This window comes from Embleya sp. NPDC008237 (assembly GCF_042956465.1).
Lineage (GTDB): Bacteria > Actinomycetota > Actinomycetes > Streptomycetales > Streptomycetaceae > Embleya.
The window spans coordinates 346,705-404,375 of record NZ_JBIBGL010000003.1 but is presented as its reverse complement, the minus strand read 5'-3'; the positions used below and the strand labels follow the sequence as shown (position 1 = coordinate 404,375).

General features: G+C 71.3%; 42 protein-coding genes (1 of these 42 running past the window's edge). 28 read left to right on the top strand and 14 right to left on the bottom strand.

Going from position 1 to position 57,671, the window contains the following annotated elements:
* The 4 genes in view from ACFZBU_RS08735 to ACFZBU_RS08720 are tightly spaced (at most 51 nt apart) and all read left to right on the top strand, a layout consistent with a single transcriptional unit that may run on beyond the window.
* A protein-coding gene (locus ACFZBU_RS08735) for a polyribonucleotide nucleotidyltransferase (RefSeq protein ID WP_391582763.1) crosses the window boundary here: on the top strand, positions 1–500 show its 3' portion. 1,723 nt of this gene lie to the left of the window's left edge; only the last 500 of its 2,223 coding nucleotides appear in the window; the start codon falls outside the window, past its left edge; it ends in the stop codon at positions 498–500.
* Entirely contained in the window at positions 497–1,858 is a 1,362-nt protein-coding gene (locus ACFZBU_RS08730; RefSeq protein WP_391582762.1) for a M16 family metallopeptidase, read from the top strand. Before ACFZBU_RS08735 ends, ACFZBU_RS08730 begins: the two co-directional genes overlap by 4 nt.
* A 51-nt stretch (positions 1,859–1,909) precedes the next feature.
* The gene (gene dapB, locus ACFZBU_RS08725; RefSeq protein WP_391582761.1) at positions 1,910–2,662 is read left to right on the top strand and encodes a 4-hydroxy-tetrahydrodipicolinate reductase; all 753 of its coding nucleotides are present in this window, start codon (positions 1,910–1,912) and stop codon (positions 2,660–2,662) included.
* A gap of 5 nt (positions 2,663–2,667) precedes the next feature.
* On the top strand, positions 2,668–3,132 hold the full coding sequence (locus ACFZBU_RS08720) for a hypothetical protein (RefSeq protein WP_391582760.1): 465 nt from the start codon (positions 2,668–2,670) through the stop codon (positions 3,130–3,132).
* A gap of 1 nt (position 3,133) precedes the next feature.
* Here ACFZBU_RS08720 and ACFZBU_RS08715 read toward each other — a convergent pair whose 3' ends face one another.
* Both ACFZBU_RS08715 and ACFZBU_RS08710 read right to left on the bottom strand, forming a co-directional pair.
* A complete protein-coding gene (locus ACFZBU_RS08715) occupies positions 3,134–3,808 on the bottom strand; it encodes a TetR/AcrR family transcriptional regulator (protein ID WP_391582759.1) in 675 nt (224 codons plus the stop codon).
* A 112-nt stretch (positions 3,809–3,920) separates the two neighbouring features.
* Positions 3,921–4,466 carry a GNAT family N-acetyltransferase gene (locus tag ACFZBU_RS08710; RefSeq protein ID WP_391582758.1) on the bottom strand — a complete coding sequence of 182 codons (546 nt, stop codon included), beginning with the start codon at positions 4,464–4,466 and terminating at the stop codon, positions 3,921–3,923.
* Positions 4,467–4,640: 174 nt separating this feature from the next.
* On the opposite strand from ACFZBU_RS08710, the gene ACFZBU_RS08705 reads away from it, so the two are divergent.
* The 7 genes from ACFZBU_RS08705 to ACFZBU_RS08675 all read left to right on the top strand — a co-directional run bounded on the left by ACFZBU_RS08705 (position 4,641) and on the right by ACFZBU_RS08675 (position 11,880).
* Complete coding sequence (locus ACFZBU_RS08705; protein ID WP_391582757.1) at positions 4,641–5,375, top strand: hypothetical protein; 735 nt, start codon at positions 4,641–4,643, stop codon at positions 5,373–5,375.
* 49 nt (positions 5,376–5,424) lie between these two features.
* Positions 5,425–6,168 carry an FAD-dependent thymidylate synthase gene (gene thyX / locus ACFZBU_RS08700; RefSeq protein WP_391582756.1) on the top strand — a complete coding sequence of 248 codons (744 nt, stop codon included), beginning with the start codon at positions 5,425–5,427 and terminating at the stop codon, positions 6,166–6,168.
* A 325-nt stretch (positions 6,169–6,493) separates the two neighbouring features.
* Positions 6,494–7,393, top strand: a complete 900-nt coding sequence (gene dapA / locus ACFZBU_RS08695) for a 4-hydroxy-tetrahydrodipicolinate synthase (RefSeq protein WP_391582755.1) — start codon at positions 6,494–6,496, stop codon at positions 7,391–7,393.
* Between the two features lie 125 nt (positions 7,394–7,518).
* Positions 7,519–9,207 (top strand): ribonuclease J, encoded by a 1,689-nt coding sequence (locus tag ACFZBU_RS08690; RefSeq protein ID WP_391582754.1) that lies wholly within the window; start codon positions 7,519–7,521, stop codon positions 9,205–9,207.
* Positions 9,208–9,918: 711 nt separating this feature from the next.
* Complete coding sequence (locus ACFZBU_RS08685) at positions 9,919–10,239, top strand: peptidoglycan-binding protein (RefSeq protein WP_391582753.1); 321 nt, start codon at positions 9,919–9,921, stop codon at positions 10,237–10,239.
* 179 nt (positions 10,240–10,418) lie between these two features.
* The gene (locus tag ACFZBU_RS08680) at positions 10,419–11,339 is read left to right on the top strand and encodes a type IV toxin-antitoxin system AbiEi family antitoxin domain-containing protein (RefSeq protein WP_391582752.1); all 921 of its coding nucleotides are present in this window, start codon (positions 10,419–10,421) and stop codon (positions 11,337–11,339) included.
* Between the two features lie 19 nt (positions 11,340–11,358).
* Positions 11,359–11,880, top strand: coding sequence for a GNAT family N-acetyltransferase (locus tag ACFZBU_RS08675; RefSeq protein ID WP_391582751.1), 522 nt, complete (start codon positions 11,359–11,361; stop codon positions 11,878–11,880).
* Positions 11,881–12,108: 228 nt separating this feature from the next.
* Here ACFZBU_RS08675 and ACFZBU_RS08670 read toward each other — a convergent pair whose 3' ends face one another.
* Positions 12,109–14,631 carry a SpoIIE family protein phosphatase gene (locus tag ACFZBU_RS08670; protein WP_391582750.1) on the bottom strand — a complete coding sequence of 841 codons (2,523 nt, stop codon included), beginning with the start codon at positions 14,629–14,631 and terminating at the stop codon, positions 12,109–12,111.
* Between the two features lie 318 nt (positions 14,632–14,949).
* Between ACFZBU_RS08670 and ACFZBU_RS08665 the strand changes: the two genes are divergently transcribed.
* The 9 genes from ACFZBU_RS08665 to ACFZBU_RS08625 all read left to right on the top strand — a co-directional run bounded on the left by ACFZBU_RS08665 (position 14,950) and on the right by ACFZBU_RS08625 (position 30,045).
* A complete protein-coding gene (locus ACFZBU_RS08665; protein ID WP_391582749.1) occupies positions 14,950–20,640 on the top strand; it encodes a HAMP domain-containing protein in 5,691 nt (1,896 codons plus the stop codon).
* 374 nt (positions 20,641–21,014) lie between these two features.
* A complete protein-coding gene (locus ACFZBU_RS08660) occupies positions 21,015–21,707 on the top strand; it encodes a two-component system response regulator (protein WP_391582748.1) in 693 nt (230 codons plus the stop codon).
* A 167-nt stretch (positions 21,708–21,874) separates the two neighbouring features.
* Positions 21,875–24,379: a DNA translocase FtsK gene (locus ACFZBU_RS08655; protein ID WP_391582747.1), complete on the top strand. Its 2,505-nt coding sequence runs from the start codon at positions 21,875–21,877 to the stop codon at positions 24,377–24,379.
* Positions 24,380–24,436: 57 nt separating this feature from the next.
* Positions 24,437–25,231 (top strand): helix-turn-helix domain-containing protein, encoded by a 795-nt coding sequence (locus tag ACFZBU_RS08650; RefSeq protein WP_391582746.1) that lies wholly within the window; start codon positions 24,437–24,439, stop codon positions 25,229–25,231.
* 81 nt (positions 25,232–25,312) lie between these two features.
* Complete coding sequence (gene rimO / locus ACFZBU_RS08645; protein WP_391582745.1) at positions 25,313–26,812, top strand: 30S ribosomal protein S12 methylthiotransferase RimO; 1,500 nt, start codon at positions 25,313–25,315, stop codon at positions 26,810–26,812.
* Positions 26,809–27,483 carry a CDP-diacylglycerol--glycerol-3-phosphate 3-phosphatidyltransferase gene (gene pgsA, locus ACFZBU_RS08640; RefSeq protein WP_391582744.1) on the top strand — a complete coding sequence of 225 codons (675 nt, stop codon included), beginning with the start codon at positions 26,809–26,811 and terminating at the stop codon, positions 27,481–27,483. The genes rimO and pgsA overlap by 4 nt, the downstream gene beginning before the upstream one ends.
* A 37-nt stretch (positions 27,484–27,520) precedes the next feature.
* Positions 27,521–28,798 carry a CinA family nicotinamide mononucleotide deamidase-related protein gene (locus ACFZBU_RS08635; RefSeq protein ID WP_391582743.1) on the top strand — a complete coding sequence of 426 codons (1,278 nt, stop codon included), beginning with the start codon at positions 27,521–27,523 and terminating at the stop codon, positions 28,796–28,798.
* Positions 28,799–29,045: 247 nt separating this feature from the next.
* Positions 29,046–29,438, top strand: a complete 393-nt coding sequence (locus tag ACFZBU_RS08630) for a helix-turn-helix domain-containing protein (RefSeq protein WP_391582742.1) — start codon at positions 29,046–29,048, stop codon at positions 29,436–29,438.
* A 133-nt stretch (positions 29,439–29,571) separates the two neighbouring features.
* Complete coding sequence (locus ACFZBU_RS08625) at positions 29,572–30,045, top strand: Dps family protein (protein WP_391582741.1); 474 nt, start codon at positions 29,572–29,574, stop codon at positions 30,043–30,045.
* Positions 30,046–30,110: 65 nt separating this feature from the next.
* On the opposite strand, the gene ACFZBU_RS08620 is transcribed toward ACFZBU_RS08625, so the two are convergent.
* The 4 genes from ACFZBU_RS08620 to ACFZBU_RS08605 form a co-directional block, all read right to left on the bottom strand.
* Positions 30,111–30,908 carry an SDR family NAD(P)-dependent oxidoreductase gene (locus tag ACFZBU_RS08620; protein WP_391582740.1) on the bottom strand — a complete coding sequence of 266 codons (798 nt, stop codon included), beginning with the start codon at positions 30,906–30,908 and terminating at the stop codon, positions 30,111–30,113.
* Positions 30,909–31,001: 93 nt separating this feature from the next.
* On the bottom strand, positions 31,002–31,511 hold the full coding sequence (locus ACFZBU_RS08615; RefSeq protein WP_391582739.1) for a hypothetical protein: 510 nt from the start codon (positions 31,509–31,511) through the stop codon (positions 31,002–31,004).
* A complete protein-coding gene (locus ACFZBU_RS08610; RefSeq protein ID WP_391582738.1) occupies positions 31,508–32,341 on the bottom strand; it encodes a DNA-formamidopyrimidine glycosylase family protein in 834 nt (277 codons plus the stop codon). Before ACFZBU_RS08610 ends, ACFZBU_RS08615 begins: the two co-directional genes overlap by 4 nt.
* Before the next feature lie 343 nt (positions 32,342–32,684).
* The gene (locus ACFZBU_RS08605) at positions 32,685–37,289 is read right to left on the bottom strand and encodes an ATP-dependent helicase (protein WP_391582737.1); all 4,605 of its coding nucleotides are present in this window, start codon (positions 37,287–37,289) and stop codon (positions 32,685–32,687) included.
* Positions 37,290–37,378: 89 nt separating this feature from the next.
* Between ACFZBU_RS08605 and ACFZBU_RS08600 the strand changes: the two genes are divergently transcribed.
* Complete coding sequence (locus tag ACFZBU_RS08600; protein WP_360304842.1) at positions 37,379–37,576, top strand: DUF3046 domain-containing protein; 198 nt, start codon at positions 37,379–37,381, stop codon at positions 37,574–37,576.
* A gap of 142 nt (positions 37,577–37,718) precedes the next feature.
* Positions 37,719–38,924 (top strand): AI-2E family transporter, encoded by a 1,206-nt coding sequence (locus tag ACFZBU_RS08595; RefSeq protein ID WP_391582736.1) that lies wholly within the window; start codon positions 37,719–37,721, stop codon positions 38,922–38,924.
* Here ACFZBU_RS08595 and ACFZBU_RS08590 read toward each other — a convergent pair.
* Positions 38,897–39,703 (bottom strand): site-2 protease family protein, encoded by an 807-nt coding sequence (locus ACFZBU_RS08590; RefSeq protein WP_391582735.1) that lies wholly within the window; start codon positions 39,701–39,703, stop codon positions 38,897–38,899. The genes ACFZBU_RS08595 and ACFZBU_RS08590 overlap by 28 nt on opposite strands.
* A gap of 76 nt (positions 39,704–39,779) precedes the next feature.
* Entirely contained in the window at positions 39,780–40,661 is an 882-nt protein-coding gene (gene panB / locus ACFZBU_RS08585) for a 3-methyl-2-oxobutanoate hydroxymethyltransferase (protein ID WP_391582734.1), read from the bottom strand.
* A 207-nt stretch (positions 40,662–40,868) separates the two neighbouring features.
* Here panB and ACFZBU_RS08580 point away from each other — a divergent pair, with 207 nt between their 5' ends.
* The 3 genes from ACFZBU_RS08580 to ACFZBU_RS08570 all read left to right on the top strand — a co-directional run bounded on the left by ACFZBU_RS08580 (position 40,869) and on the right by ACFZBU_RS08570 (position 44,346).
* Complete coding sequence (locus tag ACFZBU_RS08580; protein ID WP_391582733.1) at positions 40,869–42,494, top strand: MFS transporter; 1,626 nt, start codon at positions 40,869–40,871, stop codon at positions 42,492–42,494.
* A 1-nt stretch (position 42,495) separates the two neighbouring features.
* Positions 42,496–43,176, top strand: a complete 681-nt coding sequence (locus ACFZBU_RS08575) for a TetR/AcrR family transcriptional regulator (RefSeq protein ID WP_391582732.1) — start codon at positions 42,496–42,498, stop codon at positions 43,174–43,176.
* Between the two features lie 114 nt (positions 43,177–43,290).
* Complete coding sequence (locus tag ACFZBU_RS08570; RefSeq protein ID WP_391582731.1) at positions 43,291–44,346, top strand: endonuclease/exonuclease/phosphatase family protein; 1,056 nt, start codon at positions 43,291–43,293, stop codon at positions 44,344–44,346.
* A gap of 112 nt (positions 44,347–44,458) precedes the next feature.
* On the opposite strand, the gene ACFZBU_RS08565 is transcribed toward ACFZBU_RS08570, so the two are convergent.
* Entirely contained in the window at positions 44,459–46,225 is a 1,767-nt protein-coding gene (locus tag ACFZBU_RS08565) for an NAD+ synthase (protein WP_391582730.1), read from the bottom strand.
* A gap of 470 nt (positions 46,226–46,695) precedes the next feature.
* On the opposite strand from ACFZBU_RS08565, the gene ACFZBU_RS08560 reads away from it, so the two are divergent.
* Positions 46,696–48,057 carry a glutamine synthetase family protein gene (locus ACFZBU_RS08560; protein ID WP_020553044.1) on the top strand — a complete coding sequence of 454 codons (1,362 nt, stop codon included), beginning with the start codon at positions 46,696–46,698 and terminating at the stop codon, positions 48,055–48,057.
* A gap of 90 nt (positions 48,058–48,147) precedes the next feature.
* On the opposite strand, the gene ACFZBU_RS08555 is transcribed toward ACFZBU_RS08560, so the two are convergent.
* Complete coding sequence (locus ACFZBU_RS08555; RefSeq protein WP_391582729.1) at positions 48,148–48,774, bottom strand: TetR/AcrR family transcriptional regulator; 627 nt, start codon at positions 48,772–48,774, stop codon at positions 48,148–48,150.
* 242 nt (positions 48,775–49,016) lie between these two features.
* On the opposite strand from ACFZBU_RS08555, the gene ACFZBU_RS08550 reads away from it, so the two are divergent.
* Positions 49,017–52,034 (top strand): bifunctional [glutamine synthetase] adenylyltransferase/[glutamine synthetase]-adenylyl-L-tyrosine phosphorylase, encoded by a 3,018-nt coding sequence (locus tag ACFZBU_RS08550; protein ID WP_391582728.1) that lies wholly within the window; start codon positions 49,017–49,019, stop codon positions 52,032–52,034.
* Here the strand turns inward: ACFZBU_RS08550 and ACFZBU_RS08545 are convergent.
* The 3 genes from ACFZBU_RS08545 to glnA all read right to left on the bottom strand — a co-directional run bounded on the left by ACFZBU_RS08545 (position 51,998) and on the right by glnA (position 56,667).
* Positions 51,998–52,927: a phosphatase PAP2 family protein gene (locus tag ACFZBU_RS08545; protein ID WP_391582727.1), complete on the bottom strand. Its 930-nt coding sequence runs from the start codon at positions 52,925–52,927 to the stop codon at positions 51,998–52,000. The two genes, ACFZBU_RS08550 and ACFZBU_RS08545, sit on opposite strands and share 37 nt — an antisense overlap.
* Positions 52,928–53,424: 497 nt before the next feature.
* Positions 53,425–54,882, bottom strand: coding sequence for an MFS transporter (locus tag ACFZBU_RS08540; protein ID WP_391582726.1), 1,458 nt, complete (start codon positions 54,880–54,882; stop codon positions 53,425–53,427).
* 375 nt (positions 54,883–55,257) lie between these two features.
* Positions 55,258–56,667 (bottom strand): type I glutamate--ammonia ligase, encoded by a 1,410-nt coding sequence (gene glnA, locus ACFZBU_RS08535; RefSeq protein ID WP_391582725.1) that lies wholly within the window; start codon positions 56,665–56,667, stop codon positions 55,258–55,260.
* A 245-nt stretch (positions 56,668–56,912) separates the two neighbouring features.
* Here glnA and ACFZBU_RS08530 point away from each other — a divergent pair, with 245 nt between their 5' ends.
* Positions 56,913–57,371, top strand: a complete 459-nt coding sequence (locus ACFZBU_RS08530) for an RDD family protein (RefSeq protein ID WP_391582724.1) — start codon at positions 56,913–56,915, stop codon at positions 57,369–57,371.
* Positions 57,372–57,671: the final 300 nt, after the last annotated feature.

Here is a 57,671-nt window from a genome sequence, read left to right as displayed (position 1 = left end):
AGATGTCGCAGTTCGCGCCGCGCATCATCACCGTCAAGATCCCGGTGGACAAGATCGGCGAGGTCATCGGCCCGAAGGGCAAGATGATCAACCAGATCCAGGACGACACCGGTGCCGAGATCACCATCGAGGACGATGGCACGATCTACATCGGTGCCTCGGACGGCACCTCGGCCGAGGCCGCGCGGGCGACGATCAACGCGATCGCCAACCCGACGATGCCCGAGGTCGGCGAGCGGTACCTGGGTACGGTTGTCAAGACCACCACGTTCGGCGCGTTCGTGTCGCTGATGCCCGGCAAGGACGGCCTGCTGCACATCTCGCAGCTGCGCAAGATCGCCGGCGGCAAGCGGGTCGAGAACGTCGACGACGTGATCAAGGTCGGCGACAAGGTGCAGGTCGAGATCGCCGAGATCGACCAGCGCGGCAAGCTGTCGCTCGTCCCGGTCATCGAGGGCGAAGACAATGCCGAGGCCTCCGAGGATGCTGCCGCCAAGTGACGTCCTCCTCGTCGAAGAACCAGGTCGCTGCGTCCGCGCAGCGGCCTGGTTCCACGAAGACCCTGCTGCGTGACGCGGACGGCATCGGTGCCGTCCGCCGCACCGTACTGCCCGGCGGCCTCCGGGTGATCACCGAGAACATGCCGTCCGTGCGCTCCGCCACGTTCGGCATCTGGGTCGGGGTCGGCTCGCGGGACGAGACCCCCGCCCTGGCCGGTACCTCGCACTACCTCGAACACCTGCTGTTCAAGGGCACCGAGAAGCGCGATGCGCTGGAGATCTCGGCCGAGCTGGACGCGGTCGGTGGTGAGATGAACGCGTTCACCACCAAGGAGTACACGTGCTACTACGCACGCGTGCTCGACACCGATCTCCCGCTCGCGATCGACGTGATCTGCGACATGGTCACCGGCTCGCTGATCGACGCCGAGGACGTGGACGCCGAACGCGGCGTGATCCTCGAGGAGATCGCGATGAACGAGGACGAGCCCGGCGACCTCGTGCACGAGCTCTTCTACGACGCGATGCTCGGCGACGCGCCGCTGGGTCGCCCGGTGCTGGGCACGGTCGAGTCGATCAACGCGCTCACCCGGACCCAGATCAGCGGCTACTACAAGCGTCGCTACAAGGCACCGAACATGGTGGTGACCGCGGCGGGCAACATCGACCACGCCAAGGTGGTCCGCCTGGTCAAGAAGGCGTTCGCGCACGTGCGCGTCGACGAGGCGGCGGTGCCCGCCGCGCCGCGTGCCGGCGGCCGCGGGGTGCGTGCGGCGGGCAGCGTACAGCTGTTGAACCGACCGACCGAGCAGGCCCATCTGGTGCTGGGCATGCCGGGGTTGGCCCGGGACGACGACCAGAGATTCGCGCTCAGCGTGCTCAACACCGCGCTCGGCGGCGGGATGAGTTCGCGGCTGTTCCAGGAGATCCGGGAGAAGCGCGGCCTGGCCTACTCGGTCTACTCCTTCCACTCCGGCTACGCCGACCTGGGCGTGTTCGGCATCTATGCCGGCTGCCAGCCCAAGAAGGCTCGCCAGGTGATCGAGATCTGCCGGACCGAGCTGGACCGGGTGGTCCGCGAGGGCCTGCCGCAGGACGAGATCGATCGGGCCATCGGGCAACTGCGCGGCTCGACCGTGCTGGGCCTGGAGGACACCGGGTCCCGGATGAGCCGGATCGGCAAGAGCGAACTCGTCTACGGCGAACACCTGTCCGTCGACGAGGTACTCGCCCGGATCGCCGCGGTCACCGCCGCGGAGATCCACGACGTGGCGAAGCACCTGTTCGCCGCGCGGCCCACCCTGGCCGTGGTCGGACCGTTCGCCGACGACGCGGACTTCGTCGCCGCGTCGGCCTGATCGCGGTGCGATCGAAGTCGAAACCGTTCTGACTGGAGAGTGCACGACATCATGACTGCAATCCGGGTGGGTGTGATCGGTGCGGCCGGCCGCATGGGTTCCGAGGCGTGCCGGGCGGTCGAGGGCGCGGCCGACCTCGAACTGGTGGCGCGGGTCGACGAAGGCGACGACCTCGCGGAGCTCGCGAAGGCGGGCGCGCAGGTCGCCGTCGACTTCACCCACCCCGGTGTGGTCATGGGCAACCTCGAATATTGCGTCGGCGCCGGTATCCACGCGGTCGTGGGCACCAGCGGGTTCACTCCCGAGCGCCTGGCCCAGCTGCGCGAGTGGCTGGCGAAGAGCCCCGAAACCGGCATCCTGATCGCGCCCAACTTCGGCATCGGCGCGGTGCTGATGATGCAGTTCGCGGCCAAGGCGGCCCGGTTCTACGAGTCGGTCGAGATCGTCGAGCTGCACCACCCGAACAAGCTGGACGCGCCCAGCGGCACCGCCCGCCGGACCGCCGAGCTGGTCGCCGAGGCACGCGAGCGGGCGGGCCTGGCGGACATGCCGGACGCGACGGTGGACGACCCGGACGGCGCCCGCGGCGGCAGGGTCGACGGCGTCCCGGTGCACGCGGTGCGGCTGCGCGGTCTGGTCGCCCACCAGGAGGTCCTGCTCGGCGACGAGGGCGAGATGTTGACCATCCGGCACGACTCCTTCCAGCGCACGTCGTTCATGCCGGGCGTGCTGCTCGGGGTGCGTCGTGTGGTCTCCGCGCCCGGCCTGACCGTGGGCCTGGAACACTTCCTCGATCTGGACTGACCATCGTGAGACAACGTGTCACCGCGCTCGTGCTGATCGCGGTTCTCGTGTTCTACGTGTTCCTCGTCGGGAGTCGCGGCCTGATCGCGATTCGCGACGGGGAGCCGGTCACCATCGTGCTGGGTGTGGGGATCCTGCTCGTGCCGGTCGTCGGCGCCTGGTACATCTGGCGCGAGGTGCGCTTCGGCTTCGCGATGCAGCGTCTGGCTCGCGAACTGGAGGCCGAGGGCGGCCTGCCGGCGGACGAGTTGGACCGCACGCCGGGCGGCCGGGTCGACCGGGACAGCGCGGACGCCGTGTTCGAACGCCGCAAGGCGGAGGTCGAGGCGGCCCCCGACGACTGGCGGGCCTGGTACCGGCTGGCCGTCGCGTACGGCGACGCGCGGGACAACGCGCGCGGGCGCCGGGCCATGCTCACCGCGATCCGCCTGCACGCGCGCAGGACGTCCGCAACCCCGGCCGGGACCTGATTCAACCGGCTCGGGCCGGCCTGCCCGTCGGCGGCTCCAACGCGGCCAGCACCTGGGCCGACACCGGCGCGGCCAGGATGCCGACGACGGCGTCCACCAGGTCCGCCACGAAGGCCGCCGGCGGCAGCACGTCGTGCGCCTGTCCCTCGTACACCCGCTGTTCACGGTCGGCCGTGGCGTGCACCGCCAGGCTCCCGCCCAGCCGCAGCCGGTTGCGCCGTACGGGGGTCGGCAGATGGCCCAGCGCGCGGTCGATCAACCGGCCGAACTCCGGCGAGCTGCCCTCCAGGCCCATGGCCGGCAGCGCGTACGTGCTCGCGCCCATGTGCTGGTGCACTCGGGCCAGAAAGCGCAGATAGAAACTGCCGCCGACGTCGATCTGTTCGGCCAGTGGTCGCACCATGGCCTCGGCCAGTGCCCGGGGCTCCCGATCCGCTCCGGTGCTCACCGACTCGCGGACCAGGATCTCGCGGCGGGAGTTGATCGTCACGAGTCGGAATCCGAAGATCGCCCGGATCAACTCCTCTTTGTTGCCGAAATGGTATTGCGCGGCCGAATTGTTGCGCTGACTCGCCGCGACACTGATCTGTCGCAGCGAGACCGCGTCGATTCCGTGCACGGCGAAGAGCCGCTCGGCGGTGAGCAGAAGGCGCTCGCGGGTCGGAGTTCGGCTCACGGCGCTTACGTTAAGACGGCTGACTTACCTTGTTCAATGGCACATCGGTGTGGTGTTCACCGTGTTCGTCCGCCGGCTCACGACACACCGGGAGTCGGCCCGCCGACCCGGCTCACTCCTCGGCGGCCACCGACGTGTGCAATCGCACCTGTCGGATCACCGACCTGCCCGCCTCGTCCACCCACAGTTCGCGCGTCGCGCCGTCGGGCGCCCACCCGGTGCCGACCAGGAAGTCGTACAACGGCTTGTCGCTCTCCAGAACCCAGGTCACCAGCATTTGTACGCCGTCCGTCGCGGCGTCCGCGACAACCGCCGTCAACAGCCGGGACGCGTGACCCTCGCGCTGATGTGGCGGGTCGACCACCAGGATCGCCAACTCGCCGGTGACGGCCGGGTCGAGATCCTCGTCCGCGCCGGGCACCAGGGCCGCGAAGCCGGCCACGGTCGGCCCCGCACAGGCCACCAGCAGGCGGTGGCGGGGCGACGGTGGCGAGATGGCCGCGTCCTCCCATTCGGTGGCCAGTGCCTGCGGTGTGGCCGCCTCCAGCGCGGTGGCCGGCAGCACCCCGGTGTAGGCGTCGTGCCAGGCCCGGGCATGTGCGGCGCCCAACGCGGCACCGTCGCCGGCGTGGGCCGGGCGTACGTACGGATCGGTCATGTGGCGCCCCCATCGTCGAGTTCGGCCGATTCTCGCGTGCCCGGGCCACCCGTGTCCGCCGCTCGCCGAACGCGCACCCGCGTGGGCGACACGCGGGACAGGCGCTGCCGACCTCGCGCGCGGCGTGCGACGCTGTCCGCCAGGGATTGGTGGGCGCGGCAGCGGAGGATGGTCATGGGGGTCCGGATCCGACGAATCGCCCCGGCGTGTGCGGTGGTCGTGCTGCTCGCGAGCGGCTGCATGGTCGGTCCGACGATCGAGGACGAGAAGCCGAAGGCGGCTCCCGCGGGCGCCACCGGCAATCCGCCGGATCTGCCGGACAAGAACCCGACGGGCGGTACGGCGCCGGGCGCGCCGCCCTCCGGCGCGGCGGTCCCACCCGGCCAGGTCCCGGCGAAGCAGGGCTCGCACACGTACTCCAACGGGTTGACGGTGACCACGCTGCCGCTCGCGGTGACCCGCACGGCGGGCATGCCGAACGAGAAGCGCGAGACGGTCGATGTCGCGGTCCCGATCCGGTACACCAACCGCACCGGCTCCAATCTGGCGGCCGAACTGTTCGGCGTGACGCTGTACGCCGGGCCCGACAGTCTGCCGTGCGGGCCCGCGCGGAACGGACCGGCGCGCAACAGCGGCCCGGCCGAGGCGGTCCGCAACGCCGACACGGTGTTCACCTACAACTTCGCGGTGCCCCGCGAGTTGATCGGCAAGCTGGTGATCCAGGTGCACCCGTACTTTTCCCGCCTGGACAAGACCTCCTTCGAGACGTCCGTGGCGCTGCCCGCGGGCACCGTCACGCGGCCTGCCGAGGGTCCGGCGACCCAGCCCGGCACGGTGGTGGTGCCGCGCTCCACGCCGACGGCGAGCGGTTCGGCCACGGCGTCGGGGGGCGTCGGGGGGCGTGGTTAGGCTTGAGCGCCCGTCTCACCCCGACCTCATCGACGAGGAGCAACTCCGCGTGACCGAAACACCCCAGGAGAATCCGTCCGCCATCCGCTTCCGCAGCGACGTCACGGTCGAGCTGATCAAGCACAGCGCCGCCGACCAGGACGTGTTGTGGGCGGCTCGGGTCTCCACGGCGGGGGAGAAGTCCCTCGACGAGCTCGAAAAGGACGCCTCGCGGTCCAAGGGTCTGATCAACTTCCTGATGCGGGACAAGCACGGCAGCCCCTTCGAGCACAACTCGATGACGTTCTTCGTGAGCGCGCCGATCTTCGTCTTCCGCGAGTTCCACCGGCACCGCGTCGGCTGGTCGTACAACGAGGAAAGCGGCCGCTACCGCGAGCTGCAGCCGGTGTTCTACGTGCCCGCCGAGGACCGCAAGCTGGTTCAGCAGGGCAAGCCCGGCGCATATGTCTTCGTCGACGGCACCCCCGAGCAGTACAAGACGGTGGACAGCGCGACGCGCGAGTCGTACGAGGCCGCGTACGCGGGCTACCGGCGCATGCTGGAGGCGGGCGTCGCGCGCGAGGTGGCCCGCACCACGTTGCCGGTGGGCCTGTACTCGTCGATGTACGCGACCTGCAACGCGCGTTCGCTGATGCACTTCCTCGGGCTGCGCACCAAGCGCGAGGACGCCACCTTCCCGTCCTTCCCGCAGCGCGAGATCGAGATGGTCGCGGAGCGGATGGAGGCCGCGTGGGCCGAGCTCATGCCGCTCACGTACGCGGCGTTCAACACGAACGGGCGAGTCGCGCCGTAGGTGTTGAGCCGTCCGAGTGGTCAAATCGGCACATAGGGTGACATCAGAAATTTTTCGTCCGAATCCCTAAGGTTTCGCCCTCGATGGTCGATACTGAAAGAGATCAGACGCTGCTCGAACCCCCGAGCGGGCAGCGTCTGGTCCTTTCTTTTGTGGGCGGCGTGCCGACGCGCGGCCGACGGCCGCGGCCGGTGTCCGGGCCGCCGGGTTCGGGCCGTCGGAGGCCCGGAGGAATTCCCGCGAAGTCGCGGCCGTGTTCGCGGTCGAAGTCTCATAGGGCGGGTGCTACCCGCAGGTCAGGTGTGCGCCCGGTACGGTTTGGGCCATGGCTCCGACGTCTACCCCCCAGACCCCCTTCGGCCGGGTCCTCACCGCGATGGTGACCCCCTTCACGGCCGACGGTGCGCTCGACCTTCCCGGCGCCCAGCGCCTGGCCTCCCATCTTGTCGACGCCGGCAACGACGGACTCGTCGTCAACGGCACCACCGGCGAGTCGCCCACCACGAGCGACGCGGAGAAAGAGCAACTGGTCCGGGCGGTGCTGGAGGCCGTGGGCGATCGCGCGTTCGTGGTCGCCGGAGTCGGCACCAACGACACCCGACACTCGGTCGAGTTGGCCCGCCAGGCACAGGCCGCCGGCGCCCACGGCCTGCTGGTGGTCACCCCGTACTACAGCAAGCCCCCGCAGGAGGGCCTGCACCGACACTTCACCACCGTCGCCGACGCCACCGAGCTGCCGGTGATGCTGTACGACATCCCCGGTCGCAGCGCCGTGCCGGTCGAGACCGAGACCCTGGTCCGGCTCGCCGAGCACCCCAGGATCGTCGCGAACAAGGACGCCAAGGGCGACCTCGCGTCCGCGAGCTGGGTCATGGCGCGCACCGACATGGTGTACTACAGCGGTGAGGACATGCTGAACCTTCCGCTCCTGTCCATCGGCGCGGTCGGTGTGGTGAGCGTGGTCGGGCACCTCGTGTCGGCGGAGCTCCGCGCGATGATCGACGCCTACGTGGGCGGCGACGTTGCCAAGGCACGCGAGATCCACCAGCGTCTTCTTCCGGTGTACACCGGCATTTTTCGTACCCAGGGCGTGATCCTCACCAAGGCCGCTCTGGGATTGCAGGGCCTGCCCGCCGGGCCGCTGCGGCTGCCGCTGATCGAGGCCACGAAGGCCCAGATCGCGCAGCTGAGGCAGGATCTGTCGGCGGGTGGGGTAGAGCTGTAAACAGGAATATCTGTAAGTAGTGCCCCGGGCGGGTACCGCATCCGCCCGGGCCGAACACGAGCTTTTGCGCGTCCCCGTGCGACCGTCCAGGACGGCCGGGCGGCGGCACGTGGCGAGGAGAGAACTTGAGCCATCCCCATCCCGAATTCGGCCCGCCGCCGGTGCTGCCCAAGGGCGGCCTTCGGATCACCCCGCTCGGTGGTCTCGGCGAGATCGGCCGAAACATGACCGTCTTCGAGTTCGACGGCCGGCTGCTGATCGTCGACTGCGGGGTGCTGTTCCCCGAGGAGGAGCAGCCCGGAGTCGACCTCATCCTGCCGGACTTCAGCTCGATTCGGGATCGCCTCGACGACATCGAGGCGATCATCCTGACGCACGGGCACGAGGACCACATCGGTGCGGTCCCGTATCTGCTCCGCGAGAAGGCCGACATTCCGCTGATCGGGTCGAAGCTGACCCTCGCGTTCATCGAGGCCAAGCTCACCGAGCACCGCATCCGGCCGTACACGCTGGAGGTCAAGGAAGGCGACATCGAGCGGCTCGGTCCGTTCGAGTGCGAGTTCATCTCGGTGAACCACTCGATCCCGGACGCGCTCGCGCTGGCCATCCGCACCGAGGCCGGCACCGTCGTGCACACCGGCGACTTCAAGATGGACCAGTTGCCGCTGGACAACCGGCTGACCGACCTGCCGGCGTTCGCGCGGCTGGGCACCGAGGGCATCGACCTGCTGCTCGTGGACTCCACGAACGCCGAGGTGCCCGGCTTCATCCCGGCCGAGCGGGACATCGCCGGGGTACTGGACCGGGTCTTCGCGGACGCCGACCAGCGGATCATCGTGGCCAGCTTCGCCAGCCACGTGCACCGCATCCAGCAGGTGCTGGACACCGCGTACGCCTACGAGCGCAAGGTCGCCTTCGTCGGCCGCTCGATGGTGCGCAACATGAAGATCGCCGGGGACCTGGGCTATCTGAAGATTCCGGCCGGGCTGGTCGTGGACGTCAAGACGCTCGACGACCTGCCGCCGGACGAGGTCGTGCTCGTGTGCACCGGCTCGCAGGGTGAGCCGATGGCGGCCCTGTCGCGGATGGCCAACCGCTCGCACCAGCAGATCCGGATCGTCGAGGGCGACACCGTGGTGCTCGCGTCCTCGCTGATCCCGGGCAACGAGACCTCGGTCTACCGGGTGATCAACGGGCTGACCCGCTGGGGCGCCAAGGTCGTGCACAAGGGCAACGCCAAGGTGCACGTCTCCGGCCACGCCTCGGCCGGTGAGCTGTTGTACTTCTTCAACCTCACCCGGCCGCGCAACCTGATGCCGGTGCACGGCGAATGGCGCCATCTGCGCGCCGCCGCCGACCTGGGCATCAAGACCGGGGTGCGCAAGGACCGGGTGGTGCTCGCGGAGGACGGCCTCACCGTCGACCTGGTCAACGGGGTGGCCAAGATCACCGGAAAGGTGCAGGCCGGATACGTCTACGTGGACGGTTTGTCCGTGGGCGACGTGACCGAGTCCTCGCTCAAGGACCGCCGGATCCTGGGCGAGGAGGGCTTCGTGTCCGTGTTCCTCGCCGTGGACTCGTCCTCCGGCAAGGTGGTCGGCGGGCCGACCATCACGGCCCGTGGATCGGGCATCGACGACGCCCGGTTCGACGCGGTGGTCCCCAAGATCGAGGAGATGCTGCAGAAGGCGGCGGCCGACGGTGTGGCGGAGCCGTATCAGTTGCAGCAGCAGGTGCGCCGGATCGTGGGCAAGTGGGTGTCCGACACCTATCGACGCCGGCCGATGATTCTGCCGGTGGTCGTGGAGGTCTGACACCTCGTCGACGACTCGCACCGGGCCCGCTACGAATTCTTCGTAGCGGGCCCGGTGTTTTTGTTCCGGTGCGGGTTCGTCTCGGCGTGGTTTTCCTTCGGCGTGGTTTTGCTTCGATGGCGGGTCGCCTCGGTGCCGGGTCGCCCGGGCGTCGGGTTGCCTCGGTGTGGTTTGTGGTCGGGAGCGGCGGTGTGTTCTCGACCGATTGTGCGAGGTGGATCGGGCTCGGGGTGGGGGGCGGGCGCGCGGAATTCGGTGGGGAATGCCGGGACCGGCCCGCAGTGGGCGGCGGGTGCGGTCCGGGTGGGGCGCGGTTCGGGTGGAGCGGAGGGCAGCGGACGGGAATCCGGGCTGTTTCGGACGATTCCGCGGTGTTGCAATCGGGTTTTCGTACCTCTCGGTGGCAGGGTCACCGGCTCCTAACGTCGGTCGTGTTCGGAGGGCACTCGGCCCTTCGGGCGCTGGACAGGTCGACACGGTCGACAGGATAGGCAGTGGGGAGCAGAGATGGATGCGGGACTGAACGCGGGACCGGACGGGGTACGGCGGGATCGGAGCTGCGGGGGGCCGCGACGGGGTGCGCCGCCGCCGACCCCGCCGATTCCCACGCCTCGGCCGCCCGCGGCCCGGCCCGGGCAGCGGCAGCGGCGTCGGGGGCGGGTTGCGGCGATCGCGCTGACCTCGTGTGCGGCGCTGGGGCTGGGCACGGGGATGACGGCCCCCGGGTCGCCGGCGGCGGCCGCCTCGCGCTGCGATCACGTGGCCAAGGACAACCGGCCGGAGCTGCGTGAGGGGGATCGGGACGACGCGGTCGCCCAGGTGCAGTGCCTGGTCGAGACGAGGTCCGGTGCCCCCGGGGAGCTGCCGGAGAACGGCGTGTTCGACGCGGCCACCGCGGACGGGGTCCGGTGGGTGCAGAAGTGCAACGGCCTCGAACCGTCGGGGGTCACGGACGCGGCCACCTGGAAGGTGCTCTATCGCGCGAAGAAGGGATGTGGGAAGAAGGCGGAGCAGGCGGTCGACCCCGGCTGAGCACAGCGGGTGGGGCCGGGCGGTGGGACGAAGGGCGTCGGCGGGTCGGCCGGGGACCGGATCGTGGGGGCGGTTCGGGCCACGCGGTGTACACAGGCCGGGTGTGATGGTCACACCCATCCCGGGGGCTGTGGACGACGGGCGGCACGCGCGGAGGGGACGCGCGCACACTGACCCGCATGACGCCGACCGACCTTTCCGCCCTGCTGTCCCGGCCCTTCACCCTCGCCGTCGCCGCCCGTCACGGGGTCGGCCGGTCGGTCGTCCGACGCCTGGTGCGGGACGGCGACGTGCGTCGGGTCATACACGGGGTCTACGTCGGTGCGCACGTCGTGGACACGCCGGCGGTGCGGGCCCGGGCCGCGGTCATGGTGCTGCCCCGCGGGGCCGTGGTCTGTGGGCGCACCGCGGCGCGGTTGCACGGCGTGCGCGTGCCGGCGGATCCCCGGGACGGGGCTCGGCGCACGGCACCGGTCGAGGTGGCCGTGCCGGTGGGGGCGGTCTTGCCCCGCCGGCACGGCTGCCGGGCCCGGGTCATGGCGCTGGCGCCCGGGGAGGTGGTGTGGCCGGGTGGGATCCCGGTCACCTCGCCGATCCGGACGGCGGCCGATCTGGTTCGGACCTCGGATCCGGACACCGGCGTGGTGGTGCTGGACGGCTTCCTGCGGGCCGGCCTGGTGCCGGCCGGCGAGTGGGCCGGACTGGTGGAGCGTTATGCCCGGCATCCGGGGCGGCACCGGCTCGCCGAGGCGGTGCGGCTCGCCGACGGGCGCAGCGCGAGCGAGGACGAGACCCGACTGCGGCTGGCGCTGCTCGGCGCCGGGCTGCCGCCGGCCGAGGTCGGGTGGGAGATCCGCTCGGCGTTCGACCGGATCCTGCACCGCTTTGCGTTGGCCTGGCCGCGGTTGCGGGTCGGGGTGGAGCTGACGGCGGACCGGCAGTGGGTTCGGGCGCGGTCGCGGAGCATCGGCGGGCAGAGCTGGTGGGTGCTGGACTGTCCTACGGTCCAGGCGCGCGAGGACGCACCGGCCACGGTCGCCCGGATCGGCTCCGAGCTGCGGCTGCGCGAGCGTCGATACGTCGGCGACATCGCCGCGTGAGGGCCGGCATGCTGCCGCGATGGACGTGAACGAGAAGGCGTGGGTGCGCAGCGAGCGCCTCGACCTGATCCCGGTCGAGGTCGGGCACGCCGAGGAGATGGTCGAGGTGCTGGGTGATCCGGCGTTGTACACCTTCATCGGTGGCGAACCGGAGGACTTGGCGGCGCTGCGGGCTCGCTACACGCGCTGGGCGGAGGGGTCACCGGATCCGGAGGTGACCTGGTTGAACCGGGTGATCCGACTGCGCGCGCAGGAGCGGTTGGTGGGCACGGTGCAGGCCACGATCGGACCCGGCCCGGTCGCCGAGGTGGCGTGGGTCGTGGGCGGTGCGTGGCAGCGCCGGGGCATCGCCAAGGAGGCGGCGATCGCGTGGGTGGCGTGGTTGCGCGCACACGGCGTCGAGGAGATCCGCGCGAACATCCACCCGGACAACCTCGCCTCCGCAGCCGTTGCGAAGGCCGCGGGCCTGCGCCCGACGGCGATCCGGCAGGACGACGAACAGCGCTGGTCGACAACGGTGCCCGAGACACCGGCCACCTGAGCCCGGGCACCGACGACGCACCACCGATCCGGGCGAACTCCGGGGCGCCGGGGGCGGGATGAAGCGCGCTGCCGGCCGTTTCGAGGACCCGGATAGCGGGGGCGGGTCCGGCGGGTCCTCGGGCGCGGGTGGTGCCGGGTCGGAAGGCCGCAGGGCGGCCCGGGACGGGGACCGGGCGGTTGCCGGGGCGCCCGATCCCCGGTCGCCCGGTCGGCGGATCGTCCTCGGTCAGTCCTCGCCGGAGACGCGCATGACCAGGATGGCCATGTCGTCGCGGGCCTGCTCCTCGGCGAACTGTTCGACCGCGCGGTGGATGCGGGTCGCGACTGCGCCCGCAGTCAGGCCCGTGCAGCCGGAGAGCACGTCGGCCAGTCCGTCGTCGCCGAGCATGCGGGTGCCCTCGCGGCGTTCGGTGACCCCGTCGGTGACGCAGACCAGGACGTCGCCCGGGTCCAGGTCCACCGTCTCCAGGACCAGGTCGACCTCGTCCAGCACGCCCAGCAGCGGCTGCGGCGTGGCCACCGAGGTGACCGTGCCGTCCGGGCGCAACCGCAGCGGGAGCGGGTGTCCGGCGGAGACCAGGCTGAGCCGTATTCCGCCGCCCTCGCGATGGGTGATGTGGCCGTGCAGCAGGGTGAGGAACCGGCTGCGTGGCCCCTCCTCCAGGATCGCGGTGTTCAGCCGTTGCAGGACGGCCGGTACCGACAACCCCTCGCGGGTCAGCAGCCGCAGGGCCTGCCGGGCCAGTCCGGTGACTGCGGCGGCCTCGGGACCGGTGCCGCACACGTCACCGATCGCGAAGCCCCACTTGTCGTCGCCGATGGTGAACAGGTCGTAGAAGTCGCCGCCGACCTCGTTGCCCTCGCCGGAGGCCTGGTAGACCACCTCGACGTCGACGCCCGGGACCTTGGGCAACTCGGGCGGCAGCAGGCTGCGCTGGAGCGCCTGGCTGGTCGAGTTGCGCTCGGAGTACAGCCGGGCGTTGTCCATCGCCAGCGCGGCGCGGCGGGACAGGTCCTCGGCCAGTTCCAGGGTGTCCCGGCGGAAGCGGTCGCCGGCCAGGATGCCGAAGGTCAGCATGCCGATACCCCGGCCCCGGGCGACCAGCGGCAGGGTGACCGCCTCGCCGGTGACCAGGTCGGCGTGCCCGCGGACGACCTCCGGGTCCAGATGCCGCAGGCCCAGCCACCGACGCGCGCCGGGGGTGGGCTGGGCGCGCGGCGGCTCGGCCCGGTCCAGCAGCGCGCGCAGGTCGTCGATCCGCATCTCGTCGGCGTGCCACACCACGCTCAGCACCGGCGCGTGCGACTCGCCGGTGTGCACCGCGCACCAGGTGCCGAGCCGGGGCACCACGATCTGGGCGATCATCGCCAGCGTCATTTCCGGGTCGAGGGTGCCCGCGAGCAGGTCGGACGCCTCGGCGAGGAAGGACAGCGAGCCCCGGCGGACCCGTTCCAGCTCGGACAGGCGTGCGCTCTCCACGGTCAACGAGACCCGGTCGGCGGCGCGCTGGAGTCGGGCCGCGTCGTCGTTGTCGAAGCGCGCGGCGGACTCGGAGGCGACGCCGAGCGTGCCGGTCAGCCGCCCCTCGACCTTGAGCGGGACGGTCACCGCCGAGCGCATCCGGGTGTCCTGGAGGATCGGCACCGCGCCGGGGCCGGCCTCCAGGTCCTCGTGCACGGCCGGCATCCGGGCCGAGCCGTAGCGACCCACCGAGGTCTCCACCGGCACCCGGGACAACCGGTGCGCGGCGCCGGCCAGGCCGGTGGTGGCGCGCACCTCCATCTCGCTCTCGTCGTCGGTGGCCAGCAGGACGAACGCGGCGTCCGCGTCGAGCAGGTCGCGAGCACGCTCGACCGCGCGCTGCAACAGGTCCTCCAGACCCAGCCGGCTCAGCCCGTCGATGCCGTCCCACTCGCTGTCCACGGGCACCGCGGCGCCGGTCCTGGCGCGGGCCGCGTCCCGGTTCTCCAGGACGGCGCGGGCCTGTGCGGGCACCAGCAGCGCGACCAGGGCCGGATCGCCGCCCGCGTCGCGCAGCCGTACGTGCGAGGCGAAGACCCGGGAGGCGATGCCGTCGGCGGCGCGGATGTCGTAGCCGCCCTGCCAGCGGGACAGCTCCAGCATCTCGTCCAGGGTCAGCTCGGTGCCGGGCGTCTGCGGCCACGCGACCAGGTCGTTCAGCGACATGCCGACCGCCTCGTGGTCGCTCAGGCCGAACAGCCGGGCCGCCTCGGGGCTCCAGTGCGTCACCTTGCGCGAGGCGTCCGCATGCAGCACGGCGACGCTGATCGGCACCGAGGCGTCGGGCAGCGCATTGGCCGGCAGCAGCGGCCCCGCCGAGAAGGTCGCCGAGACCGGGTCGGGCAGTTCCAGCCGGAACCACACCCGCTTGACGTTCTTGGCGTACTCCACGCCCCACGCGGAGGCCAGCGACGCGGACAGGAACAGGCCGCGCCCGCTCTCGTCGCCGTCGTCGAACCCGGTCACCGGCTCGGGCAACTCGCGGCTGGGGTAGTGGTCGGTGACCTCGATCTGCACGCCGCCGTCGTAGCGCACACAGGAGACCTCGGCCGAGGTGCCGGCGTGCACGATCGCATTGGTGACCAGCTCGCTGGTCAGCAACACGGCGTCGTCCACGACGTCCCCGGCGTCCCAGTCGCTGAGCGTCTTGCGGACGAACGAGCGCGCGGCCGCCACGGACCTGCCCTCGGGTGCGAAGGCAGCGCTCATCCGGGCAGTGATGAGCATGCTCGTTCCCTGATCCATACACTCCCGCATCTGCGACGAACGGCGGCTGCGGTGACGAATCCGGCTCCACAGTCCGGCAGATTCGCACCCTATCGGTTTCGGACGATCGGGCGGACCCCTTCCAAACAGTGACGGATCCGTCACGATTCCGACAGAAGTTCCGGCCGAGCGGGCCTTTCGAGCCCACACTTTCCGGATGACAAGCACCATCCTCCCGGACCGCCTCTGCTCTCAACCCTGTGAGTGAAAGACTGTCGATGGCAAGCGACCGGGCGCACGAGCGGTCGCGGCGAATCGGTCCGGCGGAGGAAATGCGAGATGGCGAAGGCTTCCCCAGGGCAGGCACGGACGACGGCCGCCCGGAGCCGGCACGACGAGCAGGATCTGCGTCGGCTGCTGGCCGCGCTGACCGGCGTGCGTGACGGCAACTTCCGCAAGCGCCTGACGGTCTCCGGCGACGGGATCATGTCCGAGATCGCCGTCGCGTTCAACGACATGGTCGAGCGCAACCAGCACCTCGCCGGCGAGTTGGCCCGGGTCCGCCGGGTGGTCGGTCGGGAGGGCAAGCTCACCGAGCGGCTCGATCCGGGACCGGGCGAGGGCGCCTGGGCGACCAGCATCGACGCGGCCAACGCGCTCGTGGAGGACCTGGTCCGGCCGACCGTCGAGGTCGGCCGGGTGCTGGCCGCGGTCGCCGAGGGCGATCTGTCCCAGCGGATGGACCTGCGGATCGCCGAGCAGCCGCTGCGCGGCGAGTTCCTGCGGATGGGCCGCACCGCCAACGGTCTGGTGGATCAGCTCAGCGCGTTCGCCGACGAGGTCACCCGGGTGGCCCGCGAGGTGGGCACCGAGGGCAAGCTCGGCGGCCAGGCCCGGGTGCGCGGGGTGTCCGGCAGTTGGAAGGACCTCACCGACTCGGTCAACACGATGGCCAGTCGGTTGACCCTCCAGGTGCGCGACATCGCGCTGGTGACCACCGCGGTGGCCAAGGGCGACCTGTCCCGCACGGTCACCGTCGAGGTGGCCGGCGAGATGCTGGAGCTGAAGGAGACCGTCAACACGATGGTCGACCAGCTCTCCGGCTTCGCCCAGGAGGTCACCCGGGTGGCCCGGGAGGTGGGCACCGAGGGCCGCCTCGGCGGGCAGGCCCGGGTCGAGGGCGTCTCGGGCACCTGGAAGGACCTCACCGACTCGGTCAACATCATGGCGGGCAACCTGACCGCCCAGGTGCGCGACATCGCGCAGGTGACCAAGGCGGTCGCCTACGGCGACCTGTCGCAGACCATCACCGTGTCCGCGCGCGGCGAGATGGCCCAGCTCGCCGAGACGATCAACGCGATGACCGGCACGCTGCGTACGTTCGCCTCCGAGGTGACCCGGGTCGCCCGCGAGGTCGGCTTCGAGGGCCGGCTCGGCGGCCAGGCCCAGGTACCCGGCGGCGCGGGCATCTGGAAGGACCTGACCGACTCGGTCAACACCGCCTTCTTCAACCTCACCGCGCAGGTCCGCGACATCGCCGGGGTGACCACCGCGGTGGCCCAGGGCGACCTGTCGCAGAAGATCACCGTGGACGTCTCCGGCGAGATGCTGGAGCTCAAGAACACCGTCAACACCATGGTCGGCCAGCTGAGCGCGTTCGCCTCGGAGGTGACCCGGGTGGCCCGCGAGGTGGGCAGCGAGGGCATCCTCGGCGGTCAGGCGCAGGTGTCCGGGGTGGCCGGCACCTGGAAGGACCTGACCGACTCGGTCAACGTGATGGCCGGCAACCTGACCGGCCAGGTGCGCAACATCGCCCAGGTCTCCACCGCGGTCGCGCGGGGCGACCTGTCGCAGAAGATCACGGTCGACGTCTCCGGCGAGATGCTGGAGCTCAAGAACACCGTCAACACCATGGTGGACCAGCTGTCCGCGTTTGCCTCGGAGGTCACCCGGGTCGCCCGCGAGGTCGGCGGTGAGGGGCGCCTGGGCGGTCAGGCCCGGGTCGTCCCGGGCGTCGCCGGCGTCTGGCTCGACCTGACCGACTCGGTGAACTTCATGGCGGGCAACCTGACCGCCCAGGTCCGCAACATCGCCGAGGTGACCACGGCGGTCGCGCGCGGCGACCTGTCCAAGAAGATCGACGTCGACGCCCGAGGCGAGATCCTCGAGGTCAAGAACACCGTCAACACGATGGTCGACCAGCTCTCCGCGTTCGCCGACGAGGTGACCCGGGTGGCCCGCGAGGTGGGCACCGAGGGCCGACTCGGCGGCCAGGCGCAGGTGTTGGGCGTCGCCGGCGTCTGGCGCGACCTCACCTACTCGGTGAACTCGATGGCCGGAAACCTCACCGAACAGGTGCGCAGTCTGGGTCAGGTCACCACGGCGGTGGCCCGCGGCGACCTGTCGCAGAAGATCACCGTCGACGCGCGCGGCGAGATCCTCGAACTCAAGAACACCGTGAACACGATGGTCGACCAGCTCTCCGGCTTCGCCGACGAGGTGACCCGGGTGGCCCGGGAGGTGGGTACCGAGGGCCGACTCGGCGGCCAAGCCGACGTCAAGGGCGTCTCGGGCACCTGGAAGGACCTGACCGAGTCGGTCAACGTGATGGCCGGCAACCTGACCGGCCAGGTGCGCAGCATCGCCGACGTGACCACGGCGGTGGCCACCGGCGACCTGTCCAAGAAGATCACCGTGGACGCGCGCGGCGAGATCCTGGAGCTGAAGGAGACCGTCAACACGATGGTCGACCAGCTCTCCGCGTTCGCCGACGAGGTGACCCGGGTGGCCCGCGAGGTGGGTACCGAGGGCCGACTCGGCGGCCAGGCGCGGGTGCGCGGGGTGTCCGGCATCTGGAAGGACCTGACCGACAACGTCAACGTCATGGCCAACAACCTGACGTCCCAGGTCCGCAACATCGCCCAGGTGGCCACGGCGGTGGCCGACGGCGACCTGTCGCAGAAGAGCACGGTCGAGGCCAAGGGCGAGATGGCCGGTCTCGCGGGCACGATCAACACGATGGTGGACACGCTCCGGGCGTTCGCCGACGAGGTCACCCGCGTCGCGCGCGAGGTGGGCACCGAGGGCATCCTGGGCGGCCAGGCACACGTTCCCGGGGTCTCGGGCACCTGGAAGGACCTGACCGACAACGTCAACTCGATGGCGGACAACCTCACCGGCCAGGTCCGCAACATCGCCAAGGTGACCACCGCGATCGCGGGCGGCGACCTGTCGCAGAAGATCGACGTGGACGCGCGCGGCGAGATGCTCGAACTCAAGACCACGATCAACACGATGGTCGACCAGTTGTCCGCGTTCGCCGGCGAGGTCACCCGGGTGGCCCGCGAGGTGGGCACCGAGGGCATGCTCGGCGGCCAGGCCGAGGTCGAGGGCGTCTCCGGTACCTGGAAGCAACTCACCGAGAACGTCAACGAGTTGGCCGGCAACCTGACCCGCCAGGTGCGGGCCATCGCCGAGGTGGCAACCGCGGTGACCCGCGGCGACCTGTCCTTGCAGATCGCGGTCGACGCGTCCGGAGAGCTCGACGAGCTCAAGGACAACATCAACCAGATGATCTACAACCTGCGCGAGACCACCCGGGCCAACCGCGAACAGGACTGGCTCAAGACCAACCTGGCCCGGATCTCGGGTCTCATGCAGGGCCGCCGCGACCTGATGGCGGTCGCCGCACTGATCATGAGCGAGCTCACCCCGGTCGTGGACGCCCAGCACGGCGCGTTCTTCCTGGCCGAGCTGACCCAGGAGGATGTGGTCGAGCTGCGGCTGATCGCCTCCTACGGCTACCAGGACGGCGGCGGCGTACCCACCCGCTTCCGGCTCGGCCAGTCGCTGGTCGGTCAGGCCGCGCTGGAGAAGCGCTCGATCCTGATCCTGGACGCGCCGCCCGGCTACATCAAGATCGCCTCCGGCCTGGGCGAGGCGGCCCCGGCGAATGTGATCGTGCTGCCCGTGTTGTTCGAGGACCAGTTGCTCGGCGTGCTCGAACTCGCCTCGTTCCGCCCGTTCACCAAGGTGCACCGCAACTTCCTGGAGCAGCTCAACGAGCAGATCGGCGTCACGGTCAACACGATCATGGCGAACTCGCGCACCGAGATGTTGCTGGCCGAATCACAGCGGCTGACCGAGGAACTCCAGGAACGCTCCGAGGAGCTGCAGCGCCAACAGGGCGAACTGCGGCACTCCAACGCCGAGTTGGAGGACAAGGCGGCGCTGCTGGCCCGGCAGAACCGGGACATCGAGATCAAGAACCGGGAGATCGAACAGGCCCGCCAGGCGCTCGAGGAGCGCGCCGAGCAGCTTGCGCTGTCCTCCAAGTACAAGTCCGAGTTCCTCGCCAACATGTCGCACGAGTTGCGCACGCCGCTGAACAGCCTGCTGATCCTGGCCAAGCTGCTCGCGGACAACGTCGAAGGCAACCTGACCCGCAAGCAGGTCGAGTTCGCCGAGACCATCCACGGCGCCGGATCCGATCTGCTGCAACTGATCAACGACATCCTGGACCTGTCCAAGGTGCAGGCCGGAAAGATGGACGTGCGGCCCGCGCGGATCGCGCTGGCCCAGCTGATGGACTACGTCGAGGCGACCATCCGGCCGCTGACCTCGGAGAAGAACCTCGACTTCACGGTGCACGTCTCGCCCGCGGTGCCCGGCATCCTGTTCACCGACGAGCAGCGCCTGCAGCAGGTGTTGCGCAACCTGCTCTCGAACGCGGTCAAGTTCACCGACTCCGGCTCGGTCGAGGTGTTGATCACACTCACCGACGACATCCCGCTGACCAACACCGAGTTGGACAACGCCGAGCACGCCGTGGCGTTCTCGGTGATCGACACCGGCATCGGCATCGCGGTGGACAAGCTCAAGGTGATCTTCGAGGCCTTCCAGCAGGCCGACGGCACCACCAGCCGCCGCTACGGCGGAACCGGGCTGGGCTTGTCGATCAGCCGGGAGATCGCCTGGCTGCTCGGCGGCGAGATCCACGCCGAGAGCATGCCGGGCCGGGGCAGCACGTTCACCCTCTACCTCCCGCTGGACAGCGTCCTGGTCCCCGGCGACGAGGTCGGCCCGGACCGGCAGAACGAACTGGCGCCGACGCCGTACCGGACCGCACTGCCCCCCGCGGCGCCGTCCACCCCGCTGCTCAGCGACGCCCCGGACCTCCTCACGGACGGCGAACCGGCGGCCGACGACACGGGCGAGCGGGTGCCGCGCCGGGTGCTGGTGGTGGAGACGCCGCAGTCCGACGGCGCCCCGCTGGCCACGGCGCTGGCCGCGATGGACGGGGCGATCGAGTTGAGCACCGCCACGGACGAGGGCGAGGCGGTCCGGCTGCTCGTCGAGGCGCCGCCCGCGTGCCTGGTGGTGGACCTGCGGCTGGCCGACGAGGGCGCCTGGCAGGTGCTGGACGCGGTCGCCTCCCGGACGGAGTTGCAGAACCTGCCGGTCGTGGTGCACGTCCCGCACCGGCCGACCCGCTCCGAGTCGGGCCGGCTGCGCGGCTACCGGCGCCGGATCGTGCTGCTCCAGCGGGTCTCCACCCCGGACGCGCTGACTCGCGCGGTGGTGGCCGCCACCGGCCCGGGCCGCGCCGAGTACGCGACCCCGGCCAAGCCGGTGGTCGAGCCCTTCGAGGGCACGTTCGAGGGCGAGCGGGTGCTGATCGTCGACGACGACGTGCGCAACGTGTTCGCCCTGACCAGCGTGCTGGAGCAGTACGGGCTGAGCGTGCTGTACGCGGAGAACGGTCGCGAGGGCATCGAGGTGCTCCAGGCGCACGACGACATCGCGATCGTGCTGATGGACGTGATGATGCCCGAGATGGACGGTTATGCCACGACCTCGGCGATTCGCCGGATGCCGCAGTACGCGGGTCTGCCGATCATCGCGCTGACCGCGAAGGCGATGAAGGGGGATCAGGAGAAGAGCATCGACTCCGGGGCCTCCGACTACGTCGCCAAGCCGGTCGATACGCGACACTTGTTGGGACTCATCCGGACCTGGCTCGACCACTAGTTCGCTTCCGGGGCTGCGGGCAGCCCATGATGGAACCCGAACGGACCGAGCGACGTTGAAGGGGCGGAGGGGTCGATGCGGTGTTGTCGCGACCGTGGGTCGAGGCGTGGTGACACCATGCGGTCGTCTGTTTCGGAATACCTGTCGAGCCGATCGCCTGGCCACTACCATGACCGGGACGAGCACCACCCGGAACGTGTGCTCGACCGGCGTGGCGTGCGCCGGGGCGATCTCGGCCGAGGCTGTGTCGAGCGAAAGCGTGTCGATCGAGGCTGTGTCATTCAGGGCCGCGTAAACCGAAATCATGCACAAGGACGAGTGGAGCCGACCGATACGCGGGGTCACCCACCGTGTCGGATCGAAGAGGGTGGGCCATGACGGAGAAGGCCAAGATCCTCCTGGTCGATGACCGTCAGGAGAATCTGCTCGCCCTGGAGGCGATCCTGTCCGCGCTGGACCAGACCCTGGTTCGGGCGCACTCGGGCGAGGAAGCCCTCAAGGCGCTGCTCACGGACGAGTTCGCGGTGATTCTGCTCGACGTCCAGATGCCCGGCATGGACGGTTTCGAGACAGCCGCGCACATCAAGCGCCGGGAGAAGACCCGGGACATCCCGATCATCTTCCTGACCGCGATCAACCACGGTCCGCACCACACCTTCCGCGGCTACGCGGCGGGTGCCGTCGACTACATCTCCAAGCCGTTCGACCCGTGGGTGCTGCGGGCCAAGGTCTCCGTGTTCGTGGACCTGTACAAGAAGAACTGCCAACTGCGCGAACAGGCCACGCTGCTGCGCGGGCGACTCGAAGGGGTCGCCGGCGGGGATCGGGCCGGGACGGACGTGATCGCGGAGCTGTCCTCGCGGCTGGCCTCGGTCGAGGAGCAGGCCGACGGCATGGCCAAACAGGTCGAGTCGACCGACGATCCGATCCTGGCCGCCTCGGCGGGCCAACTGCGCCGCCGATTGGCCCGGATGCGCGCCGCGCTCGACGCCCTCGCCCCGGCCGCGGCCGGTCACGGCGGGCCGCCGCTGGTGCCCGCGCCGGACACCGGCGAGGCCGACGACTGACCCTTCGGCTTCGCACGTCGGCCGGGCCGCACGAGGACCCGGCCGACGTGCGCCGAGCAGCGTCCGGAGCCGCCGCGATCACCCCGACGGACCACCGCGGGTCCGACACGCGCGCCCCCGGGCCCGGGACACACGAGGTGGGAAGGGTGCACCGGTAACCTCGGAACATGGCCACACGTGCGTCCGGCGGCGGAGCGCAACCGCGCACGGCCGCAAAGAAGAAGGCTGCCGCCAAGAAGCCCGCTCCGCCTCCGCCGCCCCCGCCGAAACTGCTCGGCGGACTGCCCGCGCTGCTCGGGAGGGGGCTCAAGCGGTTGTGGCTGGGGCTCGCCCACGCATTCGGCTCGGCCGCACGCGGCATCGGTTCCGGTGCGCGCGGCCTCGACCCGGCACACCGCCGGGACGGCCTGGGCCTGGCCCTGCTCGGCCTGGCCATAGTGATCGCCGCAGGCGCCTGGGGCACCATCGACGGCGCGGTCGGCGAAGCGGTCAACGCGGTGGTGGCGGGCCTGGTCGGCCGGCTCGACCTGCTGGTGCCGTTCCTGGTCGGCGCGCTGGGCGTGCGGGTGATGCGCCATCCCGACCAGAAGGACGCCACCGGGCGGATCATGATCGGCTGCACGGCGCTGGTGTGCGGCGTGCTCGGCCTGATCCACGTCGGCTGCGGGACCCCGCAGCCGGGCGACGGCGCGGGCGCGATGCGCGACGCCGGCGGTCTGGTCGGCTGGGCCTTCGCGACGCCGCCCGTGCACTTGGTCACCCGATGGGTCGCGGTGCCGCTGCTGGTGCTGGTGCTCGTGTTCGGTCTGCTCGTGGTGACCGCGACACCGATCAACGCGGCGCCCGAGCGGCTCGCGGTCTTCCTCGGCTTCGTCGAGGGCCCGGAGCCCGAGTTCGTCGACGAGGACGAGCACCCGAGCGGCTTCGCCGGTTTCGACGAGGACGAGGAGCCGCCCGCGCCGGTCCGCAAGGCCCGGCCGCGCCGCCGGCCGAGCCCCGCCGCGAGCGGGCATCCGGATGCCGTCGACGTGGCCGCGGCCGCCGCCGCGGCGTTGGACGCGAACGACGCGGGCCTGGTCGTACCGCCGGCGCGCTCGCGCAAGGCGGCCGCCGCCCGGGTGGTGACCGACCTGCGGGCCCGCGCCGCCGATGCGCCCGCGCACACCCCCGCGCCGCCGCGCAGCGAGCAGTTGAAGCTGTCCGGCGACATCACGTATCACCTGCCCGGCCCCTCGCTGCTCAAGAAGGGTCCGCCGGCCAAGGCCCGCAGCAAGGCCAACGACGACGTGGTCGCCGCGCTGTCCAAGGTGTTCGAACAGTTCAACGTGGACGCGCAGGTCACCGGTTTCTCCCGGGGCCCGACGGTGACCCGCTACGTGATCGAGTTGGGTCCGGCGGTCAAGGTCGAGCGGATCACCGCCCTGGCCAAGAACATCGCGTACGCGGTGGCCAGCGCGGACGTGCGGATCATCAGCCCGATCCCGGGCAAGTCCGCGGTCGGCATCGAGATCCCCAACACCGACCGTGAGATGGTCAGCCTCGGCGACATCCTGGCCTCGGAGACCGCGGCCGGCGACGCGCACCCGATGATCGCCGCGCTCGGCAAGGACGTCGAGGGCAACGACGTGGTGGCCAACCTGGCGAAGATGCCGCACCTGCTGGTCGCGGGCGCCACCGGCGCGGGCAAGTCGAGCTGCATCAACGGGCTGATCACCTCGATCATGATGCGGGCCACGCCCGAGGAGGTGCGGATGGTGCTGGTCGACCCCAAACGGGTCGAACTGACCACCTACGAGGGCATCCCGCACCTGATCACGCCGATCATCACCAACCCGAAGAAGGCGGCCGAGGCGCTCCAGTGGGTCGTGCGCGAGATGGACATGCGCTACGACGACCTGGCCAACTTCGGCTTCCGGCACGTGGACGACTTCAACGTGGCGGTGCGTGCGGGCAAGCTCAAGATGCCGCCGGGCAGCGAGCGCGAGGCGCAGCCGTACCCGTATCTGCTGGTGATCGTGGACGAGTTGGCCGACCTGATGATGGTCGCCCCGCGCGACGTCGAGGACTCCATCGTGCGGATCACCCAGCTCGCCCGCGCGGCGGGCATCCACCTGGTGCTGGCCACCCAGCGGCCCAGCGTCGACGTGGTGACCGGGCTGATCAAGGCCAACGTGCCCTCCCGGCTCGCCTTCGCCACCTCCTCGCTCGCGGACAGCCGGGTCATCCTGGACCAGCCCGGCGCGGAGAAGCTGATCGGCAAGGGCGACGCGCTGTTCCTGCCGATGGGTGCGAGCAAGCCGATCCGGATGCAGGGCGCCTACGTCACCGAGGACGAGATCGAGGCGGTCGCCCGGCACTGCAAGGAGCAACTCCAGCCGGAGTACCGCGAGGAGGTCACCGCCGCGCCGGATCGCAAGAAGCAGGTGGACGAGGACGTCGGCGACGACCTCGACCTGCTCTGCCAGGCGGTCGAACTGGTGGTGTCCACCCAGTTCGGCTCGACCTCGATGCTCCAGCGCAAGCTGCGGGTCGGCTTCGCCAAGGCGGGCCGCCTGATGGACCTGATGGAGAGCCGGAACATCGTGGGACCGAGCGAGGGCTCCAAGGCGCGCGAAGTTTTGATCAAACCGGATGAAATCGAGCAGATTATGGCCACGCTGCGCGGTGAATGATCTGACTTAAGTGATGATTGGTGTCAGTCGTGATGAATGACTCATAAGGGGCGAATCGTGTCGATCGGTCAGAGCCTCGCCGAGGCGCGAGTGCGGTCCGGTCTCACTGTGGAACGGCTCAGTGAGGTCACCCGCATCCGACAGGTCATCATCGAGGGGGTCGAACACGACGACTTCGAACCCTGCGGCGGCGACTTCTACGCCCGCGGTCACATCCGCACCCTGGCCCGCGCGACGGGCCTGGATCCGGAGCCTCTGGTCGCCGAGTACGACCACACGGTCGGCGGGACCAGCACCCCCCGTCCGACCGAGATCTTCGACTCCCCGCGCAAATCGATCGAGTACCGCAGGCCGAACTGGACCCTGGCCATGGGCATCGCCGTGGTCATCGTGTTGATCTTCGCCTTCATCCAACTCGCCGGCGGGCGCGCCGAAGACGACCAGAAGGAGACCGCGTCGCGGGTCACGCCGACCTCGGCCGCCCCTGCGGCACCCGCGCCGCCACCACCGCCGCCGCCCACGGTCGCGCCGGTGGCCAAGCCGCCCGAGTTCCCGGCCGAGGTGGTGGTCACGATCACCGCGGTGGACGGTCGCAGCTGGGTCCGCGCGTTCGACGCCAAGAACAAGCAGATCTTCGAGACGATCCTGGACAAGGGCGAGGCCAAGACGCTCACCGACCCCGAGCAGCTCATGATCCAGGTCGGCAACTCCGGCGCCACCCGGATGACCGTCAACGGCAAGGACATGGGCCCGGCGGGCGAGGAAGGCGCCGTCGTCAAGCACACTTTCGTGCCCGGCGACCCCGTCCCGCAGATGCGGGCGACCGCCTCGGCCACGCCTTCCACCCGCTGACCGACCATCGTGACCTCCCCGGAACCATCGCACGCTTCCCTGCGTCCGGCCCACGCCCGCGTCTGACGTAGGCTTTCCGGCATGTCCGCCCGCGATACCACCAGCCCCGCCGCCCCGGCCGAGAGCCCCTCCGCCCTGCGCACCGTCGCCCTGGTCACCCTCGGCTGCGCCCGCAACGAGGTGGACTCCGAGGAACTCGCCGGCCGGCTGGAGGCCGACGGCTGGTCCCTCGTCGAGGACGCCTCGGACGCCTCCGTCGTCATGGTCAACACCTGCGGTTTCGTCGAGTCGGCCAAGAAGGACTCGATCGACACCGTCCTGGAGGCCGCCGACCTCAAGGGCGACGGCCGCACCCAGGCGGTCGTGGCGGTCGGCTGCCTGGCCGAGCGCTACGGCGACCAGCTCGCGGGCGCGCTGCCCGAGGCGGACGCCGTGCTCGGCTTCGACGACTACGGCGACATCTCCGCCCGCCTGCGCTCGATCCTCGCGGGCGACGCACACACCCCGCACGTCCCGCGCGACCGCCGCGCGCTGTTGCCGATCACCCCGGTCGAGCGCCAGGCCGCCGACGTCGCGGTGCCCGGCCACGGCGCCCCCGAGGACCTCCCGGGGGGCGTCGCCCCCGCCTCCGGGCCGCGCGCGCTGCGCCGCCGGCTCGGTTCGGGCCCGGTCGCCTCGCTCAAGCTCGCCTCCGGCTGCGACCGCCGCTGCTCGTTCTGCGCGATCCCCTCCTTCCGCGGCTCCTTCCTCTCCCGCCGTCCCTCGGACGTGATCGCCGAGGCCCGCTGGCTGGCCGAGCAGGGCGTCCGCGAGATCGTCCTGGTCAGCGAGAACTCCACCTCGTACGGCAAGGACCTGGGCGACCTGCGCCTGCTGGAGACGCTGCTGCCGGAACTGGCCGCCGTCGAGGGCATCGAGCGGGTCCGGGTCAACTACCTCCAGCCCGCCGAGATGCGGCCGACCCTGGTCGACGTGCTCACCGGCACGCCCGGCGTCGCGCCCTACTTCGACCTGTCCTTCCAGCACGCCTCCGAGCCGGTGCTGCGCCGGATGCGCCGGTTCGGCTCGCGCGAGGCGTTCACCGCGCTCCTGGACCAGGCCCGGGCCAAGGCCCCCGAGGCCGGCGCCCGCTCGAACTTCATCGTCGGCTTCCCCGGCGAGACCGAGGAGGACGTCGACGAGCTGGAGCGCTTCCTGATCGCCGCCCGACTGGACGCCATCGGCGTGTTCGGCTACTCGGACGAGGACGGCACCGAGGCGGCCGGCTACGCCGACAAGCTGGACCCGGACGTGGTGGCCGCGCGCGTGGAGCGGATCTCCCGGCTGGCCGAGGAACTGGTCGCGCAGCGCGCCGAGGACCGGATCGGCACCGAGGTGGTCGTGCTGATCGAGGAAGTGGCCGAGGACGGCACCGCCGAGGGCCACGCACACCACCAGGCCCCCGAGACCGACGGCTCGACCACGGTGCTCGGCGAGGGCCTGCGGGTCGGCGATCTGGTCCGGGTCCGGGTCACCGACAGCGAGGGCGCGGACCTGCACGGAGAGGCGATCGACGTGATCGTGCCCGGGGGCGATCGGTGACGGCCGAACCGGCACCGCAGCGCCGGCGTCCGGCCGAGGCCGTTCGCGCCGCCGCCGCCAACCACCCGCCGAAGCCGGACCGCCTCGGCGACCCCACCGACTCGGTGAGCGCCTGGAACGCGGCCAACGCGCTGACCATGATGCGGGTGGCCCTGGTGCCGGTCTTCGTCGTCCTGCTGCTCCAGGACGGCGGCCACGACCCCGCCTGGCGGGCCTGGGCCTGGGCCGCGTTCACCGTCGCCAGCATCAGCGACCTCTTCGACGGCAAGCTGGCCCGGATGCACAACCTGGTCACCGACTTCGGCAAGCTCGTCGATCCGATCGCCGACAAGGCGCTGATGGGCGCCGCGTTGATCAGCTTGTCCGCGCTCGGCGACCTGCCGTGGTGGGTCACCCTCGTGGTGCTCGCCCGCGAGATCGGCATCACCCTGCTGCGCTTCTGGGTGATCCGCCACGGCGTGATCCCGGCCAGCCGGGGCGGCAAGGCGAAGACCATGCTCCAGGGCGTCGCGATCGGCATGTACACACTGGTCATGACCGGCCCGCTGGCCAGCACGCGGGCCTGGGTCATGGCGGCCGCGGTGATCATCACCGTGGTGACCGGCCTGGACTACATCGTCAAGGCCGTACGACTGCGACGCGGCACGCCGGTGCCCGCCGGACAGGTCTGACGTCGGGACGGATCCCGACCACGGGGGGAGAAGGGCCATGCGCGAATTGAAGGTCGAACTGGTCGCGGTGGGGGACGAGTTGCTCGTCGGCGACGTGGTGAACACCAATGCGGTCACCCTCGGCCGCCAGCTCACCGCGGCCGGGCTGCGGGTCACCGGTGTCTCCACCGTGGGCGACGGCCTCGGCGAGATGATCGACGTGCTCGGCCAGGCCGTGCGGCGCGCCGACGCGGTGATCGTCTCCGGCGGCCTCGGCCCCACCTCCGACGACCGCACCCGTGAGGCGATAGCGGCCGTGGCCAAAGTGGCGCTGCGCCGGGATCCGGCGATCGAGGCCTGGCTGCGGCAGCGCTATCAGGGCATGAACCGCACGCTGACCGCGCTCGGCCTCCAGCAGGCGGACGTGCCCGAGGGCGGCCGCTCGTTGCCCAACCCGAACGGCAGCGCCCCGGGCGTGGCGATGCCGATCGGCGACGTGCAGGTCTACGCGGTGCCCGGCCCGCCGCACGAGATGATCGCGATGACCGAGGAGCAGGTGCTGCCCGACCTGCTGCGCCGCGCGGGCGATCCGCCGATCCGGGCCCAGCGCCAACTGCTCACCGCGTCGATCGGCGAGGGCGTGATCGCCGGGATGCTGGAACCGCTGGAGAAGGACCTCGCGGTCGCGGGCGCGGTCGAGGTGGCCTACCTCGCGACCGCGGGCCAGACCCGGGTCAAGCTCACCGCGACCGCCCCCGGCGGCGCCGAGGCGGTCGACGCCGCCGCGCTGCGGGCCCGGGAATTGCTCGGTGGCTGCGTCTACGGCGAGGCGGGCGACACGCTGGCCGGCGTCGTCCTGGCCCTGCTGCGCGAGCGCGACGCCACCGTCGCGGTCGCCGAATCGCTCACCGGCGGCCTGGTCGCCGCCGAACTGACCGCGGTGCCCGGTGCGTCCGCGAGCGTGCGCGGCTCGATCACCGCGTACGCCACCGATCTCAAGAACTCGGTGCTCGGCGTGGACGCCGACCTGCTCGCCGCGGAGGGCGCGGTTCACCCGGACGTGGCGGCCCGGATGGCCGAGGGTGTGCGGCGCGTCATGTCGGGTACGTACGGGGTGGCCACGACGGGGGTCGCCGGTCCGGACCCCCAGGACGGCAAGCCCGTGGGCACCGTACACATCGCGGTGGCCGGACCCGAGGGAACAACCGTGCTGTCGCTGCTGTTCTCGGGCAGTCGGAGCAGGATTCGGGAGATGACCACGGTCCGCGTACTGGACCTGCTCCGGTGCGTCGTGGCGGGCCTGCCGACCGAACAGGACCCGGCGTGTACGGGGTGACCGGGAGTGCCCGCCGGCCGGGGAGAGCACTGCGGTCGGGAATGCGCGGGACAGGCGGAAGGCTGGGCAACGACGTGCTGCGAATCGAGGCGGGAGCGTCCCGCGAACCCCATGGACCCTGGACACCCCCGCCGTCAAGGTTCCACGCCCTGAGTGAACAGGACCGCAAGGCGGGCACACCCGCGCGGTCGGGCAGGTACGGTGGGGCTGTGGTGACCCCCCGAGCCGCCCTAGGAGGGAGCGACCGATGATCCTGCTCCGTCGCCTGCTGGGTGACGTGCTGCGGCGCCAGCGCCAGCGTCAGGGTCGCACCCTGCGCGAGGTTTCGTCCTCAGCCCGGGTATCCCTTGGCTACCTGTCCGAGGTCGAGCGCGGCCAGAAGGAAGCCTCGTCCGAACTGCTCGCCGCGATCTGCGACGCGCTGGACGTGCGCATGTCCGTGCTCATGCGGGAGGTCAGCGACGAGCTGGCTCTCGCCGAGCTGGCCTCGGCCGAGGCGATGCGACCGGTGCTGGAGCCGGTCGGCGCGGGCTTCACGCCGAACGAGCGCGCCGCCGCGGAACGTCAGAACAACGACCGGTCGTCGGGCCCGGCCCCGATCTCCGCCGACAACGCGGTGAGCGTGGTGGTGGCGGCCTGAGGACCACGACCGAGGGTGTGGTTTTTCCCACTCGGGAGTATCGATCGACGGAATCGGGGCATCCGGTGTCGTGTACACCGGGTTCCCCGACCCGGTGGCCGAATCGACACCAACCCCGAGGAGTCGTAGCACCATGGTCGTCGTCAAGAGCCCCCTGTCCGACGAGGCACGCAAGATCACCGGCGAGGCGCTCCAGGGTGCCCTCGTCGACCTGATAGACCTCTCGCTGGTCGCCAAGCAGACGCACTGGAACGTGGTCGGCCCGCGCTTCCGCTCGATCCACCTCCAGTTGGACGAGGTGGTCGCGTCGGCACGCACCTTCGCGGACACCGTCGCCGAGCGCGCCTCGGCGATCGGGTACAACCCCGACGGCCGGGCCGCGAGCATCACCGCGGGCAGCGGCGTACCCCAGCCGGATTCCGGCTGGATCAAGGACGCCGATGTGGTCGGCTACTTCGTCGGCGTCTACGGCGCGGTGATCGAGCGCATGCGCGAGCGGATCGCGGCCACCGAGGAGCCGGACCCGGTCAGCCAGGACCTGTTCATCACGATCGCTGCGGATCTCGAGAAGATGTCGTGGATGTTCCAGGCCGAGAACCAGGCCTGAGCGGCTCGCACCAGCTGTCGCGGCCCCGTCCCCCTCGTGGGAGGCGGGGCCGCGGCGTGGGTGGGCTACCAGGGCATCGCGATGCCGCCGTTGGGGCGCAGGATCTGGCCGGTGACGAACTTGGCGGCGTCCGAGGCGAGGTAGGCGACCGCGTAGGAGATGTCGGTGGGCTCGCCGACGGTGCGCAGCGGGGTCATCCTGGCCATCGGAGCGGCGACGGCGGCCTTGCGCTCCAGGTCCTCGTTGCCGTCCGCGTCGGTCCAGTGCCGGCCGGTCATCCCGGTGACGATCCAGCCCGGCGCGATCGCGTTGACCCGCACGCCGCTGGGGCCGACCTCGGTGGCCAGGGTCTTGGTCAGCTGGACGACGGCGGCCTTGGCCGCGCCGTAGCACAGCAGGCCCGAGGTGGCGGTGTCCACGGCGCCGGAGGCCATGTTGACGATGCTGCCGAAGCCCTGCGCGGACATCACGCGCGCGGCGGCCCGGCAGCCGAAGAAGACGCCCTTGAAGTTGATCGCGAGGACCCGGTCGAGATCGGCCTCCTCGGTCTCGATCACCGTGCTCGAATGCATCACCCCGGCGATGTTGGCGAGTACGTCCAGCCGACCGTGCGCGGCGACCGCGTCGTTGATCAGGGCGTCCACCTGGGCCGCCTTGGAGGTGTCCACGGCGGCGGCGGTCGCGGCGCCGCCGGCGGCCACGATCGCCTTCGCGGTCTCCTGGGCTCCCGTTTCGTGGATGTCCGCGCAGACCACGGTCGCGCCCAGGTCGGCCAGCACCTCGGCGCTGGAGCGGCCGATGCCCGAGGCCGCGCCGGTGACGACGGCGACCCGGCCGGTCAGATCGAGGGCTTCACGAAACACGGTTGGCCTCCCGGCGCTAGGCGTGCACAGCGGGCCGACCGTACGAGCCATCTGACGAACAGTCAATAAAGGTGCCGGGCAAGGAGATCGGTGTCACCGCAGGCCCTCCTGGCGGTGGCACCAGCGGTGGGCGGCGCCGCCGACGGGGAAGATCCCGCCCGCGGCGAGTGCGTCGCACGGGTCGATCTCGACCTGCTTCGGCCGCCGGGCCGACCCGGTGGCGTGGGCGGGTCGGGGCGGGCGGGCCGGGCCGGCCTCGGCGCGCGGGCGCGGGCGGGTGGTCCGCGGCGGATCCGGGTCCGCAGCCGGGTCGGGCGTGGGCGCCTCGGCCTCGTCCGCGGTCGCGGCCCCGGTTTCGGAGTCCGTTTCGGAGTCGGCCGAGCCGCCCGCCATCGCGGTGATCGCCGGTGCGGGCTCCGCCGCGAACGTGGCGGCGGGAGCGGGTGCGGGCGCGGGTACGGCCGGTGTGGCGGGAGCCGCCGCCGCTGCGGGCGGCGGCGCGGGTCGCGGCGTCGGATCCGGCGCCGCCACCCTGGTGCAGCCGACCGCGGCCGACATCAGGACGGGCAACACCAGGGCGGGCACGATCCGGGACCAGGTCATGCCCTGTACGACGAACCGCCCGGGCGTCGGTCACCCGGTGTACTCCCATCGGGTGATGGCTGGCAGCGCGGGCACCAGAACGTCACCCGCGGCGGATCGCCCAGATCGGCCCGCCGGATCGGGCTGCCGCAGCGCGCGCACGGGCGACCGGCGCGACCGTAGACCCAGTGCCGCCGACCCGGCCGGGTGTCGCCCGTGGTGACGTGCCCGACCCGGTCGCGGTTGGCGTACAGCAGGCGCTGCGCCAGCGTCGCCCACGCATGCGGATCGCCGGCCGCGGCCACCGGGGTCCAGGGAGCGACCCCGCGCAGGAAGCACAACTCCGCCCGGTACACGTTGCCGATCCCGGCCAGGTTGCGCTGGTCCAGGAGCGCGTCGCCGATCGGCCGGTCCGGGCGGCGGGCCAGACGGCGGGCGGCCTCGGCCGGATCCCAGTCCGGGCCCAGCAGATCCGGCCCCAGGTGCCCGACCACGGTCGACTCGTCGGCGGTGCGCAGCAGTTCGACCACCGGCATCCGCATTCCGACGGCGGTCTGCGTCGCGTTCGCCAGCACCAACCGGATCGCGTGCCAGGGGCGGGGGAGTGGGCGGGTGCCGGTGGGGTGGATCTCCCACGTGCCGTCCATCCGCAGATGGGTGTGCAGCGTGAGGTCGCCCTCGATCCGGGTCAACAGGTGCTTGCCGCGCGGGACCACCGCCAGGACCGGGCGCCCGGTCAGATCCACGGTCGCCAGCCTGGGCACGCGGAAGTCGGTCACGGTCAGCGCACGGTCCACCAGGGCGGCACGCAGCCGCCGCGCCGCCTGATACACGCTGTCGCCTTCGGGCATCCCACCATTGTCCCGGGTGCCCGGCCGTTCCGGGGGCGGGGGACCGAGCCCGGGGCCGGCCCTCCGAGTCCCCCCGGACCCGTCGGTGCGGCCGAACCCCGGGGGTCAGGGTGCCCGGGTACAGCGGTACAGGGACCGACGTCGCGAGCGCGCGGCCAGGAACACGTTCGCGACGCCGGATCCGTGTACGTCCGACCGTGACGCGTGCAGGGTCGCCACGGGCGGATGGTGCCGGTCGACTCCGCCGGGATCACTCCCGGCGTCGCCTTCCGTGACCACGATCCTGCGCGACGTACATGACCGGGGTGTTTCGCGGACCGGGCGCTCGTGTAACGAAACGGTGTCACCCTCGGAGGCGCAGCCCCTTTGGCGTGGCGTGGAATCCGGCGGCCTCCAGGGCCTTGCCCAGCGAAGAGGTCAACACCTCGGCGCCGTCGGCCTTCTCCACCGTCAACTTGCCCAGCGCGCCCGCGCGCACCGCGGCGGCCAGCGCCTCGGCCGCCGGGCCGACCCGGTCCGGGTCGTCGGTCCAGGACAACAGCGTGCGGCCGCCGCGCTCGATGTACAGGATCGGCTCGCCGTCGAGCAGGATCACCAACGCACCGGCCTTGCGGCCCGGCCGGTGCCCGCCCGCGGCCTCCCCGGGCCGGTCCGGCCAGGCCAGCGCGGCGCCGTACGGGTTGGCCGGGTCGGCGGCGGCCAGCACCACCGCGCCGGGCAACTCGTGCGGCTCACGGCGCTCGCTCGCACCCTGCAACGCACGCAGCCGGTCCACCGCGCCGTCGGCGGCGAACTGGGCGGCGCCCAGGCCCTCGACGAAGTAGCCCCGGCGGACCCGGCCGCCGTCCTCGAACACGCTCAGCACCTTGTAGGCGGCGGCGAAGCCGCCGGGGCTGCCCTCGGCGACCACCGCGCCGCGGGTGACCACGCCGTGCCGGTCCAGGAGCGTCTCGGCCAGCGCGTGCGCCCGCCGGGTCGGATCGGGCTCGGGCGCGGGCGCCAGCGACCAGCGGCCGGCCACGGTCGGCGGCCCGCCGCGAACGGGCGCCACCGGCCGTCCCCGGCTCAGCCCCGCGTACCGCCCGCGCGGGGTCGCCCGCCGGGCCCGGTGCGCGGTCGAGCCGGACGTGCGTCCCGAGCCGAGCAGCGCGCGCAGCGGGGTCAGCGTGTCGCCGGTGACCCGCCCGGACCACACCAGGTCCCACAGCGCCTCGGCGATCGCCGCCTCGGACGCCGGCGTCGGCAGATCCAGCCGCTCGGTCAGCTGCCGGAAGAACAGCGCGTAGCCGCCCGTCAGCGCGGCCAGGATCGCGCTGTGCAGCGACGTGGTCTCCAGCGGAACCGGCGGCGGGAGCAGATAGGGCGCGGCGTCCGCGAGGTAGAGCGAGAGCCAACCGTCCTTGCCCGGCAGCGCGCCGTGCCCGGCCCACACCACCTCGCCGGCCGCACACAGCTCGTCCAGCATCGCGGGGTGGTAGTCGATCACCCGCGAGGGCAGCACCAGCTTCTCCAGTGCGGAGGCCGGCACGCTCGCGCCCTGGAGCTGCTCGATCACCCGGATCAGACCGTCCGGGCCGCGGACCCCGCTCGCACCCACGCCCTGCCACACGGTCAGGAACCGGGCCAGCGCGACCGGCGGCACCGGCTCCACCTCGTGCCGCAGCGCCGCCAGCGAGCGCCGGCGCAACATCCGCAGCACCTCCGCGCCGCACCACTCCAGGCCGGAGCCGCCCGGGCGGAACTCGCCGGAGACCACCTGCCCGCCCGCGGCCAGTCGCTCCAGCGTGCCCGTGGTCACCGCGACCCCCAAGCCGAAGCGGGCGGCGGCCTCGCCCGCCCGGAACGGCCCGTGCGTGCGCGCGTGCCGGGCCAGCAGGTCGCCCAGCGGATCCTTGACCGGCTCGGTGAACGCCTCGGGCACGCCGACCGGCAGGGGAGTGCCCAGCGCGTCGCGCAGCCGGCCGGCGTCCTCGATGCCCGCCCAGCGCTCCTCGCCCGCGATCCGCACCCGGATCACCCGGCGGGAGTTTTCCAGGCCGGTCAGCCACCCGGCCTCGAACGCCTCCGTGGCGCGCGCCGCGACCTCGGCCGTGGTCAGCGGCCCGAGCAGGCGCAGCAGGTCGGCGACCCCCTCCGCGTCGCGCACCCGGCGGTCCTCGGCGAGCCGCTGCAACTCGGCCTCGGTGCGCGCCAGCACCTCCGGGTCGAGCAGTTCGCGCAGCTCGGCCTGGCCGAGCAGCTCGGCCAACAGCCGCGAGTCCAGCGCCAGCGCCGCCGCACGCCGTTCGGCGAGCGGCGAGTCGCCCTCGTACATGAACTGCGCGACGTAGCCGAACAGCAGCGAGCGGGCGAACGGCGACGGCTCGGTCGTGGTGACCTCGACGATGCGCACCGCGCGGGTGGCGATGTCGCGCATCAGGCCGGTCAGACCGGGCACGTCGAACACGTCCTGGAGGCACTCGCGCATCGTCTCCAGGACGATCGGGAACGAGCCGTACTCACTGGCCACCGCGAGCAGCTGGGCCGAACGCTGACGCTGCTGCCACAGCGGCGTGCGGCGGCCCGGCATCCGGCGCGGCAGCAGCAGCGCCCGGGCCGCACACTCGCGGAAGCGGGACGCGAACAGCGCCGAGCCGCCCACCTCGGCGGTCACCAGCGGCTCCACCTCGGCCTCCTCGAACACCGCGAAGTCCGACGGCAGCGCACCGGCCGCGAGGTCGTCGGGCATTTCGCCGAAGGGGTCGCCCGAATCCGGCAGCCGCAGCACGATGCCGTCGTCGCCGTGCATGGTCTGCACGTCCAGACCGGTGCGCTCGCGCAGTCGGGCCGAGATGGCCAGCGCCCACGGCGCGTGCACCTGGGCGCCGAACGGCGAGTGCACCACGACCCGCCAGTCGCCCAGCTCGTCGCGGAAGCGCTCGACCACGATCGTGCGGTCGTCCGGGATGTGGCCGCAGGCCTCGCGCTGCTCGCCCAGGTAGCCGAGCAGGTTGTCCACCGCCCATGGATCCAGGCCCGCGGCGGCCACCCGCTCGCGCGCCCGCTCCGCCGGCAGCGCGCCCACCTCGCGCACGAAGGCGCCGAGCGCGCGGCCCAGTTCCACCGGCCGCCCCAGCGCGTCGCCGTGCCAGAACGGCAGCTTGCCCGGCACCCCGGGGGCGGGCGAGACCAGCACCTTGTCGTGGGTGATGTCCTCGATCCGCCACGACGAGGTGCCCAGCGTGAACACGTCGCCCACCCTGGACTCGTAGACCATCTCCTCGTCCAACTCGCCGACCCGCGACTTCGCGTCGCCGGCGACCAGGAACACGCCGAACAGGCCGCGGTCGGGGATGGTGCCGCCGGAGGTGACCGCGAGCCGCTGGGCGCCCGGGCGGGCGGAGAGCACGCCGCCGACCCGGTCCCACACGATCCGCGGGCGCAGCTCGGCGAACGCGTCCGAGGGGTAGCGGCCGGCGAGCATGTCCAGGGTCGCCTCGTAGGCCGACGCGGGCAGCGCGCTGAACGGCGCGGCCCGGCGGATCAGCGCGAGCAGCGCGTCCACGTCGCGGTCCTCGACCGACACCATCGAGACGATCTGCTGGGCGAGCACGTCCAGCGGGTTGCGCGGCCCGCGCACCGACTCGATCGCGCCCTCGCGCATGCGCTCGGTGACCACCGCGGTCTGCACCAGGTCGCCGCGGAACTTGGGGAAGATCACGCCCCGCGAGATCGCGCCGACCTGGTGCCCGGCCCGGCCCACCCGTTGCAGGCCGGAGGCCACCGAGGGCGGCGACTCGACCTGGACGACCAGGTCCACCGCGCCCATGTCGATGCCCAGCTCCAGGCTGGAGGTGGCCACCACGGCGGGCAGCCGGCCCGCCTTGAGGTCCTCCTCCACCTGGGACCGCTGCTCCTTGGACACCGAGCCGTGGTGGGCGCGCGCGAGCAGCGCGGGCGCGCCCCGATTGCTGCCCGCCTGCGCCATCAGCTCGGCCGGCGAGGAGTCCTTGGGCAGCTCCTCGCCGGTGGCCCGCTCGTAGGCGATCTCGTTCAGTCGGCCGCACAGTCGCTCGGCCAGGCGGCGCGAGTTGGCGAACACGATGGTCGAGCGGTGCGCCTGGATCAGGTCGACGATGCGTTCCTCGACGTGCGGCCACACCGACGTCTTGCGCTCGTTGCCGGCCTCGTCGAAGTCGCCGCTGCCGGAGCCGAGTTCGCCCATGTCCTCGACCGGGACCACGACCGAGAGCTCGAAGGTCTTGGTGGCCGGCGGCTGGACCACGTGCACGTCGCCGGTCGAGCGCATCCAGCGGGCCACCTCCTCGACCGGGCGCACGGTCGCGGACAGGCCGATCCGGCGCGCGGGGCGCTCCAGGAGTTCGTCCAGTCGCTCCAGGCTCAGCGCCAGGTGCGCGCCGCGCTTGGTGCCGGCGACCGCGTGCACCTCGTCCACGATCACCGTGTCCACCCCGCGCAGCGCCTCGCGGGCCTGCGAGGTGAGGATCAGGAACAGCGACTCGGGCGTGGTGATCAGGATGTCCGGCGGCTTCGTGGCGAAGCGGCGTCGATCGGCGGCCGGGGTGTCGCCGGAGCGTACGCCCACGGTGACCTCGGGCTCGGGCAGGCCCAGGCGCACGGACGCCTGCCGGATGCCGGTGAGCGGGCTGCGCAGGTTGCGCTCGACGTCGACCGCGAGTGCCTTGAGCGGCGAGATGTACAACACCCGACAACGCCGGCGCGGGTCGGCCGGCACCGGCTCGGCGGCGAGCCGGTCCAGCGCGGACAGGAACGCCGCGAGCGTCTTGCCGGACCCCGTCGGCGCGACCACCAGCGCGTCCTTGCCCTCGGCGATGGCGCGCCAGGCGCCCTCCTGGGCCCGGGTCGGCGCGTGGAAGGCGCCGGTGAACCACTCCCGGGTGGCGGGAGAGAAACCGGCCAGGACCGAAGCGGGGTCGTCATGTGGCATAACTCCCCATGGTGCCGCGTGGCTCCGACATCCGCGTCGCGCGACGAGCGGGCGACCGCGGGAGTCGGCGCTACCGGGATACTGGTCGCATGGGACTCACCGACTTCTGGCGACGCATGCGCGCCCACTTCGGCGACTCGTACGCCGAGTCCTTCGCCCGTGACCACGTGATGTCCGAGCTGGGCGGGCGGACCGTGCACGAGGCGTTGGCCGCGGGCATCGAGGCCAAGGACGTCTGGCGCGGGGTGTGCGTCTCGATGGACCTGCCGACGACCAAACGGGCCTGACCCCGGACCCCTCCCAGGCAACACCGGGCAATACCCGGGCATGCTCGGCGGCATACCGGGCGGACACAGCGTGACGCTCTAGTCTCTTTCTGTCATTCACACGCATCGCGACACGTGGTGCGGGAGAGCACAGGGAGCCCATGTGACCACACCCGACACGCCCGCCGCGCAGGACGCCTCGCGCGAACGGATGCCGTCGTGGTTGCCGCGGGCCGTGTTCGTGATCCTGGCGATGATCGCGGGCTTCCGGCTGCTCGGCTGGACGCTGGCGCACCTTCGCTCGCTGCTGATCGACCTGCTGCTCGCGTTCTTCCTCGCCCTGGCCTTCGAGCCGGCCGTGGACCGGTTGGCCCGGCGCGGCATGCGGCGCGGGGTGGCCACCGGCATCGCGTTCGTGGTGGTCTTCCTGGCCTGCGCCGGTTTCCTGGCGGTGGTGGGCTCGCTGCTGGTGGACCAGGTGGTCGCGTTCGCGCACCACCTGCCCGACTACCTGGACGACCTGGTCGGGTGGGTGAACCGCACGTTCGACACCGACCTGACGGTGGAGAAGATCCAGGGCGACATCTTCAAGGACTCGGGCACCGTCCAGAACTACGCCGAGCGGGTGGCGAACAACGCGCTCGGCCTGTCCGCCAAGATCGTGGCCGGCCTGTTCGAGTTGTTCACCATCGCGCTGTTCACCTTCTACTTCACCGCCGAGGGCCCGCGGATGCGCCGCGCGGTGTGCTCGCTGCTGCCGCCCGAGCGGCAGGCCGAGGTGCTGCGCGGGTGGGAGATCGCGATCGACAAGACCGGCGGGTATCTGTACTCGCGCGCCGCGCTCGCGCTGATCTCGGCGCTCGCGCACTATGTCGCGTTCCTGGTGCTCGACCTGCCGTACGCCGTCCCGCTCGCGCTGTGGGTCGGGCTGATCTCGCAGTTCGTGCCGACCGTGGGCACCTACATCGCGATCGTGTTGCCCGCGCTGATCGCGATGACGGTGAGCCCGTTGACCGCGGTGTGGGTGGTGCTGTTCGCCACCGCCTACCAGCAGTTCGAGAACTACCTGCTGCTTCCGCGGGTCACCGCGCGCACGGTGGAGATCCACCCGGCGCTCGCGTTCGGCGCGGTGATCGCCGGCGCCGCGCTGCTGGGCGCGGTGGGCGCGCTGATCGCGATCCCGATCGCGGCCACCGGCCAGGCCTTCGTGGGCAGCTATCTGCAGCGCTACGAGATCCCCGAGCACCGCCTGACGCCGGACGAGACCCGACCCCGGCGCCGCCCGGGCCCGCTCACCCGGATGTGGCGGCGCGCCCGGGACGGGCGGCGCCGCGCCGACCCTCAGGACCAGAAGCGGAACAACCGGTAGCCGTCGCTCGCCAGGAACGGCGACACGTCCAGCGCGTCGGTGATGTGGTCGATCACGTCGTAGAACCAGCCGTTGACCGACGGCGACCACAGCAGCGCGAACAGGAACAGGATCGCGTAGGGCGCGTACGGCGCGATCGCCCGGCGGAAGTCGTACGGCAGCCAGGGCTCGATCACCCCGTAGCCGTCCAGGCCGGGCACCGGCAGCAGGTTGAGCACCGCGGCGATCACCTGGAGCTGGATCAGGAACGAGAACGCGGCGGTGAAGGTGGGGCTCGCGCCGTCCACCGCGCCGGAGGACAGCAACAGGGCGAGGGCGATCGCCAGCACCGCGTTGGTCAGCGGCCCCACCGCGGACACCAGGCTGTTGCGGACCCGGCCGCGGATCGCGGAGCGGTCCAGGTAGACCGCGCCGCCGCTGAGCGGGATGCCGCCGAGCAGTACGAAGATCGTGGGCAGGATGAAGGACAGCAGCGGGTCGCTGTACTTGAGCGGATCCAGGGTCAGGTAGCCCTTGCCCACCACGCTGTCGTCGCCCGAGCGCAGCGCGGCGAACGCGTGCGCGAACTCGTGCAGGCACAACGACACCAGCCAGCCCGACATCACCAGCAGGAAGACCCCGGTCCGGGTGGCCGCCTCCGAGCTGCCGTCGTCGTGCCACGTGTACCAGGTCGACGCGGCGCAGACCGCGACGATCGCGAGGAAGATCGGGCTCGGCCGCACGTGGCGCAGCGAGCCGGCCGCGGGGCTGCGGCCGTAATCTCCGTAGGGGTGCGTCACGAACTGCTCCAGGTGCGGGATGGGGCCGTACGGCCGTTCGATCGTACGGCCCCGTCCGGGCACGCGGTCCGGGCACTCAGTGGAACGTGTGCTCCGGGCCCGGGTAGACGCCGCCGACCACTTCGCCCGCGAACGCCTTGGCCGCATCGCCGAGAGCGCCGCGCAGGTCGACGTACTGCTTGACGAACTTGGCCGTGTGACCGGTGGTCATGCCGGCCATGTCGGTCCACACCAGCACCTGGGCGTCACACCGCACGCCCGCGCCGATGCCGACGGTGGGTATCTCCAGCAGGTCGGTCACGCGCGCGGCCAGTTCCTCCGGCACACACTCCAGGACCACCGCGAACGCGCCCGCGGCCTGCATCGTCTTGGCGTCCGCGATCAACTGCTCGGCGCTCTCCGCGTCCCGGCCCTGTACCCGGTAGCCACCGAAGGCGTGCACCGACTGCGGGGTGAGCCCGAGGTGGGCCATCACCGGTACGCCCGCGGCGACCAGCGCCTCGACCTGACGCGCCGAGCGTTGTCCGCCTTCGAGCTTGACCGCGCCCGCGCCGGCCTCCTTGAGCAGCCGCACGCCGTTGCGCAGGGCCTGCTCGGGTGATTCCTGATACGAACCGAACGGCAGGTCGGCCACGATCAGCGCACGCTTGGTGCCGCGCACGACCGCGCCGGTGAGCATCACCAGCTGGTCCAGGGTGACCGGCACGGTGTTCTCGTAGCCGAGATGGTTGTTGCCCGCGGAGTCGCCGACCAGGAGCACCGGGATGCCCGCGTCGTCGAATACCGAGGCGATCGTCGCGTCGTACGCGGTGAGCATCGGCCAGCGCTCGCCGGCCCGCTTCGCGCGGGCGAGGTCGCGCACGGTGACCCGGCGCCCGGTGCCCTCGCCGCCGTACAGGGTCAGTCCCGGACCGTCGGTCGAAGTGGCTGCCGACTGCGGGGAATTGTTGCTGGACATGGTGTTCTCCCGACTCGAGGCGCTCGGACGGCGTCCCCGGACAACGCCATGGTGACACGCGCCGTTACAGGACAACAGGGGAGTCGGACGCCGGATTCCGAGTGATCGCCCGGGCCGGCATTTGCCGAGGCTTTGCAATACGAGACGGTCTCGTTTCGTAAATTGCCCCTAGCCTGTGAGGCAACCAGAACAAGTCTCACGTGTCCGATGAATCGAGCTTCACCCGTGACTTCAGCGAACGTTCCCACCGCGCGCACGGTCGACGAGCACATACATCGCCGCCGCTGGGCCATCCTCGGCGTGCTGGTGATCAGCCTGCTGGTCGTCGTCCTCGACAACTCGATCCTCAACGTCGCCATCAAGACGATCGCCGATCCGGAGAAGGGCCTGGGCGCCACCCAGAGCGAACTCCAGTGGGCGATCAACTCCTACACCCTCGTGTTCGCCGGCCTGCTGTTCACCGCCGGCATCCTGGGCGACCGCTTCGGTCGCAAGCGCACCCTGCTGTTCGGCATGGTGATCTTCGGCCTCGCGTCGCTGCTCTCCGCCTACTCGCAAAGCCCCGGGCAACTGATCGCCGCCCGCGCGGTGATGGGCTTCGGCGGCGCCTTCGTGATGCCGGCCACCCTGTCCATCATCAGCAACGTGTTCGAGCCGCACGAGCGGCCCAAGGCGATCGGCATCTGGTCCGGCGCGGTGGGCCTGGCGATCGCGATCGGCCCGATCACCGGCGGCGCGCTGCTCGACCACTTCTGGTGGGGCTCGGTCTTCCTGATCAACGTCCCGATCGTGCTGGTCGGCATCGTGGCGATGCTGCTCCTGGTGCCGGACTCGCGCGACCCCAAGCCCGGCCGACTCGACCCGATCGGGGTCGCGCTGTCCATCGCGGGTCTGGTCTCGCTGGTCTACGGCATCATCCGCGGCGGCGACGCAGGCTGGGGCAGCGTGGAGGTGATCGGCACCATCGTGCTCGGCCTGCTGATCCTCGGCTTCTTCGTGTGGTTCGAAAAGCGCAGCGACCACCCCGCCCTGGACGTCAAGTTCTTCCGCGATCCGGCCTTCTCCGCCGCGGCCGGCGCGATCGGCCTGGTGTTCTTCGCGCTCATGGGCGTGACCTTCTTCATGGCCTTCTACCTGCAGAGCGTGCGCGGCTACACCCCGCTGCAGACCGGTCTGCTGCTGCTCCCGCTGGCGGTCGCGCAGCTGATGTTCTCGGCGCGCAGCTCGGGGATGGTCAAGCGGTTCGGCGTGCGCGCGGTCACCACCGGCGGCATGCTCGTGGTCGGCCTGAGCTTCCTGGCCTTCCTGGCGATGGACCGCACCTCGCCGATCTGGATCCTGTGCGTGGTGTTCTTCTTCCAGGGCGCCGGCATGGCGCACGTGATGCCGCCGGCCACCAACTCGATCATGTCCTCGCTGCCGCGCGAGAAGGCCGGCGCCGGCTCCGCGGTCAGCAACACCGTGCGCCAGGTCGGCGGCGCGCTCGGCGTGGCGATCCTGGGCTCGGTGTTGTCCTCGGTCTACCGGGACCGGATCTCCGGCGACCTGGACAAGCTCCCGCCGAACGTGCCCAAGGGCCCGGCCGGCGACTCGGTCGAGGCGACGCTCGCGGTGGCCGGCCGACTCGGCGACGAGGGCGCGGCGCTCGTGGACCCGGCCAAGGACGGTTTCATCGACGCCATGCACGCGGCCTCGATCGGATCCGCCGTGGTGGGGCTGATCGGTGCGGTCGTGGTGTTCCTGTGGATGCCGCGCCCCGAGGCCGGGCAGACTGCCCCCCGGGCGGGCGCAGTCGAGCCGTCCGCCGAGGAACAGCGCTCCGCGAAGGTCTGACATGCAGCCTGCGACATCCGCATCAGCGGCCGTACCCCCGGTCGACCCCACGGCCGAACCCCCGGTCGACCCGGTGGCCGCCCCCGGCGCGGTGGACAAGCCGCGCCGGGGCCGGCCGCGCAGCGAGGAGGCCGAACGGGCAATCCTGGACGCGACGCTGCGCCTGCTCGACGAACACCGCAGCATCGCCGCCATCTCCGTCGAGGCGGTGGCCCAGGAGGCGGGGGTGGGCAAGGCCACCATCTACCGCCGCTGGCCCGGCAAGGAGGCGCTGATCGTCGCGGCCGTGGAGGCGGCCGAGGCGATGCCGGCGGTGCTCAAGGGCCGATCGCTGCGCGAGGATCTGGTCCTGGTCCTGGAGCACATGCGTCTCCAGGCCGTCGACAAGCGCGGCGACGGGCTGATGGGGATGCTCACGGGCGAGATGCGCAGCCATCCCGAACTGCACCGGCGCTATCACGAGGTGGTCGTGGAGAAGCGCCGGGCGATTCTGCGCGGCCTGCTGCAACGCGGGGTGGATTCCGGCGAACTGCGTGCCGACCTGCCGATGGAGGTCCTGATGGACCTGGTCACCGGCCCCATACTGGTACGCAAGCTCGTACGGGAGAACGCAAGTCTGGAGCCGGAGCTGCCGGGGCAGATCGCGGATGCGCTGCTCGGCGGGATTCGTGCTCGCTCCTGAGCCATAGGGAACCTATCGGCCGCTTTCCGGCGTCCGTTTCGACGTAGGCGACGTTTTGTTCGTACGTTGACGCGGACACATCCGGGACGCGAACCCGGGACTTCAGGAGGCAGCATGACGTGGCCCACCACGACGGACACCGGAGCCGAGCCGCAACCGGCCGGCGACGGGAGTCCGCGGCGCGGGTCACGATGGTCGTGGCAGCGAATCCGCGAGGATGCGGTCCGTATCTGGCGCACCCCGCCGTGGCGGCGCGGCCGGGTGATCGCGGTGTTCGCGGTGCTGGCCACCCTCCCGCTCGCGTTCCACCGGCTGGTGCCCAACACGCCGGGCAACTGGGGCAGCTTCGTGGAGACCTTCCTGCCCTGGGCCGGTCTGGTCGTCCCGGTGCTGCTGGTCTGCGCGGCGATCCGTCGCTCGTGGACCGCGGTCGCCGCGACCATGTTGCCGATCCTGGTCTGGGTGACCATGTTCGGCGGATTCTTCCTGCCCGGCCGCGGCGGCGGCCCGCACGACCTGCGGGTGGTCAGCCTCAACGTGAACGCGGGCAACCCGGACCCGGCCGGCACCGCCCGCTCGCTGCTGGGCGCGAACGCGGATGTGATCGCGCTGGAGGAACTGCCCGAGGGCGCCTGGAAGCTGTACAACGCGGTGCTCAAGGACCGGTACCCGAACGTGCAGCACGAGGGCACGGTCGCGGTGTGGACCACGGCGGGCTTCCCGATGGACAAGGCCGAGGCGGTCGACGTCGGGATGGGCTTCACCCGCGCGCTGCGCACGATGATCAAGACGCCCAAGGGCGACGTCGCGTTCTACGCCGTGCACCTGGCGTCGGTGCGCTTCGGCCCGAGCGGCTTCACGGTCGGCGACCGCAACCGTACGATCGGCGCACTGGCCCGGTCGCTCGCGGTCGAGACGGCGCCGCACGTGGTGCTGGCCGGCGACCTGAACGGGACCACCGACGATCGCGCGCTGCAGCCGATCACCGGATACCTGCGGGACGCGCAGGACGCGGCGGGCACCGGGATGGGCTTCACCTGGCCCGAGTCGTTCCCGATGGCCGCGATCGACCACATCATGTACCGCGGGATGGCCGCCGCGGATGCCCGGGTGCTGGGCAGCACGCCGAGCGACCACATGCCCGTCCTGGCGGATCTGCGACTGCGCTGAACCGAAACGCGAGGGGCCCGACCGGATCGGTCGGGCCCCTTCGCGTGCCCTTGTCGCCTCGTGCCCGCCCGCGCGTGTTCGTGCGCCCTCGGGTGGATGTGCGGGCGCGCGTTCAGCCGCTCTCGCGCCACCGGTTGGTGATCGGCAGCCGCCGGTCCCGGCCGAATGCCTTGAGCGAGATCTTGGTACCCGGCGGGTACTGCCGACGCTTGTACTCGGCGGTGTCCACCAGGTGGAGGATGCGGTCCACCATCGCCGGCTCGAAGCCTGCGGCCACGATCGCGTCGCGCCCGATGTCGCGCTCGACGTAGTCGTCCAGGATGTCGTCGAGCAGGTCGTACGGCGGCAGCGAGTCGGCGTCGACCTGGCCCGGGCGCAGCTCGGCGCTCGGCGGCTTGGTGATCGAGTTGACCGGGATGGGCGCCACCTCGCCGCGCCGCTCGGCCTCCGCGTTGCGCCAGCGCGCCAGCCGCCACACCACGGTCTTGGGTACGTCCTTGATCGGCGCGAACCCCCCCACCGCGTCGCCGTAGAGCGTGGAGTATCCGCAGGCCAGCTCGCTCTTGTTGCCGGTGGCCAGGACCAGATGGCCCTCCTGGTTGGACAGGCCCATCAAGGTGGTGCCGCGCACTCGGGCCTGGAGGTTCTCCTCGGCCAGGCCGGTCAGTGCGAGCGCGCCCAGGTAGGCGTCCACCATCGGCGCGATCGGCACCTGGCGGTAATTCAGCCCGATCCGCTCGGCGGTGTCGGCCGCGTCGTCCTTGGAGTGTTCGGAGGAGTAACTGCTCGGCATCGAGATGCCGTACACGTTCGCGCCACCCACCGCGTCCGCCGCGATCGCCGCGACCAGGGCCGAGTCGATCCCGCCGGACAGGCCCAGCAGCACCGAACCGAAGCCGTTCTTGACCACGTAGTCGCGCAGCCCCAGGACCAGCGCGCCGTAGATCTCCGCGTCGTCCGACAGGGCGGGTGCGATCGAGGGCTCGGCCGCGGGTGCGGGCACCGGCGCGGCGTGCTCGGTGACGATCACCTGCCGGATGGTCAGGCCGTCGGCCACCACGTCGCCGCCGCTGTACACGCTGTCGTCGACGGTGCGCTCGGGCAGGTCCAGGTCGGCGATCAGCAGTTCCTCGCGGAACTGCGCGCCGCGCGAGAGCACCCGTCCCTCGGCGTCCACGATCAGCGAGTCGCCGTCGAAGACGAGTTCGTCCTGACCGCCGAAGGCATTGACGTAGGCGAGGGTGCAATCGGCCTCGCGGGCGCGGCGGCGGACCAGTTCCAGGCGCGAGTCGTCCTTGCTGGCCTCGTACGGCGACGCGTTGATCGACAGCAGCAGGCCGACCCGCGCGGCGCGTGCGGCGGCCACCGGGCCGCCCTCCTGCCACAGGTCCTCGCAGACCGCGATCGCGATGTCGACCCCGCCGATCCGGGTGACCAGGAGTCCATCGCCCGGGACGAAGTAGCGGTACTCGTCGAAGACGCCGTAGTTGGGCAGGTGGTGCTTGGCCGAGCGGGCCACGATCCGGCCGCCGTGCAGCACCGCGACCGCGTTCTGCGGGGCCCCGGCCGGGCGGCCCAGCCGGGGCGTGGACACCGCGCACCGGTCCAGATGGCCCACCACGACCGCGATCTCGCCCAGCCCCTCGGCGGCCAGCCGGGCCGCGAGCGCCTCCACCGCGAGTCGGGAGGCCTCGACGAAGGACGACCGCAGGGCCAGATCCTCGACGGGGTAACCGGTGAGCGCCATCTCCGGGAACGCCACGAGCGACGCGCCGCGGTCGGCGGCCTGCCGGGTGCGGCCGAGGATCAGTTCTGCGTTGCCGTGGAGATCGCCGACCGTGGGGTCGATCTGGCTGAGGGCGATGCGAATCCGGGTCACCCGACTCAATGTACCCGACCCTTGGCGTCAAAGTGACGAATAGTGGGGCGGGTGTCGACGGCGCGCCGTGCGGACCCCGTCCCGGATGCGATGGCGGCTGCTCGGCCGGCCGGAAAACCGCAGGCGAACGGCGGGCGAAAGCCGTTTGTTCGAGCAGGCCCGGGGCTCGGCGGCAAAGCACTCGGGCGATACCCTGGGCACAGTTCACCACCGGGCCCCGACGGCTCGCCCGACGGGATCCCCGGAGGGTGCGACGCCGCGCGAAAAGGTATCCCGCAGGTCGCCCATGGAGCGGTTCTCGGGGTACAGGACCACGGGAGTCACGCGAGCACGGCGGTACCCGTGTGCGAGCAGGAGTGCAACGCAAAGGGTACGTAATGTGCCCGAAACCCTGAAGCGGGATACTCGTGTGCCCCGCAGTGCCCCTGCCGATCGCTCACAGGCCGTCCGACCTGCAAGGATAGGGAATTATGGATAAGCAGCAGGAGTTCGTGCTCCGCACCCTGGAGGAGCGCGACATCCGGTTCGTGCGGCTGTGGTTCACCGATGTGCTCGGCTTCCTGAAGTCGGTCGCGGTGGCTCCGGCCGAGCTGGAACAGGCCTTCGCGGAAGGCATCGGGTTCGACGGCTCGGCGATCGAGGGATTCGCCCGCGTGCACGAATCCGACATGTTGGCGAAGCCGGATCCGGCCACGTTCCAGATTCTGCCGTGGCGGGCCGAGGCGCCCGGTACCGCGCGGATGTTCTGCGACATCCTGATGCCCGACGGCTCGCCGTCCTTCGCGGACCCGCGCTACGTGCTCAAGCGCACCCTGGAGCGGGCGTCGGAGAAGGGCTTCACCTTCTACACGCACCCCGAGATCGAGTTCTTCCTGTTCAAGGAGAAGCCGGTCGACGGGCGCCCGCCGACCCCGGTGGACCACAGCGGCTACTTCGACCACACTCCGCAGCCGGTCGGCCAGGACTTCCGCCGACAGGCGATCACGATGCTCGAGAACATGGGCATCTCGGTCGAGTTCAGCCATCACGAGGGTGCGCCGGGCCAGCAGGAGATCGACCTGCGCTACGCGGACGCGCTGAGCACGGCGGACAACATCATGACCTTCCGCCTGGTGGTCAAGGAGGTCGCGCTGGAGCAGGGCGTGCACGCGTCCTTCATGCCCAAGCCGTTCTCCGAACACCCGGGCTCGGGCATGCACACGCACCTGTCCCTGTTCGAGGGCGATCGCAACGCCTTCTACGAGGCCGGCGCCGAGTACCAGCTCTCCAAGGTCGGCCGCTCGTTCATCGCGGGCCTGCTCATGCACGCGGGCGAGATGGCCGCGATCACGAACCAGTGGGTCAACTCGTACAAGCGGCTGTGGGGTGCGTCGGCGCGCACCGCGGGCATGGGCGGCGAGGCACCCTCGTACATCTGCTGGGGGCACAACAACCGCTCCGCGCTGGTGCGGGTGCCGATGTACAAGCCCACCAAGGGGCAGTCCACCCGGATCGAGGTGCGCCAGATCGACTCGGCGTGCAACCCCTACCTGGCCTACGCCGTGCTGCTCGGCGCCGGGCTCAAGGGCGTCGAGGAGGGCTACGAACTGCCCGCCGGCGCCGAGGACGACGTGTGGGCGCTGACCGACGCCGAGCGCCGCGCACTGGGCATCGCACCGCTGCCGCAGAACCTGGCCGAGGCGATCGCGCTGATGGAGCGCAGCGAACTGCTGCCGGAGATCCTCGGTGAGCACGTCTTCGAGTTCTTCCTGCGCAACAAGCGGCACGAGTGGGAGGAGTACCGCCAGCAGGTGACCCCCTTCGAGCTGAAGCGGTACCTGCCGGTGCTCTGAGCGCACCCGTCGCCCGCGGGCGAGCGCGACGCGAACGGCCCGACCCCGGCGTGGGGTCGGGCCGTTCGTCGTCGGGCAGCGCGCGGGTGCTCACGTCATCGGCGGGCCGAGCAGTTCCAGGATGTAGCGGACGTAGGCGTCCTTGTCCTCGCCCTGGGGCAGCAGTTGCGGCGCACCCCGGCGGATCAACGCGATGCCGACGGTCATCGTCAGCGCGGTCAGCGCGTGCCGGTAGGCGGCGTCGGCGGGCAGGCCGAGTTCCTCGGTGAGGCGGGCGCCGAACTCCAGGCGGCGGCGGGTGACCTGCTCCAGGATCGGGCCCACCACCGGGTGTTGGGCGTGGATCAGCAGCGTGGTGGTGATGTCCGCACCACTGGGTGCGGTGAACGCGTACTCGGTGAGCCGACGGCCGCGCTCCGCCGGATCCTCGATGCGTTCGGCCGCGGCCATCAGTTCCTCGGACTCGGCCATCCAGCGCTCCAGAGCGGCCTGGATGAGCGAGTCGCGATCCTTGAAGTGCCAGTAGAAGCTGCCCTTGGTGGTGCCGAGGCTCTCCGCGAGGGGTTCCACCGCGACCGCGCCCAGGCCGCCCTCTCGCATCGCCTCCAGGGCGGCCCGAGCCCAGTCCTCTCGGCTGAGGGTGCGGCGGCCGGGGCGAGCGGGCCGTTCCGGTTCGTCGTCTGATTGAACCCTCTCCGAGGGAACACCGTTGCGCATGGCACCTACGCTAACGTAGGGTGACGTTCCGTACGGTGGCGTATGGCGGCTCGTTGCTACGGAGGCCTCTTCGGGCCGTGGGACGGACGGCTCGCAGAGTGGAATCGTCGTCCGCCACCGGGCAAGGGCGCGCCGCATTCGAGTTCGCCGCGGTCGGGGGGCTCGGCGAGCCCCGTGCGGCGCGTCCACATTCCCAGTTCCGTTCTTGATCGATCAGCCGTTTGACCGGATACGCTCGGCCGGTGACCTCTGTGGATCAGCCTCGCGAACCGGCGGCCACCGACGGGCGCCTGGTCCGGCTCGGCTTCACCGACATCGCGGCCGCCGCGCGCCACCTGCGCGACCCGGCACTGCTCGGCGCCGGGGACGACTCGCTCTTCCTGGACGCGCTCGCCGCCACCGCCGACCCCGACCTCGCGCTGCTCGGCCTGGTCCGGCTCGCCGAGGCCGCCGCCGACCGCTCCGTCCTGCTGTCCACACTCGCCTCGGCGAAGCCGTTCCGGGACCGGATACTGGGCGTCCTGGGCGTGAGCGCGGCCCTGGGCGACCACCTCGCGCGCCACCCCGACGACTGGCGCACCCTGGTCACCTACGACGTGCAGGACGCCCGGCCCACACCGGCCTACTTCCACGCCGTGCTCACCACCGCCACCGCCGGCCTGCGCGGCGACCCGGCCCTGGACGCGCTGCGGATCGGCTACCGGCGCTGCCTGCTCTCGATCGCCGCCCGCGACGTGTGCGGCAGCGCCGACGAGCCGACCGTGGCCACCGAACTCGCCGACCTGGCCGGCGCCACCCTGGACGCCGCGCTCGACCTGGTCCGGCGCGAACACCCGGTCGAGGCCGAGCAGTGCCGGCTCGCGGTGATCGGCATGGGCAAGTGCGGCGGACGCGAACTCAACTACATCAGCGACGTGGACGTGGTCTTCGTCGCCGAGGCGCCCCCCGGCGTGCCCGAGGGCGTCGCGGTCGCCGCCGCCAACCGGCTGGCCGGCGCGCTGATGCGGGCCTGCTCGGCGACCACGATCGAGGGCTCGATCTGGGAGGTGGACGCCAACCTGCGCCCGGAAGGCCGCAACGGCCCGCTCACCCGCACCCTGGCCAGCCACCTCGCCTACTACGAACGCTGGGCCAAGACCTGGGAGTTCCAGGCCCTGCTCAAGGCCCGCCCGGTGGCCGGCGACGCGGCGCTGGGCCGCAAGTACCTGGACAGCGTGTCCCCACTGGTGTGGACCGCCGCCCGCCGGGAGAACTTCGTCGCCGACGTGCAGGCGATGCGCCGCCGCGTCGTGGACAGCATCCCCGCACGCGAGGTGGAACGCGAGGTCAAGCTCGGACCCGGCGGCCTGCGCGACATCGAATTCGCGGTCCAACTCCTCCAGCTGGTGCACGGCAAGTCCGATCCGGCGCTGCGCTGCGGCGCCACCCTGGACGCGCTCGCCGCGCTGTCCGCGGCCGGCTACGTGGGCCGCGACGACGGTGCCGCGCTGGACGCCGCGTACCGCTTCCTGCGCACGCTGGAGCACCGGATCCAGCTCTTCCGGCTGCGCCGCACCCACCTGATGCCGACCGACCCGGGCGAACTGCGCCGGATCGGCCGCTCGATGGGCATGCGCGCCAACCCGGTGGGCGAGTTGGAGAAGGCCTGGAAGCAGCAGACGGTGGAGGTCCGCCGACTGCACGAGAAGTTGTTCTACCGGCCGCTCCTGGACGCGGTCGCCCGGCTCAAGGCGGGCGAGCAGCGGCTGACCCCGGAGGCCGCACGGGCCCGCTTCGAGGCCCTGGGGTACGCCGACCCGGCCGCCGCGCTGCGCCACCTGGAGGCGCTCGCGTCCGGGGTCAGCCGGCGCGCCTCGATCCAGCGCACGCTGCTGCCGGTGATGCTGAGCTGGTTCGCCGACTCGGCGGATCCCGATGCCGGGCTGCTCGCCTTTCGACAGGTCTCCGACGCGCTCGGCAACACGCACTGGTACCTGCGGCTGCTCCGCGACTCCGGGGCGGGTTCGTCGGGCGCGGCGGCCGAGTACATGGCCCGGGTGCTCGCGTCCGGGCGGCTGGCGCCGGATCTGCTGCTGCGGGCGCCCGAGGCGGTGGCGATACTCGGCGACGTGGACGGGCTGCGGCCGCGCTCGCGGGCGGCACTGGAGACCGAGATCCTGGCCGCGGTGGGACGTGCGCCGGGGCCGGAGAGCGCGGTGCAGGCGGCGCGCAGCGTGCGTCGCCGCGAGTTGTTCCGGATCGTCGCGGCCGACGTGCTGGGCCGGCTGGACGTGGACGCCATCGGCAAGGCGCTCACCGATGTCAACGCGGCGACGCTGACCGGTGCGCTCCAAGCCGCGATAGACGCGTGCGAGCGCACGATGGGGCCGATCCCGACCCGGATCGCGATCATCGCGATGGGCCGGTTCGGCGGCTACGAGCAGGGCTACGGCAGCGACGCGGACGTGATGTTCGTACACGAACCGATCGAGGGCGCGCAGGAGGAAGCCGCGACCAGGGCCGCACACGGCGTGTGCCACGAGGTGAGCCGGCTGTTGCAGATCCCTTCCACGGACCCGCCGCTGTTGATCGATGCCGACCTGCGGCCCGAGGGGCGACAGGGCCCGCTGGTACGCACGTTGGCGTCCTACCGGGCGTACTACGAGCGCTGGTCCAAGCTGTGGGAGAGCCAGGCGCTGCTGCGCGCCGACTTCACCTCAGGGGACGCCGACCTGGGTCGGCGGTTCCTGACCATGGTCGATCCGCTGCGGCACCCGTGGGGCGGGATCGACGACGCCCAGGTGCGCGAGATCCGCCGGATGAAGGCCCGGATCGAGTCCGAGCGGCTGCCCCGCGGCGCCGACCCGACCACGCACACCAAGCTCGGGCGCGGCGGGTTGGCCGACGTGGAATGGGTGGTCCAGTTGTTGCAACTGCGGCACGCGCACGCCGTGCCCGCGTTGCGGGTGACCGGCACCCGGCAGGGCCTCGCGGCGGCCCGGGACGCGGGACTGCTCGACGGACACGACGCACAAATCCTGGACGACGCGTGGGTCGGGGCCACCCGGGTGCGCAACGCGGTGATGATCGTGCGCGGCCGGTCCTCGGACAGCTTCCCGACCGATGTGCGCGAGCTGGGCGGGGTGGCCCGGCTGCTCGGCCACCCGTCGGACGAGACCGGCAGCCTGATCGAGGAGTACCGCCGGGTGACCCGGCTCGCCCGGGTCGTGGTGGAGCGGGTGTTCTACGGCGAGGACGAGACTTCGACGGGCTCGCGCTGAGGCTGCTCGCGCCGTGCGTCGTCGTCGGGCGGCGCGCCCGGGCCGCCCACACCCGCATGCGCGCGCTCGGGCTCGGCGGGTCGACCACCGGGCTCGGGAGCCGCGCGCGGATCGTCCGGCGGGTACTGCGGGAAGCGGTACGCGGAGCGCCCGTTGAGCAGGCACTGCAGGCCGAAGGCCACGGCGAGGGTGATCCAGCCGCCGACCGCGTCGAGCACGAAGTGGTTGCCGGTCGCCACGATCACGAACAGGGTCGCGATCGGGTACAGCACCCCGAGCACCTTGACCCACATCGGCCGGGCGAACATCACGATCGCCATCGCGCACCACGTCGACCAGCCGATGTGCATCGACGGCATCGCGGCGTACTGGTTGGAGACGTTCTTCATGTCCCCGGATGCCATCGAGCCCCACGTGTGGTGGACCAGGACGGTGTCGATGTAGCCCGCGCCCGGCAGCAGCCGCGGTGGGGCCAGGGCGAAGAAGAAGTATCCGAACAGCGCCACGCCGGTGGTCAGGAACAGCACCGTGCGCACGGCTCGGTAGCGGCCCGGATGCCGGTGGAAGAGCCACACCAGGACGCCGATGGTCACCACGAAGTGCAGCGTCGCGTAGTAGTAGTTCATCGACACGATCAACCATGTGACGCCGTTGACGGCGTGGTTGACGCTGTGTTCGATGTCGATGTGCAGCGCATGTTCGAGATCGAGCAGTTGCCTGGCGCGGTCCACGGCGAGATGCTCCCGCTCGGGCACCGCGTTGCGGATGAGTGAGTAGACCCAGTAACTCAACGCGATCAACGCGAGTTCGACCACGAATCGAGGCCGACGCGGCGTGCTCAGATAGGCACGCAATCGAGACCGCGGATGGGCCTTCGTGGGGATTGACTGCATGGTTGTCCGTCCGGCTTCGTCGGTCACCCGTCGCCCCGACGGCGGCATGGTCTCTCGGCTCGGAATGCCCCCCATGGGTCAAGTCTGCCAGAGCCCGTGCTTTCGCCGATCACCCTGTAGGGCCATCCAAGGGTGATCTTCTCCTTCTCCGGGGGGAGGAATCGGACTTCTCGTCGGATGGTGCACGGGGTGCCGGGGTGGGGTCTCGTGCCCTGTGGGGCGCCCGGGGATGGCGGCTGGGTCTCGCGATCGCGAGGCGGGGCGGATGTGCGAGCGCCGCCCTCCGGGGGTGTGGAGGGCGGCGCTCGGCGTGTTGTCGTCGCTTCGGGTGTGGTTGGCGATTCTGGTGTTGTCGTCGCTTCGGGTGTCGTCTGCGGCTCGGGTGTCGGCCTCGGGTCGGGTGTCGATCTCGGTTCGGTGTCGTTTTCGGTTTCGGTGCCGTCTTCGGTTCCGGTGGGGTCGGTGGCCTCGGCCGGGGTCATCGGGCCGGGGCGTGGTCAGTGGGTCGAGAGGGGCTCGGGGGAGTCGTCGGCGGAGGCGGCCGGTGCGGCTGCGGTGGGCGCCGGCTTGCGCAGGGTGGCGGCGGCGATCAGGGCGCCGGCGGCGGCGATCGCGGCGGCGCCGAGGAAGGCCGCCGAGAAGCCGTCGGTGAGGGCGGCGGGGTTGCCGACCTCCCGGGCGCCGTGTGCGGCGGCGACGGCGGTCATGGCGGCCAGGCCGAGCGCGGAGCCGATCTGGTAGCTGGTGTTGACGATGCCGGAGGCGAGGCCGCCCTCCTCGGGACGGGCGCTGGAGATGGCCGTGCCGAGGGAGGGGATGAAGGCGAGGGCCATGCCGGCGGCGGCGAGCAGGGACGCGGGCAGGACGTCGACCCAGTAGTTGCCGTCGGCGCGGACGAAGGACAGCCACAACATGCCACCGGCGAGCGCGGCGAGACCGGCGACCACGAGCGGGGCCGGGCCGAAGCGGGCGATCAGCCGCGGAGCGAGCACGATCATCATCACCATGATGGCGACGGTCATCGGCAGCAGCGCGGAGCCGGAGGCGAAGGCGCCCAGGCCGAGGACCTGCTGAAGGTAGAGGTTGAGGAAGAACCACATCGGGATCCAGGCGCCCGCCATCAGCAGCTGGGCGAGGTTGGCACCGGCGAGGCCCGGCGTACGCAGGATGCGCAGCGGCATCAGCGGCTCGGCCCGCTTGCCCTGGAGCAGCAGGAACAGGGCGGTGAGCGCGATGCCGGCGGCGAGCACGAGGAGTGTCTCGGCCGAGGTCCAGCCGGTCTCCGGGGCCCGGACGACGGCGTACACGACGGTACCGAGGCCGGCGGTGACGGTGATCGCGCCGAGGATGTCGATGCCGCCGCGGCGGGCGGGGGCGTCGGGCATCAGCGCCGGGGTGGCGACGAGGGCCAGGATCGCGACCGGGATGTTGATGTAGAAGACCCACGGCCAGCTGGCGTACTCGGTGATCAGGCCGCCGAGGAAGACGCCGGCCGTACCGCCGGCGGGGGCCGCCGCGCCGTACAGCGCGAAGGCCTTGGTGAGCTCCTTGGGGTTGCCGCCGAAGAGCATCATCAACAGGGTCAGGGCCGAGGGCGCGATGAGCGCGGCGCCGACACCCTGCACGGCGCGACCGGCGAGTTCGACCCAGACCTCGTCGGCGAGGCCGGCGGCGAGTGAACCGGCGCCCAGGACGGCCCAGCCGGCGCTGAACATGCGCTTGGCGCCGAACAGGTCGGACAGCCGCCCGCCGAGCAGGAGCAGGCCGCCGAAGGCGACCACGTAGGCGTTGAAGACCCAGGACAGGTTCTCCTGTGAGAAGCCGAGATCGGTACGCATCTCGGGCAGCGCCACGCCGATGATCGACGTGTCCATGATGACCATGAACTGGGCAAGCGCGATCAGCGCGAGCGCCGACCAGCGCCGTGGGTTGGGTGCCGCCTGCGATTGGGACATGGTGATCACTCCGTAGATACGCGTGGGGGGTATCGAGCGATCAGGAACATACCCTAGGGGGGTATCGACACGCCAGGGGTCGGGAGCAAAAATACCTCACGGGGGTATCCGCTAGGTCGGTTGTGGCAACGAAATCGGCCCTGCCCCCCGCCGAATGCGGGGGGCAGGGCCGTTCCGGACCAGGCAACCGCAGCTTCGATCACGCCGGCGCCCGATGTACGACCTCGTCCGGCTGCAACCACGAGCGAGGCGCACACGAAGAAGGCCGTCGACCGCGCTCTGGAAGCAGCGGTCGACGGCCTTGTCCTTCGGGGGAGCGCTCTCGCCCTCCCGGGCTGCCTGGAGGGTAAACCTGCAGGTCGGCGGTGCTTCGACTTAAATGTCGAAGTAGAGCTCGAACTCGTGCGGGTGGGGGCGCAGGCGGACCGGGTCGATTTCCTTGGTGCGCTTGTATTCGATCCAGGTGTCGATCAGGTCCTGGGTGAACACGCCGCCTTCGAGGAGGTACTCGTGGTCGGCTTCCAGGGCGTCGAGGACCTCGGCGAGGGTGCCGGGGACCTGGGGGACGGCCTGGTGCTCGTCGGGGGCCAGTTCGTACAGGTCCTTGTCGACCGGCTCGAGCGGCTCGATCTTGTTCTTGATGCCGTCGAGGCCGGCCATCAGCTGGGCGGCGAAGGCCAGGTACGGGTTGGCCGACGGGTCCGGGACGCGGAACTCGACGCGCTTGGCCTTCGGGTTGCTGCCCGTGATCGGGATGCGGATGCAGGCCGAGCGGTTGCGCTGCGAGTAGACCAGGTTGACCGGCGCCTCGAAGCCCGGGACCAGACGGTGGTACGAGTTGACCGTCGGGTTGGTGAAGGCGAGCAGCGACGGGGCGTGCTTGAGCAGGCCGCCGATGAAGTAGCGGGCGGTGTCGGACAGACCCGCGTAGCCCTGCTCGTCGTAGAACAGCGGCGAGCCGTCGGTCCACAGCGACATGTGGCAGTGCATGCCCGAGCCGTTGTCACCGAAGATCGGCTTCGGCATGAAGGTCGCGGTCTTGCCGTTGCGCCACGCGACGTTCTTGACGATGTACTTGAACAGCATCAGGTCGTCGGCCGCGGCCAGCAGCGTGTTGAACTTGTAGTTGATCTCGGCCTGGCCGGCGGTGCCCACCTCGTGGTGCTGGCGCTCGATCTCCAGACCCGCGGCCTCCAGCTCCAGGGAGATCTCCGCGCGCAGGTCGGCGAAGTGGTCGACCGGCGGGGTCGGGAAGTAGCCGCCCTTGTAGCGGACCTTGTAGCCGCGGTTGTTCTCCTCCGCACCGGTGTTCCAGGCGCCCGCCTCGGAGTCGATGTGGTAGAAGGACTCGTTCGCGCCGGTCGCGAAGCGCACGCTGTCGAACACGTAGAACTCGGCCTCGGGGCCGAAGTACGCCGTGTCGGCGATGCCGGTGCCGGCGAGGTAGCGCTCGGCCTTCTTCGCGACGTTGCGCGGGTCGCGGCTGTACTCCTCATCCGTCAGCGGGTCGTGGATGAAGAAGTTGATGTTGAGCGTCTTGTCCTTGCGGAACGGGTCGAGCCGCGCCGTGGACAGGTCGGGGCGAAGCGCCATGTCCGACTCGTGGATCGCCTGGAAGCCGCGGATCGAGGATCCGTCGAATGCCAGCGTCTCGGTCGGGTCGAACGTCTTCGCCGGGACCGTGAAGTGCTGCATCACGCCAGGCAGGTCGCAAAAACGGACGTCGACGAACTTGACGTCGTTGTCGGCGATGTATCGCGACACCTCTTCGGCGTTGTTGAACATCAATCCTCCTCGACCCGGCGCCAGGCGCGGGTAGTTGCGTTCGCGGGGAGCGGCCTCCTCCCCGGTGGCCACTAGGCCTCGAAGGTAGGCGGGAGCGGTTTCCCGTCGGTGTCCCTCGTGTTTCCGGGATGTTACGCACACACCCGTACGGTCTAGCCCGTCTTGCCTGGATGCATGCCCATGATCAACCCGACCACGCGCACCCCGGGGCGGGCGAATCGGCCCGGCTCGTCTACTTTGGAGTGGTGGACGAGAACACGACCGCATCGCGGAACCAGGCCCCCGGGACGGCGGGCGAAGACTTCGGCTACCGCGGCAAGCGTCTCGGGCTGCCCGAGGACGGGCCCAATTCGTTGGCACCGACCGGGCGCAGGCTGATCGCCCTGCTCATCGACTGGGGCATCTGCTACGTCATCGCGCTGTCCTTCCTGGGCGGCGGCGACCTCAACGACCCCGGGACGAGCTGGGGCACCCTCGCCCTGTTCGCCGCCGAGAACCTGTTGCTGGTGAGCACGATCGGCTGGACCTTCGGCAAGCGCATCATGGGCATCCGGGTGGTCTCGGTCACTCGCGACACGCTGTTGCCGCTCGCGGTCGTGGTGCGCACGTTCCTGCTGTGCCTGGTGATCCCGCCGGCGATCTACGACCGGGACGGGCGCGGGTTCCACGACAAGGCGGTCGGCACCGCGGTGGTGCGTGCGTAGTTCGTAACACGGCGGGAGCGGGCGCGACGACCCGTGACACCGCGCGACGCCTCCGCGGCAAGCACCTGCCCAACGAGTACCCCTCCGCAACGAGGACCTGCGCAACAAGCACCTCCGCGGCAAGGCACGCCGGCGGAACGGCACGCCGGCGGAAACGGCGGGACAGCGGAAAGAGCGGCGGGGGGGCGGGGGGGGGGGGCCCCCCCCGGGGGGGGGGGGGGGGGGGGGGGGGGGGGGTGGGGGTGGGGGGGGGGGGGGGGGGGGCCGCGCGGGGAGAACACCGCGGGGCCCCCGCGCGGC

Excerpts from the sequence above, each read along its gene's own strand:
- ACFZBU_RS08665 (WP_391582749.1), top strand. The coding sequence starts at position 14,950 with ATGGCGAAGGCTTCCCCAGGGCAGGCACGGACGACGGCCGCCCGGAGC.
- ACFZBU_RS08710 (WP_391582758.1), bottom strand. The coding sequence starts at position 4,466 with ATGACCGATCCGTACGTACGCCCGGCCCACGCCGGCGACGGTGCCGCG.
- ACFZBU_RS08630 (WP_391582742.1), top strand. The coding sequence starts at position 29,046 with ATGATCCTGCTCCGTCGCCTGCTGGGTGACGTGCTGCGGCGCCAGCGC.
- ACFZBU_RS08610 (WP_391582738.1), bottom strand. The coding sequence starts at position 32,341 with ATGCCCGAAGGCGACAGCGTGTATCAGGCGGCGCGGCGGCTGCGTGCC.
- ACFZBU_RS08560 (WP_020553044.1), top strand. The coding sequence starts at position 46,696 with ATGGATAAGCAGCAGGAGTTCGTGCTCCGCACCCTGGAGGAGCGCGAC.
- glnA (WP_391582725.1), bottom strand. The coding sequence starts at position 56,667 with ATGTTCAACAACGCCGAAGAGGTGTCGCGATACATCGCCGACAACGAC.
- ACFZBU_RS08600 (WP_360304842.1), top strand. The coding sequence starts at position 37,379 with ATGGGACTCACCGACTTCTGGCGACGCATGCGCGCCCACTTCGGCGAC.
- ACFZBU_RS08570 (WP_391582731.1), top strand. The coding sequence starts at position 43,291 with ATGACGTGGCCCACCACGACGGACACCGGAGCCGAGCCGCAACCGGCC.
- ACFZBU_RS08660 (WP_391582748.1), top strand. The coding sequence starts at position 21,015 with ATGACGGAGAAGGCCAAGATCCTCCTGGTCGATGACCGTCAGGAGAAT.
- ACFZBU_RS08540 (WP_391582726.1), bottom strand. The coding sequence starts at position 54,882 with ATGTCCCAATCGCAGGCGGCACCCAACCCACGGCGCTGGTCGGCGCTC.
- ACFZBU_RS08680 (WP_391582752.1), top strand. The coding sequence starts at position 10,419 with ATGACGCCGACCGACCTTTCCGCCCTGCTGTCCCGGCCCTTCACCCTC.
- ACFZBU_RS08615 (WP_391582739.1), bottom strand. The coding sequence starts at position 31,511 with ATGACCTGGTCCCGGATCGTGCCCGCCCTGGTGTTGCCCGTCCTGATG.
- ACFZBU_RS08625 (WP_391582741.1), top strand. The coding sequence starts at position 29,572 with ATGGTCGTCGTCAAGAGCCCCCTGTCCGACGAGGCACGCAAGATCACC.
- ACFZBU_RS08545 (WP_391582727.1), bottom strand. The coding sequence starts at position 52,927 with ATGCAGTCAATCCCCACGAAGGCCCATCCGCGGTCTCGATTGCGTGCC.
- ACFZBU_RS08635 (WP_391582743.1), top strand. The coding sequence starts at position 27,521 with ATGCGCGAATTGAAGGTCGAACTGGTCGCGGTGGGGGACGAGTTGCTC.
- ACFZBU_RS08580 (WP_391582733.1), top strand. The coding sequence starts at position 40,869 with ATGAATCGAGCTTCACCCGTGACTTCAGCGAACGTTCCCACCGCGCGC.
- ACFZBU_RS08705 (WP_391582757.1), top strand. The coding sequence starts at position 4,641 with ATGGGGGTCCGGATCCGACGAATCGCCCCGGCGTGTGCGGTGGTCGTG.
- rimO (WP_391582745.1), top strand. The coding sequence starts at position 25,313 with ATGTCCGCCCGCGATACCACCAGCCCCGCCGCCCCGGCCGAGAGCCCC.
- ACFZBU_RS08685 (WP_391582753.1), top strand. The coding sequence starts at position 9,919 with ATGACGGCCCCCGGGTCGCCGGCGGCGGCCGCCTCGCGCTGCGATCAC.
- ACFZBU_RS08605 (WP_391582737.1), bottom strand. The coding sequence starts at position 37,289 with ATGCCACATGACGACCCCGCTTCGGTCCTGGCCGGTTTCTCTCCCGCC.
- dapA (WP_391582755.1), top strand. The coding sequence starts at position 6,494 with ATGGCTCCGACGTCTACCCCCCAGACCCCCTTCGGCCGGGTCCTCACC.
- ACFZBU_RS08675 (WP_391582751.1), top strand. The coding sequence starts at position 11,359 with ATGGACGTGAACGAGAAGGCGTGGGTGCGCAGCGAGCGCCTCGACCTG.
- dapB (WP_391582761.1), top strand. The coding sequence starts at position 1,910 with ATGACTGCAATCCGGGTGGGTGTGATCGGTGCGGCCGGCCGCATGGGT.
- ACFZBU_RS08655 (WP_391582747.1), top strand. The coding sequence starts at position 21,875 with ATGGCCACACGTGCGTCCGGCGGCGGAGCGCAACCGCGCACGGCCGCA.
- ACFZBU_RS08575 (WP_391582732.1), top strand. The coding sequence starts at position 42,496 with ATGCAGCCTGCGACATCCGCATCAGCGGCCGTACCCCCGGTCGACCCC.
- ACFZBU_RS08555 (WP_391582729.1), bottom strand. The coding sequence starts at position 48,774 with ATGCGCAACGGTGTTCCCTCGGAGAGGGTTCAATCAGACGACGAACCG.
- ACFZBU_RS08670 (WP_391582750.1), bottom strand. The coding sequence starts at position 14,631 with ATGCTCATCACTGCCCGGATGAGCGCTGCCTTCGCACCCGAGGGCAGG.
- panB (WP_391582734.1), bottom strand. The coding sequence starts at position 40,661 with ATGTCCAGCAACAATTCCCCGCAGTCGGCAGCCACTTCGACCGACGGT.